The following is a 56,077-nucleotide window of genomic DNA, read 5'->3' on the forward strand; positions in this document are numbered from 1 at the left end:
CCGAAGGCGTGCTGGACCACAGCCAGATGCTGACCGATCCGGAAGAGGCCGCCGACTTCGTCAAGAAGACCCAGGTCGACGCCCTGGCCATCGCCATCGGTACCAGCCACGGAGCCTACAAGTTCACCAAGCCGCCTACCGGTGACGTGCTGGCCATCGACCGCATCAAGGAAATCCACAAGCGCATCCCCAACACCCACCTGGTGATGCACGGTTCTTCCTCGGTACCGCAAGAGTGGCTGGCGATCATCAACCAGTACGGTGGCGACATCAAGGAAACCTACGGCGTGCCGGTCGAGGAGATCGTCGAAGGCATCAAGCACGGCGTGCGCAAGGTCAACATCGACACCGACCTGCGCCTGGCATCCACCGGTGCCATGCGCCGCCTGATGGCCACCAACCCGAGCGAGTTCGACCCACGCAAGTTCTTCGGCGCCACCGTGACTGCCATGCGCGACGTGTGCATCGCTCGCTACGAAGCCTTCGGCACCGCCGGCAATGCCTCGAAGATCAAGCCGATCTCCCTGGAAGGCATGTTCCAGCGTTACCTCAAGGGTGAGCTGAACGCCAAGGTCAACTAAGCCTCGGTCGTCTACGAAAAAGCCCGCAGCGATGCGGGCTTTTTTGTGCCTGCGTGCCGGCTCAGCTCTTGTTGTGGTCGATGTCCAGCTTGGAGAAGGTCACCTTGCCACCTTCGCTGGTGTAGCCGCTGTTGTCCTGCACATAGACCCCGGCCTTGAAGTACAGCGGTTTGTCACGCCAGGCAGCGCCTACCCGGGTGTCCCAGCGATAGCCGGCGGCGCTGATGGCCAGGACACCGCCCGGGCTCAGGTGGATCAGGTAGGAAAATCGCCGGTCCATGGGCACGTTCTCGGCGATGTCGATGACCCGGGACCGGGTGTCGTCCGGGCGCATGCGCACCTTGGCCACGATGTTGCCGCGCCCCTGGCTGGCCTTGTACTGGTATTCCAGCTTCACCAGCGGCCGGGTGCTGTTGTACGCATGGATCTGGCCGATGACGATCTTGCCCGAGGAGGGCACCTGGTTCACTGCCAGGGTGGCCTGCAGCAGGTTGTCGGCCTCGGGGTAGGTCCAGTTGCGCAAGGTGCCGTTGGCATAGGTCTCGCGCAGCTCGGTGCGTGGATAGATGGCGTTCTCGGTCTTCGAGCCGGTGACTGGCGACCAGAAGAACAAGGTGCCGGAATCGGCATGGAAGTATTGGTTCTTGAAACCCTTGACCAGGGTCGGGGTATCGATGGTGGCCGGCGGGCTGCCGACGGGAACGCTGAGGTTCCAGGTTGCCAGGTCGATCATGGGAAGGTTCCGCAAAAGTGTACCGGGCGCAGCTGGGCGAAGGCTCCAGGCCGCGCTTCTCGGGTGTTTTTTAGCCTTCGCAAGGATGTTCCAGCAAGCGCCGTACGGCGGAAAAATGACGCCAGTGAAGTAGCCAGGTGCCATATTCATGGATTGCAATGCGGCAGAACTGTGACCGTTAGTCGGGAGCAGGGGCCATTGGCGGAGTGATGGCTCCATGGCAGCTTCTGCTTTTGAATATCCGGGTCTAGAGTGAAACCTCAGTTTTTGTCAGGTTTTCTCACCAGTTCAGTCTTATTACAGACAAGAGAAGCAGCATGGAATGCGTGCAACCGGAGACAGCCGAGGGCCACTCCACTCTTCTGATCGTCGATGACTACCCCGAGAACCTCCTGAGCATGCGCGCGCTGTTGCAGCGCCAGGATTGGCGGGTAATGACCGCCGCCTCGGGTGTCGAGGCCCTCAGTCTGTTGCTGGAGCACGAGGTGGACCTGGTCCTGCTCGACGTGCAGATGCCGGGCATGGATGGTTTCGAAGTGGCCCGCCTGATGCGCGGCAGCCAGCGCACGCGCCTGACCCCCATCATCTTCCTCACCGCCAACGAGCAATCCCAGGATGCCGTGATCAAGGGGTATGCCAACGGTGCGGTGGACTACCTGTTCAAGCCCTTCGATCCGCAGATCCTCAAGCCCAAGGTCCAGGCGTTGCTGGAACACCAGCGCAACCGCCGGGCCCTGCAGCACCTGAGTCATGACCTGGAGCAGGCCCGGGCCTTCAATGCCTCGGTGCTGGACAACGCCGCCGAGGGCATCCTGGTGGTGGACGAGGAGGGGCGGATACGCTTCGCCAACCCCGCGGTGTCGCGCTTGCTCAATGCCCAGGTGAAGGATCTGGTGGGCTCGGCCTTCCTCGATTACCTGCAGAATCCCCATGTCCCGGACTGGCACGTGTCCGAGCTGTACGCCAGTTATCGCCGGGGCGAAACCTTCCGCCTGCATGACGCCCTGCTGCGCACCGTCCCCGGCCAGCAGATCAGCGTAGCGTTGTCCTGCGCCCCGCTGCCCAGCGAGCAGAAGGCCATGGTGGTGACCCTGCTGGACATGTCCGAGGTGCGGCACCTGCATCAGCAGCTGGAATACCAGGCGGTCACCGATCCCTTGACCGGGCTGCTCAATCGCCGGGGTTTCTACCAGACAGTGGAGAGCATTCTGTTGCGCAGTGACCGCTCGGGAAAGTCCCTGGTCCTGCTGTACCTGGATCTGGACGGCTTCAAGCGGGTCAACGACTCCCTCGGCCATGACGCCGGCGACCGGATACTGCGCTGGGTCTCGGAACAGCTGAAGGAGGGCCTGCACTCGTTCGACATCATCGGGCGCATGGGGGGCGACGAGTTCACCGCCTTGCTGGAGCTGGGATTTCCCGAGCAGGCGGCGAAAGTCGCCGAACGGTTGATCGAGCGCTTGTCCATCACCCAGCAGATCGATGGCATGGACGTGGTCCTGGGAGCCAGCATCGGCATCGCCATCTACCCCGACTGTGGTTCCAACCTGGATGGCTTGCTGCGGGCCGCGGACATCGCCATGTACGAGGCCAAGCGTGCCGGCCGCCAGCAGTATCGCTATTACGACCACGAGATGAACGGCCGCGCGCGGTCCCGATTGATGCTCGAGGAAAGCGTGCGCAGTGCGGTGGAGCGCAAGGAATTCACCATGGTGTACCAGCCCCAGGTGGCCATCGCCGATGGTCGCCTGCGTGGTTTCGAAGCCCTGCTGCGCTGGCGCCACCCCAGTGTCGGCGATGTGCCGCCGGGGCTGTTCCTGCCGCTGCTGGAAGAGGCGCGGCTGATCAGTCTCCTGGGCAGCTGGATCTACCAGCAGGGCGCTGCGCAGCGCAAGGATTGGGAGCAGGTGTTCAGCCCCGAGCTGGTGCTGAGCGTCAGTCTCAGCGCGACCCAGTTCAGCATGCCCAACCTTTCGGCCGAGCTGCGCCAGGTGCTGCTGCGCAACGGCCTGCAACCGCGTCAGCTGGAGGTCGAGGTCACCGAGGCGGCGCTGACCCAGAACCTGGGAGAGACCCGCAAGCAATTGCAGCAATTGCACCAGCTGGGCGTGCGCGTGGCCCTCGACGACTTCGGCTCGGGCAGTTGCTGCCTGGCCTTCTTGCGTGACCTGCAACTGGATACCCTCAAGCTCGACCGGCACCTGATCGCCCGGTTGCTGACTTCACCGCGGGACGCTGCGATCGCCCGCTGCGTGATCGACCTGTGCAAGCAATTCGGGCTGCTGGTGATCGCCGAAGGCGTGGAGACCCTCGAGCAATACCATTGGCTCAAGGACAACGGTTGCGAATACGTCCAGGGTTTCCTGGTGGCGCGACCCTTGACCTCCGGTAGCGCCAGCCAGTTCGTCCAGCCCTTCGACTGGAGCGCGCTACAGGCCTGAATTCGCTAAACTGGCGACCCTTGCCCCTGGCGTCGCCGTTGCCCATGACCGTATTGAAATACCTCCAGGCCTATCCAGTCGCCCTGCAAGAACAGGTGCGCCAGCTGATCGACGAAGACCGCCTGGGCGAGTACCTGGAGCGGCGTTATCCACACAAGCATGGTGTGCAGAGCGACAAGGCCCTGTACAGCTATGCCCTGGAGCTGAAGCAGGAATACCTGCGCAACGCGCCGGCCATCGACAAGGTGCTGTTCGACAACCGCCTGGACCTGACCCATCGCGCCCTGGGCCTGCACACCACGGTGTCGCGGGTACAGGGAGGCAAGCTCAAGGCCAAGAAAGAGATCCGCATCGCCTCGCTGTTCAAGGAGGCGGCGCCCGAGTTCCTGCGCATGATCGTGGTCCACGAGTTGGCGCACTTCAAGGAATCGGACCACAACAAGGCGTTCTACAAGCTCTGCGAGCACATGCTGCCGGGCTATCACCAGCTGGAGTTCGACCTGCGGGTCTACCTCACCTGGCGCGACCTGCAAGCCAAGGCGGGCGCGCCGCACTAGCAAGGAGTGGGCGATGGATGTGAGCAAGACCAAGAGCAGTTTCTACCGCCGGCTGTACGTGGCGTACTTGATCGACAGTGGCCTGGCCAGCAGCGTGCCGGCCTTGACCGAACTCACGGGCATGCCCCGGCGCACCGCCCAGGACACCATCGCCGCCCTGGCCGACCTGGACATCGTCTGCCAGTTCGAACAGCAGGACGGCGCCCGCAACCACGCCGGGCATTACCGGATCCACAGCTGGGGGGCCATCGACAAGGCCTGGATCGAACCCAACCTGGGCCAGATCAAGACCGTGCTGGGTTATCCCTGAGCCTCAGCTACGGCGCATGCCGATGTGCGGGATATCGTCTTCCAGATACTCTTCGCCCACCACGCTGAACCCATAGCGGCCGTAGTAGGCCTGCAGGTGGGCCTGGGCCGAGAGATAGATCGGTGTCTCGGGCCAGTGCCGCTGCGCCTGTTTCAGGGCCTGCTCCATCAGCGTATGCCCCAGGCCCTGGCCCCGTGCCTGCTCGGCGATCACCACGCGGCCGATCACCACGTCGCCGCCCTGGGAGATCGGGTCCAGCAGGCGCAGGTAGGCCACCAGGCGGTCACCGTCCCAGGCCATCAGGTGGCAGGTGTCGCCTTCCAGGTCACGGCCGTCGACTTCCTGGTAGGGACATTTCTGTTCCACGACGAAGACTTCGGTACGCAGTTGCAAGATGGCGTAGAGCTGTTCCTTGCCCAGATCGGTGTGGTGTTTGCAGACCCATTCGATGGTCATTTTCTTATCCTGTGAAAAGAGCTGCGCGAAATACTAAGCACATCGTCAACGGATGTCTTGTCGACAGGTGTATGGAGTTTGTTTCTGTGAGATGGGTCAAAATGCCATTACTCCGTTCACTGGTTTTTCCCTTCTTTGTGTAATCTGTTTTGCAAGTCCTGTGCATTGGCTGTGATGAGCTAATGTTAGGACCTGGGTGGTCGCTGCATGGGCCCTCGAGTGTAGGCTGGAACGCGCTGGGCCCTGTGCCCGCTAAGGATCTTCAAGCATGCTGCGATTGCATCGGGCTTTGGCTTTGATCGGATTGCTGTTGCTGGGCCAGGGCGCTTCTGCAGAGAAGTTGCGGCTGGTCGCTGATGCCTGGCCTCCGTTTACCGACTCGACCCTGGTCAATGGCGGGGTGGCCACCGATATCGTCAGTACCGCGTTGGCCCGCGCGGGTTATGCCAGCGAGTTCGAGCAGGTGCCCTGGGCCCGGGCGCTGCTGGGGATCGGCGAGGGCCGCTACGACGTCCTGGTCAATGCCTGGTACAACGACGAACGCACCCGCCTGGGGCAGTTCTCCGCCGAGTACCTGGTCAACCGCATCCGCTTCCTCAAGCGCAAGGACGCTCCCCTGGAGTACCTCAACCTCAAGCAGTTGCACGAGTACCCGATCGCCGTGGTGCGCGGCTACGCCTACTCCTCTGAATTCGACAACGATTCGGACTTGCAGAAAGTGCCGGTGCACAACTTCGCCATGGCCGTGCGCATGCTGGCGGCGGACCGGGTCAAGCTGACCCTGGAAGATGAATACGTCGCCCGTTACTACCTGGCCCGGGAATCGCCCCGGGTGCGCAATGCGGTGGAGTTCCTGCCCAAGCCCTTGAGCGAGAACAGCCTGCATATCCTGGTGAGCCTGAAGAACCCCGAGCATGCGCAGATCGTCGCCAAGTTCGATCGCGAGATCGCCGCCATGAAGGCCGACGGCAGCTACGCCCGGTTGCTTCGCCAGCACGGCATGTAGCAGGCCGGTTGCCATCGCTGCGTTGAAAACAAGCTGAAAATGCTCATTTGCCACTCGTAATCTGCGCTTTTCGCCTGTTTTTGCCTGGCGCTGACTGCCTCGCCTACGTTTTTCAACGGCCTGCTAAAAGCGCCGGCAAGTTTCCCGGGACCGCCGGAGCCGTTCCCTTGGCGCTCGCGGTTTCAGGCCGGCGCTTGCTCTGTGCCTTTGATCAGGTGGGCCGCCAGGGTCCGCAGCGGGCCCAGCTGGCGGCAGATCAATCCCAGCTGGGTCTGTACCAGGCGCTGCTCTTCATCGATTTCATCCGGCATCTGTTCCAGTTCGTTGGCCAGGGCTTCCTCGGCGTCGCTCTGGATGGCGATCGGGGTCCTGCTGGCCAGGCCCTGGGCGATCTCGTCGATACTGGCCGCCAGGCTGCTGCCGGCACCGCCGATCAGGTGCTCGCGGACTTCCTCCGGCAGTTGGGTGCCACGGTGCGCGCCCAGGCCCGAGAGGTAGCTGAGCAGGGTGTGGGACAGCACCAGGAAGCGGAAGCCCACGTCTGCCTCTTTGCGAAAGTGCCCGGGCTCCATGAGCATGTTGGCCAGGGTGGTGGACAGCGCCGCATCGGCGTTGTGGGCGTTGCGCCGGGCCAGGCGGTAGGCCAGGTCGTCGCTCTTGCCGGCGGCGTACTGCTGCATGATCTGGCGCAGGTAGATGCTGTTGCACGCCAGGGTGTTGGCCAGTACCTGGTTCAGGCGCCGACCCTGCCAGTCCGGCAGGAACAGGAACACCGCCAGTCCGGCGATCAGGCTGCCCAGCAGGGTATCGAACAGCCGTGGCAGGAACAGCCCATAACCGTCGCCCACCTGGTTGAAGCAGAACAGCACCATCAGGGTGATGGCGGCGGTGGCCAGGGTGTAGCGGGTGGTGCGGTTGGCGAAGAACACCACGCCGGCGGCAATGGCGAACAGCGACTGCACCAGCGGGTTGGGGAACAGGTCGAACAGCGCCCAGGCGATGGTCAGGCCGATGGCCGTGCCGATGATCCGCTGGCCCAGCTTGCGCCGGGTGGCGCCGTAGTTGGGCTGGCAGACGAACAGCGTGGTGAGGATGATCCAGTAGCCCTGGGACGGGTGGATCAGGTGCACCATGCCGTAGCCGATACTCAGCGCCAGGGGCAGGCGCAGGGCATGGCGAAACAGCAGCGAAGTGGGTGTCAGCTGGGTGCGCAGGCGGGTCCAGACGTCCTTGAGGTTGCGCGGCGAGCGGTCCAGCAGGCTGCTGTCGGTGGCATCGGCCAGGGCATCGGGGTTGCTGGCATCGCTGAGCAGGCGGTCGAGGGTGCCGAGGTTGGCGGCCAGGGCCCGCAGCGAGCGCAGCAGCCCGCGCCAGGCCGGGTTGCTCTGGATGCGCAGGTGTTCCAGCGAGGCTTGCAGGTCGCTCAGGGCTTCGGCGAAGCCGGAGTCGTAGACGAACGGCTGGCGCATCTGGATCGATTCCGCCAGGGCCCGGCAGGCCTTGCCTTGCTGGCGCAGCAGGCGCTGGCAGCGGAACAGCACGTCGCTGTGGAAGAAGGCGTCGGCCAGGGCGTTGTAGGGGTAGTGCGAGGAGCTGGCGCGCTCATGGATGTCCTGGGCCAGGAAGTACAGCTTCAGGTAGCGGCTGACCTTCGACCCCGGGCGGCCGTTGCCGACCCGGTGCAGGATGATTTCCTTGGCGCTGTTGAGCGCGGCCACCACCTTGCCGTTCTGCCGCGCCAGCTCCAGGCGCCGGGTTTCCACGTCCAGCTGGCGAATCGGCTCGAACAGCGACGACTTGAGCTTGAGGTAGTAGCCCAGCTCGCGAAACAGCCGGGCCAGGCTCTGCTGCACCGGCTGGTTGGAAAACATCGCCTGCCACAGCACCGAGAGCAGGCCGTACCAGGCGGCGCCGGCCACCAGCAGCACCGGCTCGTGCCAGAAGTCGATCACCGCGCCGCCGCGCTGGTCGACGCCGATCATGGTGTAGACCGAGAGGATCAGGGTCGCCGAGGCGATGGCGCCATAGCGCTCGCCCAGGGCGCCGAGCATGGTCAGGCCGAAGCCGGCCAGGGCCAGGGCGATGGCGAAGATCCAGGGGTAGGGGAACAGCAATTCCACCGACAGCGCGGCGATGCTGAAGCACACCAGGGTTACCGCCAGGGCATTGAGGCGGCCTTGCCAGCTGTCGTCGGTTTCCGCCAGGGCGCTGGCGATGACGCCGAGGAACAGCGGGATCAGCAAGCTCATCTCGTCCTGGTACCAGCACAGCGCCATGCTGCCGGTCAGGGCGATGAATACCCGCACGCTGTAGCTGAATTTATCCAGTGCCCAGAGGCGGCGCAGGGATTGGCGAAAAGAAGTCGATGACATGGATTGGGGGGAGCCTTCCGGGCGATGCCGCTAAATTGAGCCAGTATTGACGACGGCGCAATGCCGCCGTCACATCCGCCAGCAAATTCTGTTCCCGGTGATGCTCCTCGGCCCCTGCCGGCGCCAAGGGCCGGCGCGGCTTCAGGCGTACTGCGCCGCCGCGTAGCCCGAGGCCCAGGCCCACTGGAAGTTGAAACCGCCCAGGTGGCCGCTGACATCCAGCACTTCGCCAATGAAATACAGCCCCGGGCTCTTCAGCGATTCCATGGTCTTGGACGAGACTTCGCGGGTGTCGACCCCGCCCAGGGTCACTTCGGCGGTGCGGTAGCCTTCGGTGCCCGCCGGTACCAGCTGCCAGTTGCCGAGCTTGTCGGCGACCTCCGCCAGCTCGGCGGGGGTGTACTGCTTCATCGGCTTGGAGGCGAACCAGTGATCGGCCAGCAGGCCGGCCATCTTCTTGGTGAAGATCTCCCCCAGCAGGGTCTTGAGTTCGCTGTTGGGGCGCTCGGCCTGCTGCTGTTGCAGCCAGCCCAGGGCATCGTGGTCCGGCAGCAGGTTGATCTCGATGCTGTCGCCAGGCTGCCAGTACGAGGAAATCTGCAGGATCGCCGGGCCGCTGAGGCCACGGTGGGTGAACAGGATGTTCTCGCGAAAGCTCTGGCCGTTGCAGCTCACCAGGCAGTCCACCGAGGTTCCGGACAGCTCGCCGCACAGCTCCTTGAGCTGGTCGGTGATGGTGAAGGGCACCAGCCCGGCACGGGTCGGCAGCAGCTCATGGCCGAACTGCCTGGCCACTTGGTAGCCGAAGCCGGTGGCCCCCAGGGTCGGGATCGACAGGCCGCCGGTGGCGATCACCAGGGACTGGCAGCGCACCTGGCCGAGGGTGGTCTGCAGCAGGTAGCCCGACTCCAGTTTCTCGATCTGCTGGATCGAGGTGTCCAGGCGCAGCTCGACCCCAACCTGGTCGCATTCGGCCAGGAGCATGGCGAGGATGTCGCTGGACTTGTTGTCGCAAAACAGCTGGCCGAGCTTCTTCTCGTGGTAGGGCACGCCATGCTTGGCCACCAGGCCGATGAAATCCCACTGGGTGTAGCGGGCCAGGGCCGACTTGCAGAAGTGCGGGTTCTGCGACAGGAAGTTGGCCGGCTCGGTGTACATGTTGGTGAAGTTGCAGCGCCCGCCACCGGACATCAGGATCTTCTTCCCGGCCTTGTTGGCATGGTCCAGCAACAGCACCTGGCGCCCACGGCCAGCGGCGGTCAGGGCGCACATCAAGCCGGCGGCGCCGGCGCCGATGATCACGACTTCGGTAGAGCGCAAAACGGTGTCCTCGAGAGTGCAGGCAAATGAACCTGTAGCCGCTGCCGAAGGCTGCGACAAGCCCCGCAGGGGCTCCACGGCCTCAACAGCGGCGCCTCCTTCGGAGACGTTCGCAGCCTGCGGCAGCGGCTACAGGTCGAGCGGGTGGGTTACAGGATGCGTACGCGCAGCGAACGGCCCTTGATCTTGCCGCTATTGAGGCGTTGCAGGGCCTGCTTGGCGATGCCGCGCTCCACGGCCACGTAGGCCTGGAAGTCGAAGATCGCGATCTTGCCGACCTGGGCGCCGGGGATGCCGGCCTCGCCGGTCAGCGCGCCGAGGATATCGCCCGGGCGTACCTTGTCCTTGCGCCCGGCGGCGATGCACAGGGTGCTCATGGCCGGCAGCAGCGGGCCGCCGCCCTGGCTCTTCAGGCCGTCGATCTGCTCCCAGTTCAGCGGCGCCTTCTGCAACTGTTCGATGGCCTGGGCACGGTGGGCCTCGGACGGCGACACCAGGCTGATGGCGATGCCTTTCTCGCCGGCGCGACCGGTACGGCCGACCCGGTGGATGTGGATTTCCGAATCCCGCGCCAGCTCGACGTTGATCACCATGTCCAGGGCGTCGATATCCAGGCCCCGTGCGGCGACATCGGTGGCTACCAGTACCGAGGTACTGCGGTTGGCGAACATCGCCAGCACCTGGTCGCGGTCGCGCTGTTCCAGGTCACCGTGCAGGCCCACTGCAGACATGCCCTTGGCGGTCAGGTGGTCGACGGTTTCCTGCACTTGCTGCTTGGTGAAGCAGAAGGCCACACAAGACTGCGGGCGGAAGTGGTTGAGCACCTTGACCACCGCATCCATGCGATCTTCCGGGGAGATTTCGTAGAAGTGCTGTTCGATCTGGCTGTCGCTGTGCAGCGTCTCGACTTTTACCTGTTGCGGATCGCGCATGAACTTCGACGCCAGCTGCTTGATGCCCGCCGGGTAGGTGGCGGAGAACAGCAGGGTCTGCCGGCGTGCCGGGGTCTGGCCGATGATGGCTTCGATGGCATCGTAGAAGCCCATGTCGAGCATGCGGTCGGCTTCGTCGAGCACCAGGGTGTTGAGGCCGTCGAGTTTCAGCGTGCCCTTGTCCAGGTGCTGGGAAATGCGCCCCGGGGTGCCGACGATGATGTGGGCGCCATGCTCCAGCGAAGCGATCTGCGGGCCGAAGGGCACGCCGCCGCACAGGGTCAGGACCTTGATGTTGTCCTCGGCGCGGGCCAGGCGGCGCAGCTCCTTGGCGACCTGGTCGGCGAGCTCGCGGGTCGGGCACATCACCAGGGCCTGGCAGCCGAAGTAGCGCGGGTTGATCGGGTTCAGCAGGCCGATGCCGAAGGCCGCGGTCTTGCCACTGCCGGTCTTGGCCTGGGCGATCAGGTCCAGGCCCTTGAGGATCACCGGCAAGCTTTGCGCCTGGATCGGCGTCATCTGGGCATACCCGAGGGAGTCGAGGTTGGCCAGCATGGCGGCAGACAGGGGCAAGGTATTGAAAGCGGTGGCGATGGTGGTCACGGGACGGGCCTGCAAAACAAAATGTCGCGCAGTGTATCAGCCCCGCTCCCCCTTCCTGCAATTTCTGGACGAAAAGTAGCCAGGACTTTCCATGGCTCCTAGGGGGAGATAGTCAATCAGTGCTCGATATGCTCCTGAACCTTGCGCGTCCTGCGGCCATCGTTGGGCGACAACTGGAGGAAGATCGCCGCCGCCAGCATGGCCATGAGGCCCACGGTGAGGAAGGTCAGCTGGAAGGCGCCGAGCACCGTGTCGCCGCCATCGCTGTCCATGGAAGCGGTGAAGCCGCCCAGCAGCGCCCCGGCGCAGGCCACCCCCAGGCTCAGGGACAGTTGCGCCACCACCGACAGCAGGCTGTTGCCACTGCTGGCGGCGGCATCGTCGAGGTCGATCAGGGTCACGGTGTTCATCGCCGTGAACTGCAGCGAGTTGATCGCCCCCAGCACCGCCAGCATGCCCAGCAGCAGCGGGTAGGGCGTCTGCTCGCTGACCAGGCCCATGCTCGCCAGCATCAGGCCCAGGGCCAGGGTGTTGCCGGTGAGCACCAGGCGATAGCCCAGGCGCTCGATCAGCGGTCGGGCAATGGACTTGGCCAGCATCGCCGCGGCCGCCAGGGGCAGCATGCTCATGCCGGCCTGGGACGGCGAGTAGCCCAGGGCCACTTGCAGCAGCAAGGGCACCAGGAACGGCAGGGCGCCGCTGCCCAGGCGGGCGAACAGGTTGCCGAGGATGCCCACGGCGAAGGTCCGCACCTTGAACAGCGACGGGGCGAACAGCGGATCGGCGATATGCCCGGCACGCAACCAGTAGGCCGCCAGGCAAGCCAGGCCGGCGAACAGCAGCAACATCACCCGCAGGTGCGGCAGGTGCAGTTCGCCCAGGCCTTCCATGGCGATGGTGATCAGCACCATCGCCGCGCCGAACAGCAAGAAGCCCAGGCCGTCGAAGCGGGTGCGCTCGCTGCCGCGCAGGTCGGGGATGAAGCGCCACACCGCGTAGCAGCCGATGGCGCCCACCGGCAGGTTGATCAGGAAGATCCAGTGCCAGGTCAGGTACTGCACCATCCAGCCGCCCATGGTCGGGCCGATCAGCGGGCCCAGCAGCCCGGGAATGGTGATGAAACCCATGATCCGCACCAGTTCCGAACGCGGGTAGGCGCGCAGCACCACCAGCCGCCCCACCGGCAGCATCAGCGCGCCGCCCAGGCCCTGGATCACCCGGGCCGCCACCAGCATGCCCAGGGAACCGGAAAGGGCGCACAGCAACGAGCCGACGCTGAACAGCAAGATCGCGCCGAAGAAGATGTTGCGGGTGCCGAAGCGATCGGCGATCCAGCCCGAGGCCGGGATCAGCAGCGCCACGGTGAGCATGTAGGCGATGACCACGCCCTGCATGCGCAACGGGTCTTCGGCCAGGTCCCTGGCCATGGCCGGCAGCGCGGTATTGAGGATGGTGCCGTCCAGGGACTGCATGAAGAAGGCGATGGCCACTACCCACGGCAGCCAGCGGATAGTAGTGGCATCGAGTGGCGGACGTTCGGACATGGGACCTCAACAACGACAGAGGTAAGTTGCAAGCTTCAAGTTGCAAGCTTGTGGCTTGCAACTCTAGGCCGATTTTACAAGGTTAGCGTCAGGCGGCTGACCAGTGCCCCGGGCAGATGCATCGACGCGGTCTGGCGCTGGCCGTAGGTGCTGGCTGAGAGCAGCAGCTCGCGTTGTTCGGTGAGCGCCTCGAGCTGCGAGCCCAGCAGGCTGTAGACGCTGTCGTCGAAACGCATGGTGCTCACTGGCGCCTGGATCTCGCCGTTCTCCACCCAGAAGGTGGCGAAGCGGGTCATGCCGGTCAGGCGCGCCGCAGGCAGGTCCGAGTAGTTCAGGTACCACAGGTTGCTGATGTACAGCCCGGTGCCCAATTGCCTGAGGATGTCCTGCTGGACCAACTGGCCGGCGGCCATGTCCAGGGCGCTGGGGTATTCGCCGCTGCCGGCGCCGTTGGCGGTCAGGCCATACTCGGCGGCGCTGCGCGAGTTGATCAGGCGCGCCTCGGCGGCGCCACTGGCGATCAGCGCCAGGTCGCTGCGCGGGTAGCCCTCGTCGGAAAACGCCGGGCTCAGGGAGCCGCTGACCTGCTCGCGTACCGATACCAGCGGGCTCAGGTTCGCGTCACCGGCATAGAGTTTCTGCAGGGCGCTGTGCTTGCTGGCGATGGCCTGGGCCGAGAAGCTGCCCCAGGCCAGCATGCCCATGATCTCCTCCAGGGCCGCCGGGGCCAGGTAGGCGCGATATTGACCGGGGGCCAGGGTACGCAGCGGCCGGCCGAGGAACTCCAGTTGCCGGCGGGCCTGGTCGAAGCGCTGGGCGAAGGCGTCGCTGTTCCAGGCGTGTCCGGCGTAGCTGGCCTTCACCGCCTCGCCATTGTCGTGGAACAGGCTGAAGTCGAAGTTGAAGCTGTTGGCCTGGTGCCAACCGAAGGCCCCGCTGGAGCTGGCGAAACCACGGCTGATGGGGCCGGCGGCATAGATGCCGACCAGGTCCAGGCCTGCGGCGGCGCGACCGATTTCCTCCACCACCTGCTCGCTGCCTGGCAGCGGATGGCTTTGCTCATGCTGGGACTGCCAATGGGTGTGGTTGAGCATCAGGTAAGGGTCGGCCGGCAGCAGCGGCAGGGTTTCACGCAGTTGTTGCAGGCCCTCGGCCAGGCGCTGGCGGTCCACCTCGGGATCGTTGGCCAGGGTGATGTCGAGGTCGGCGTGGCGGCCATCGTCGATCAGCTTGAAGGTCAGGCTGGCCTGCTGCACCTGCCCGGCCTGGCGTACCTTGGCATGGTTGAAGCGGATGAACTCCGAGGCTTCGGCAGCGTAGCTCAGGGTGAATTGTTCCGACCCGCGGATCTCGTCCTTGAGCCATTGCACCAGCGTCTTGAACTGCTGGGCCTGATTGGTCGCGCTGGTCATCAGGCATCTCCTCCGAATACGTCGATCTTGCCAAATACACAGGCTGGCGAGGCGTGGCCAACGCGGATCACCTGGTTGGGTTCGCCCTTGCCGCAGTTGGGCGTGCCCAGGACCTGGAAGGTGCCACGGTTGCCAACGGCGCTGAGGTTGCGCCAGAACTGCGCGGAAATACCCCGGTAGTTGGGGTTCTTCACCACGCCCTTGAGTTCGCCGTTCTCGATCAACTGGCCCCATTCGCAGCCGAATTGGAACTTGTTGCGCGCGTCGTCGATGGACCAGGAGCGGTTGGTGGACATCAGGATGCCGTGCTCGATCCCGCCGATCAGCTGTTCCAGGGACTGCTCGCCAGGCTCGATGTTGAGGTTGGCCATGCGGTCGATGGGCGCGCGGTTCCAGCTGCTGGCGCGGCTGTTGGCAACGCCGTCCAGGCCACTGCGGTACTGCGACAGGGCGCCGCCCAGGGGGCGTACCAGCAACCCTTCGCGGATCAGGAACTGCTTGCTGGCGGCGGTGCCTTCGTCGTCATGGCCATAGCTGGCCAGCTCCTCGGGGATGTCCGGGTCGAAGGTCACGTTGAGCAGCCGCGAGCCGTATTGCAGGTGGCCGAAGTCCGCCTGCTTGACGAAGCTGGTGCCGGCATAGTTGCGCTCATCGCCAAGGATGCGGTCCAGCTCCAGGGGATGGCCGATGGACTCGTGGATCTGCAGCATCATCTGGTCCGGCATCAGCAGCAGGTCCCGTGGGCCTTGGGGCGTGTTGGGAGCCAGCAGCAGTTGCAGGGCCTGCTCGGCGATCCGGGGGGCGGCGCCCAGCAGGCCGCAGCGGCTGATCACGTCGCCGGCGCCCTGCTGGCCGAAATTCTCCCGGCCCAGGCTGCGGGTCTGGCTGTCGTTGCCGTCGTAGGCGGTGACGTCCAGGCCCGGGTAGACGAAACGCTGGGCCTGGCGCAACTCGGCTCCGGCGCTGTTGAGGTAGATCTGCTCGACCTGGGTCACGCCGATCCCTACCTGCCAGTTCACCAGGCGCTCGTCCTTGGGAACCGCAGCCGATTCGTCGCCCAGCAGTTGGTAGCAATCGCTCAGGGACGGGAAGGGCTGCTCGAGATTGGGCGAGAAATAATCGGCGCGGTGGCTGGAGACCGGTTGTTCGCGCAGGTCCAGCAGGGCGTGGGCGGCGATCACCCGGGCTTGCCGTTCGGCGCGGTCCAGGGCCGCCTGCAATCCGCCTGGCGACAGGTCGTTGGTGGCGGCATAGGCCTCTACCCCAGCGACTCGCACGGTCAGCATCGCGCCTTCATCGCGGCCCAGCCTGGGCGGTTCGGCGACATTCTTGCGTACCGACAGGTACTGGTCTGATTCGCGCACGTAGCGCAGGGAAAAGAACTCGGCGCCCGTGCGCAAGGCAGCGAAGCGCTGCTTGAGCTGGGGGTGAAAGTCGAACATGGATGACCTCCTTGTGAAGAGCAGGGGCTTGCGGGTCTTATCGACAGCGGGCCGGCTCCTACAGGTATAGGTCGCGCAGGGCTCGGGATAAAGTCCGTGGAACGCAGGGGGTGCAGCGGATGGGCAGACTGTAGCGGTTGCCTGTGGCTGCGATCAAGGACGCAGGCCGTGCAATGAACAGAAGGGGAGAGGGCGGGAAATCCAAGGAAATGGCGCCGGCCATTGCGGCCGGCGCCAATCGTGCTTATTGCGCGTTCGCGGCTACGTCGCGTACAGGCTTGCCACGTACCGGGGCTTCGCCGGCCACGTAGTAGGCAGCCTTGCTGCGCGGCAGCGGCTGGCGGCCACGGATCTTGTCGGCGATTTTCTCGGCCATCATGATCGTCGGCGCGTTGAGGTTGCCGGTGGTGATGATCGGCATGATCGAGGCATCCACCACACGCAGGCCCTGCATGCCGTGCACGCGACCCTGGCCATCGACCACGGCCATGTCGTCGGTGCCCATCTTGCACGAGCAGGATGGGTGGAACGCGGTCTCGGCGTGCTCGCGGATGAATTTGTCCAGCTGTTCATCGGTCTGCACTTCGATGCCCGGGCTGATCTCGCGGCCGCGGTAGGCGTCCAGTGCCGGCTGCTGCATGATTTCGCGGGTCAGGCGGATGCCGTCGCGGAATTCCTGCCAGTCCTGCTCGGTGGCCATGTAGTTGAACAGGATGCTCGGGTGCTGGCGCGGGTCTTTCGACTTGGCCTGCACGCGGCCGCGGCTTGGCGAGCGCATGGAGCCCATGTGGGCCTGGAAGCCGTGTTCCTTCACGCCGTTGGAGCCGTTGTAGTTAATGGCTACCGGCAGGAAGTGGTACTGGATGTTCGGCCATTCGAACTCTTCGCGAGTACGGATGAAACCACCAGCTTCGAACTGGTTGCTGGCGCCGATGCCGGTGCCCTTGAACAGCCACTGCGCACCGATGGCCGGCTGGTTCCACCACAGCAGCGATGGGTACAGCGATACCGGCTGGGTGCAAGCGTATTGCAGGTACAGCTCCAGGTGGTCCTGCAGGTTCTCGCCGACGCCAGGCAGGTCGTGGACCACCGGGATGTCCAGGCTTTCCAGCAGGGCGCGCGGGCCGACGCCGGAGCGTTGCAGCAGCTGTGGCGAAGCGATGGCACCGGAGCTGACGATGACTTCCTTGCGCGCACGGGCTTCCACGCGCTCTTCGGTGCTGCCTTGCAGGTAGCTCACGCCTACGGCGCGCTTGCCTTCGAACAGGACCTTGTCGGTCAGGGCGTGGGTGACGATGGTCAGGGTGGAGCGTTTCTTGGCTATGTCCAGGTAACCGCGGGCGGTGCTGGAGCGACGGCCTTCAGGGGTCACAGTGCGGTCCATCGGACCGAAGCCTTCCTGTTGGTAGCCGTTGAGGTCTTCGGTACGCGGGTAACCGGCCTGTACGCCGGCCTCGACCATGGCGTGGAACAGCGGGTTGTTGCCCGCCTTGGGTGTGGTCACCCGTACCGGGCCTTCGCCACCGTGGTAGTCGTTAGGGCCGATGTCGCGGGTTTCGGCCTTGCGGAAGTACGGCAGGCAGTCCAGGTACGACCAGTCTTCCAGGCCTGGCAGCTTGGCCCAGCCGTCGTAGTCCATGGCGTTGCCACGGATGTAGCACATGCCGTTGATCAGCGAGGAACCGCCCAGGCCCTTGCCACGGCCACATTCCATGCGGCGGCCGTCCATGTGCGGCTCTGGATCGGTCTCATAGGCCCAGTTGTAGCGACGGCCTTGCAAGGGGAACGCCAGTGCCGCAGGCATCTGGGTACGGAAATCGAAACGATAGTCCGGGCCGCCGGCTTCCAGCAGCAGGACGGTGACGCCTTCGTCTTCGGTCAGACGGGTCGCCAGGGTGTTACCGGCAGAGCCGGCACCGATGATGATGTAATCGAATTCTTGGGCCATTGGAGCCTCCGTGGAGAGCTGCAAGCCTCAAGCTTCAAGCTGCGAGAAAAGGCAGCGAAGCGGGCTTGGCGTTGAATGAGGAGCAGGCGGCAAGACAGGCTTTTGCCCTGGCTTGCCGCTTGTAGCTGGCTGCTAGCGGCTGCTTAGAACACCGAGGCGTAGTCGCCCAGCTCGACCTGCACCGACTTGATGCGGGTGAAGTTGTTCAGCGAGCTGATGCCGTTCTCACGGCCCACGCCCGACTGCTTGTAGCCGCCGACTGGCATCTTGGCGTCGGACTCGCCCCAGGCGTTGATCCAGCAGATACCGGCTTCGAGCTGGTGGATGATGCGGTGGGCGCGGTTCAGATCGCGGGTGACGATACCGGCGGCCAGGCCGAAGTCGGTGTCGTTGGCACGACGGATCACTTCTTCTTCGGTCTCGTATGTGAGGATGCTCATCACTGGGCCGAAGATTTCTTCACGCACGATGCTCATGTCGTCGGTGCAGTCGGTGAACACGGTTGGTGCCACGAAGGCGCCCTTGGCGAATTCGCCATCGGTCAGGCGCTCGCCGCCGCACAGTACGCGGGCACCTTCTTCCTTGCCCTTGGCGATGTAGCCCAGCACGTTCTCCATGTGGGCGAAGCTCACCAGCGGACCGAAGTTGGTGTTCTCGTTCTCTGGGTTACCCACGCGGATGCGGGCAACGCGTTCGGCGATCTTGGCTTCGAAAGCAGCCTTCAGGTGGCTCGGTACGAACACGCGAGTGCCGTTGGTGCAAACCTGGCCCGAGCTGTAGAAGTTGGCCATCATCGCGGTGTCGGCGGCGCGATCCAGGTCGGCGTCGTCGCAGATGATCAGCGGCGACTTGCCGCCCAGTTCCATGGTCACTTCCTTGAGCGAGGAGCTCGAAGCGCTGGCCATGACCTTCTTGCCGGTGTCGGTGCCGCCGGTGAAGGAGACTTTCTCGATGCGTGGGTGCTCGGTCAGCCAGGTGCCGACTTCACGGCCGCTGCCGGTCAGGACGTTGAACACGCCAGCCGGTACGCCTGCCTCGGTGTAGATCTCGGCCAGTTTCAGGGTGGTCAGCGAAGTCACTTCGCTGGGCTTGAAGATCATCGCGTTGCCAGCGGCCAGGGCCGGGGCGGATTTCCACAGGGCGATCTGGATCGGGTAGTTCCAGGCGCCGATACCGGCGACCACGCCCAGTGGCTCGCGGCGGGTGTAGACGAAGGAAGTGTCGCGCAGCGGGATCTGCTCGCCTTCGATGGCCGGTACCAGGCCTGCGTAGTATTCCAGCACGTCGGCGCCGGTGACGATGTCGACGTACTTGGTTTCGGAGTAGGCCTTGCCGGTATCCAGGGTTTCCAGGGCGGCCAGCTCGTCGTTGCGCTCACGCAGGATGTCCACGGCGCGACGCAGGATGCGCGAACGCTCCATGGCGGTCATGGCGGCCCAGATCTTCTGGCCTTTTTCGGCGCTGACCACGGCGCGTTCCACGTCTTCCTTGGTCGCACGTTGCACTTGTGCGAGAACTTCACCGTTGGCCGGGTTGATGGCATCGAAGGTGGCGTCGCTGCCGGCATCGGTGTAGCCGCCGTCGATGTAGAGTTTTTGCAGTTCAAAACGGGCCATAGTGTCCTCGCAAGTGCATTGAGTTATGGGCTTGGCCACCGAGCGTGCCCTTGGATTCGGGCGCGCTGATCAGTGGCGTGCAGAGGCCGAGCGTCTTGGTTGTGCTCTAGCGCTCCTGCTTAGCCAGTTGTAGATCCATGTATTCGTAAGCAATCCGTATCGCCTGGTCGGTGTCGAATGCATCACCCGACAGGGCGCCACGCAGCCACAAGCCGTCGATCAAGGCCGCCAGGCCGCGGGCTGCCTTGCGCGCATGGTAGAGCGGCAGGACGCGGCGGAACTGGCAACACAGGTTGGAATACAAGCGGTGGTCGTTGATCCGCTGCAACCTGTGCAAATCGGGCTGGTGCATGCTGGAAGCCCAGAAGGCCAACCAGGTTTTCATTGCCGGGCCGTTCACCTGGCTGGCATCGAAGTTGCCCTCGATGATCACCTTCAGATGAGCGCGCGGACTGTCGTCCGTCAGGGCCTGGCGGCGTGCTCTGACGCCTTCGTTGAGCATGCTCATGATGTAACCCATCGTCGCTGCGATCAGGCCGTTCTTGTCCCGAAAGTAGTGACTGATGATGCCGTTCGACACTCCGGCCAAACGGGCGATCAGCGCAATGCTGGCGTCCCCCATCCCGACCTGATCGACCGCTTGTAGCGTGGCTTCGATCAACTGCTGGCGGCGTATGGGTTGCATACCGACCTTGGGCATCTGCTACCTCTCCTTAGGCCCGCCGGCAGACGCATGACGGCTGTCGGCTTGCGGGCCAGTCTATTTTGTTTTGATTGAACGTTCAATCAACAAAGAATAAGATCTGCGACAAATCGTCGCTGCCTACGGATTCTTCCCGCATGTAGATGGCGGAAAACGACCTCCGAAAAAGACCGCACCCCAGGGATGGCATGGCGTGAACCGGTAAGGACGGACGTGTTGAATGGGCAAGACGCTTCAGGCCTGACGCCGAACCGTGGGTTCGAGTCGAGGCCGGGGACGCTGGTTCGCAACGCAGCCGCCGTGGGTCCGGGCTTTTTTCGGGGTGTCTTTATATCACCCGACGATCGGCTGCCAACTAACCGATTGGTCGGGTGCCGTGTTGCCTTGTGTCCTTCTCTCGCACTGCCTGGAGCATCTGTGCAATGAGTTCTGCCTCTCTTATAAAGACCCCGCCGGAAAAGGTGCGGGTCAACGGTTGGGTGTTCTACACCTCGACCGCGCTGATCCTGTTGTTGACTGCGATCCTGATCATCGCCCCGCAAGAGGCCGGCAAAATGCTGGACGTTGCCCAGGCATGGTTGTCCCGCAGTTTCGGCTGGTACTACATGCTGGTGATCGCCGCCTACCTGGTGTTCGTGGTGGGCCTGGCGTTCTCTTCCTACGGCAAGCTCAAGCTGGGGACCAAGCAAGACACCCCGGACTTCAGCTATGGCGCCTGGGCCGGGATGCTGTTCTCGTCCGGCATCGGCATCTCGCTGCTGTACTTCGGTGCGTCCGAGCCCCTGGACCACTACTTCAATCCGCCCGAAGGCGTGCCAGCCAGCAACCAGGCCGCGCGCCAGGCGCTGCAACTGACGTTCCTGCACTGGGGCCTGCACGGCTGGGCGATCTATGCCCTGGTGGGCCTGGCGGTGGCGTACTTCGCCTACCGGCATAACCAGCCACTGGCCCTGCGTTCGGCGCTGTACCCACTGGTGGGCGAGCGCTGGGTCAAGGGCGCGGCCGGCCACGCGGTGGACGGTTTCGGCATGTTCGTGACCCTGCTGGGCCTGGTGACCAACCTGGGCATCGGCTCGATGCAGGTATCGTCCGGCCTGGAAAACCTGTTCGGCATGGAGCACAGCAACACCAACCTGCTGATCGTGATCATCGTCATGAGCACGGTGGCCACCATCGCCGCAGTGTCCGGGGTGGAGAACGGCATTCGTCGCCTGTCCAACCTGAACATCGTGCTGTTCAGCGGCTTGCTGATCTTCGTCCTGCTGTTCGGCCCGACCCTGCACCTGCTCAACGGCTTCGTGCAGAACATCGGCGACTACCTCAACGGCGTGGTGCTCAAGACGTTCGACCTCTATGTGTATGAAGGCGACAGCGCCAAGTCCGATCGCTGGCTGGGCCTGTGGACCCTGTTCTACTGGGCCTGGTGGATTTCCTGGGCACCTTTCGTGGGCATGTTCATCGCGCGTATTTCCCGTGGCCGCACCGTGCGCGAGCTGGTGGCTGGCGTACTGCTGATCCCGCTGGGCTTCACCCTGGCCTGGCTGTCGATCTTCGGCAACTCGGCCCTGGACCTGGTGCTCAACCAGGGCGCGGTGGAACTGGGCAAGACCGCCCTGGAACAGCCGTCCATGGCCATCTACCAGTTGCTCGAGCATTACCCGGCGTCGAAGATCGTCATCGGTGTGTCGATCTTCGTGGGCTTCGTGTTGTTCCTGACCCCGGCCGACTCCGGCGCGGTGATGATGGCCAACCTGTCCTGCAAGGGCGGCAACGTCGACGAAGACGCCCCGCACTGGCTGCGGATCTTCTGGTCGGTCGTGATCACCCTGGTGACCGTCGGCCTGCTGTTCGCCGGTAACTTCCAGGCCATGCAGACCATGGTGGTGCTGGCTGGCCTGCCGTTCTCGGTGGTGCTGGTGTGCTTCATGTTCGGCCTGTACAAGGCCATGGCCCAGGACACCCGGGTCGAGCAGGAACAAGCGGAACTGGCGGCCCGCGGCCGTCGCGGTTTCAGCGAGCGCCTGACCCAACTGGACCTGCAGCCGACCCAGGCAGTGGTCCAGCGCTTCATGGACAAGCACGTGACCCCGGCGCTGGAAGAAGCCGCGACCCTGTTGCGCAACCAGGGGCTGGATGTGCAGACCCTGCTGGGCAAGTCCAAGCGCTGCATGGGTGTGCGGATCGAGATGGAAGAGGGCAACCCTTTCGTCTATGAGGTGAGCCTGGACGGTTACCTGGCGGCGCCGAGCGAATCGGCCGATGCGCCGGAAGAGCGTGCACGCTACTACCGTGCCGAGGTCTACCTGCACAACGGCAGCCAGGAGTACGACCTGATGGGTTTCACCCAGGAGCAGATCACCCGTGACGTGCTCGATCAGTTCGAAAGCCATCGGCAACTCCTGGGCCGGGTCTACAGCTAAGTCCTGAAGTAGACGCGGGCCCGGGCTCACCGGGTACCGCGTCGCCCGCGAAGCGATGTGTGGCGTACCGCTACATCCGCTCCTGCAACAGGTGCAATTCGCACCTCTATTCCCCCTCAAACGACAACGCCGCGACCCAGGTCGCGGCGTTGTCGTTTGTGTCCATCAGCCCAGGTTCTTGCCGAGCAGCGCGTGGTAGAGCTCGCTGTCGCCGAGGATCCCCACCACCTTGTGGTTATCGTGGAGCACCAGCTTGTTGCCGGTCTGGTAGCGGATCTGCAGGGCCTCGCGCATGCCGATACTGGAATCCACCAGGGTCGGGCGCCGGCCCAGCTCTTCCACCGATTGCCCCGGCGCCCAGTTCTGCAGGTCCAGTTGCGAGCCGTTGCGCCGGGCGCCCTTGATGGTGTTGCCCTCGGCCAGGTCCAGCCAGGAGTCGCCACCCGGGTCCAGGCACACCGAGCCGTTGACCCGCTTGCAGTTGTCCAGGCTGCGCATCAGGCTGCGCCCGCACAGTACGTTCAACGGGTTGGTATGGGCGACGAAGGTGCGCACGTAGTCATCCGCCGGGTTGAGCACGATCTCTTCGGGCTTGCTGTACTGGATGATCCGCCCGTCCTTCATGATGGCGATGCGGCTGCCCAGTTTCAGGGCTTCGTCCAGGTCGTGGCTGACGAACACGATGGTCTTGTTCAGCTTGCGCTGCAGCTCCAGCAACTCGTCCTGCAGGCCCTGGCGAATCAGCGGGTCGAGGGCCGAGAAGGGCTCGTCCATCAGCAGGATGTCGGCGTCCATGGCCAGGGCACGGGCCAGGCCCACGCGTTGCTGCATGCCACCGGACAGCTCGTCCGGCTTCTTGTTGCGCCACTGGGTCAGGCCCACCAGCTCCAGCTTCTCGTCCACCAGCTTGCGCCGCTCCTTCTCGGGGCGGCCCTGCATCTCCAGGCCGAAGCTGATGTTCTCGCGCACCGTCAGCCAGGGCATCAGGGCGAACTTCTGGAACACCATGGCGATGCGCTTGGTGCGCATCATCTTCAATTCCGCCGGAGTGCAGTGGGCGATATCGATGTGCTTGCCTTCGTGTTCGACGAACAACTTGCCGCGGCTCACGGTATTGAGGCCGTTGATGCAGCGCAGCAGGCTCGACTTGCCCGAGCCGGACAGGCCCATCAGCACGCAGATCTCGCCCTTGTTGATGTCCAGGTTGGCCTTTTCCACGCCGACCACCAGGCCGGTCTGCTTGAGGATCTGTTCGCGGGTCTGGCCCTTGTCCAGCAGTGCCAGGGCTTCGCGCGGCTTGTTGGAGAAGATGACGTCGACGTCTTCGAAACGAATGATGCTCATGCCTCACCCCTTGCCGGCAGTTCCGGCTGCTTGCAGATACGGTCGAGCATGATTGCCAGCAACACGATCGCCAGGCCCGCTTCGAAGCCCAGGGAGATATCGGCGGTGTTCAGTGCGTTGACCACGGGTTTGCCCAGGCCGTCGGCGCCCACCAGGGCCGCGATCACTACCATCGACAACGACAGCATGATGCACTGGGTCACGCCGGCGGCGATGCTCGGCATCGCGTGGGGCAGTTCGATCCGGGTCAGCAACTGGCGCCGCGAGCAGCCAAAGGCCTTGCCGGCATCCAGCAGCTCTTGCGGCACGTCGCAGATGCCCAGGTAGGTGAGGCGGATCGGCGCGGCGATGGCGAACACCACGGTGGAAATCAGCCCCGGGACCACGCCCAGGCCGAACAGGGTCAGGGTCGGGATCAGGTAGACGAAGGTCGGCACGGTCTGCATCAGGTCCAGTACCGGGCGCATGGCGGTGTAGAACATCGGCTTGTGCGCGGCGAGGATGCCCAGCGGCACGCCGATGACCACGCAGACCAGGGTGGCGAAGGTCACCTGGGCCAGGGTCTCCATGGTTTCCTGCCAGTACCCCAGGTTGAGGATCAGCAGGAAGGACAGCACGACGAATACGGTCAGGCCCCATTTGCGCTGGATCATGTGCGCCAGCAGGGCAATCAGGCCGATCAGGGCCAGGGGGTTGAACCAGGTCAGCGCGAAGGTCACGCCGTGAATCATGGCCTCGAGGGTGGTGGCGATCGCATCGAAGATGCTGGCGCCGTGTTTCGTCAGCCACTCGACGAAGGCCGCGATGTACTGGCCCAGGGGGATTTTCTGATCAGTGAGCATGGTAATGAACGTCCGCATGCAATGGAAAAACAGCCCGGGCGGGCCAGCCCGCCCGGCGTCAGCGACTTACTGGGCAAGCTTGGCTTTGACGGCCTCCAGGCCTGGTTTGCCATCGATGGTGGTCACGCCGGCGAGCCAGGTGTCGAGTACCTCGGGGTTTTTCTTGAGCCAGGCCTTGGCGGCCGCGTCAGGCTTCATCTTGTCGTCCAGCACGTTGCCCATCAGGGTGCTTTCCATGTTCAGGGTGAACGACAGGTTCTTCAGCAGTTGCCCGACGTTGCTGCACTCCTGGACGTAGCCCTTGCGGGTGTTGGTGTAGATGGTCGCCTGGCCGAAGTTGGGACCGAAGAACTCATCGCCACCGGTCAGGTACTTCATCTTGAAGCGGGTGTTCATCGGGTGCGGTTCCCAGCCCAGGAACACCACCGCGGTGTCGCGGCGCTGGGCGCGCTCGACCTGGCTCAGCATGCCCGCCTCGCTGGATTCGACCACCTTGAAGCCGGCGTCCTTCAGGCCGAAGGCGTTCTTGTCGATCATGCTCTGGATGGTGCGGTTGCCGTCGTTACCCGGCTCGATGCCGTAGATCTTGCCGTCCAGCTCGGTCTTGAACTTGGCGATGTCGGCGAAGTCCTTGAGGCCCTTGTCATACAGCGCCTGGGGCACCGCCAGGGTGTACTTGGCGTTCTCCAGGTTGGCGCGCACGGTCTCCACGGTGCCGGCATCGCGATACTGCTTGATGTCGTTTTCCATGGTCGGCATCCAGTTGCCGAGGAATACGTCCATGTTCTTGCCGTCGGCCAGGGACTTGTAGGTCACCGGCACGGAAATCATCGTGGTCTTGGTCTTGTAGCCCAGGGCGTTGAGCACGACGCTGGTGGTGGCGGTGGTCACGGTGATATCGGTCCAGCCGACATCGGAGAAGTTCACGGTACTGCATTGCGCCGGTTCTGCGGCCTGTGCCAGGAACGGCAGACTCAGCATGGCGGCCAGCAACAACGAGGGGGAACCTTTCATAGAGGGGGGACTCCTGGATGTTCTTCTTGGCGGCGTTCGGACCGCGCTTATTGAGTGTGGCGGTTGGTGTGTCGGGAACAGCTCTACCACCGTGCCTTGCAATCGAGTCGAGACTGATCATGTACCAGTGAAAATCTGTCGCCTACCGGGTGCGTCGTATCCAGTACAGGGAGGGTCGCATCCAGTGTCGGTGAGGTCGCATCCAGCGTTTTTGCGCAGTTTTTCCTGCGTCCGGGCGGCAAAAACGCCCGGAACCCGACCCTGGCGCCTGGCGGCGTTGGTGGGCATGAGCGAGTCGGTGTCAGACGTCGGCAAACCCGGCAAAAGCCCGATGATGCGCCCTTCTCGGCGGATTGCAGCTTGAGCGTAGCAGCTCCGTCAGTGGGCGTTTTCGGCGCCCGGACTGTGCTCATCGAGGAGTTATCCAGGCATGGCTATCAGTGTGTTCGACCTGTTCAAAATCGGCATCGGCCCGTCCAGTTCCCATACCGTCGGCCCCATGCGCGCCGCCGCGCTGTTCGTCCAGGCCCTGGGCCAACGGCAGCAGCTGGAGCAGGTGCGGCGGATCGAGGTACGGCTGTACGGATCGTTGTCGGCCACCGGCATCGGCCATGGCAGCGACAACGCGGTGATCATGGGCCTGATGGGCGAATGGCCGGACGCGATCGACCCGTCGCTGATCGGCACCCGCATCGACTTGCTGCGGGAAACGTCCACCCTGCTGCTGGACGGGCGCCTGCCGCTGCCGTTCGTCTGGTCCCGGGACATGCTCCTGCTGGAGCAGAACCTGCCGTTCCATCCCAATGCCATGACCCTGGTGGCCGAAGGCGAGGGCGGCGAACTGCATCGCGACACTTATTATTCGGTGGGCGGCGGTTTCGTCGTCGACCAGGCCCAGGCCGACAGCGGTGTGGCGGACCTGGACCGCAGCGAGCTGCCCTATGATTTCTCCAGCGCGGTAGAGCTGCTCGAACTGTGCCGCAGGCACAACCTGCGGGTGGCCGAGCTGATGCTGGCCAACGAGAAGACCTGGCGCTCGGAGGACGAAATCCGCAGCGGGTTGATGGCGCTCTGGCGGGCCATGCAGGACTGCGTGGAACAAGGCCTCAAGCACGAAGGCACGCTGCCGGGCGGGCTCAATGTACGGCGCCGGGCGGCCAAGCTGCACCGCAGCCTGCAGGAGTTGAACAAACCCAATGTGATCGGCTCGACCCTGAGCGCCATGGAGTGGGTCAACCTCTATGCCCTGGCGGTCAACGAAGAGAACGCCGCCGGCGGGCGCATGGTCACCGCGCCCACCAATGGTGCGGCGGGGATCATCCCGGCGGTGCTGCACTACTTCATGAAGTTCAGCGAGGAGGTGACCGACGCCAACGTGGTGGACTTCTTCCTCGGTGCGGCGGCCATCGGCATCCTGTGCAAGAAGAACGCCTCCATCTCCGGTGCCGAGGTCGGTTGCCAGGGCGAGGTCGGTTCGGCCTGTGCCATGGCGGCGGCAGGCCTGGCGGAGATTCTCGGCGCCAGCCCCGAGCAGTTGTGCAACGCCGCCGAGATCGGCCTGGAGCACAACCTCGGCCTGACCTGCGACCCGGTGGGCGGGCTGGTGCAGGTGCCCTGCATCGAGCGCAACGCGATCGCCGCGGTGAAGGCGATCAATGCCGCGCAGATGGCCCTGCGCGGCGATGGCCAGCACTTCATTTCCCTGGACCGGGTGATCCGCACCATGCGCGATACCGGGGCCGACATGCACGACAAGTACAAGGAAACCTCCCGCGGCGGCCTGGCGGTCAGCGCCGTGGAGTGCTGAGCCGCCAGCCGCTGCGCGCAAACGGCCCATCGGCTCGGGAGGACGCCACCTTTTAGCGCGTCGTGATTAGACAAGTGGCCTATGGCGCCGGCGGACATTCCCGTTCGTCGGCCCGTTGCGCTTTGAGTGACACTCGGCTGTGGCCTGCACGCGCGACGGCTCTACGAGTGCTACCTAACTGCTCACCGTCCTCGGTCGGCATCCGCCGGCCTATCCCCGCGCACTGCTTATCCGCACTCAGGCAAGGGCTATATAGACGCGTCGCGACGTCGTTTTCAGGAGTTATTGAATGCCCATTCAACTTTAGGCATGGCAATTGCTCTGTGATGACCAAGCCTGTTTCCATCGAGGGACGGGCACCAATAAAAAGAGCCTCCGCCTGAGGCCATCACCCGCTTTGTGTGAGGAGATATCGCGATGACGTCGTTCAACTCCGGGGCCCAACCCCAGAACCGTGCGCCTCAATCCATCGGTTTCTTGCTGCTGGATAATTTCACGCTGATTTCCCTGGCCTCCGCAGTCGAACCACTGCGCATGGCCAACCAACTGTCCGGTCGCGAGCTGTATCGCTGGACCACCCTCAGCGTCGATGGCGGCCAGGTCTGGGCCAGTGATGGCCTGCAAATCACCCCCGACGCCTCCATGCACAAGGCTCCCAGCCTGGATACCGTGATCGTCTGCGGCGGCATCGGCATCCAGCGCACCGTCACCCGCGAGCATGTGTCCTGGCTGCAGAGCCAGGCCCGCCAGTCCCGGCGCCTCGGCGCGGTGTGCACCGGCAGTTGGGCGCTGGCCTGCGCCGGCCTGCTGGACGGCTTCGATTGCAGCGTGCACTGGGAATGCCTGGCGGCGATGCAGGAAGCCTTCCCCCGGGTGGCCATGAGCACCCGCCTGTTCACCCTCGATCGCAACCGCTTCACCAGCTCCGGCGGCACCGCGCCGCTGGACATGATGCTGCACCTGATCAGCCGCGATCACGGCCGCGAGCTGTCGGCAGCGATCTCGGAGATGTTCGTCTACGAGCGCATCCGCAACGAGCAGGACCACCAGCGCGTGCCGCTCAAGCACATGCTCGGCACCAACCAGCCCAAGCTGCAGGAAATCGTCGCGCTGATGGAAGCCAACCTGGAGGAGCCGATCGACCTCGACGAACTGGCGGTGTACGTCGCGGTATCGCGCCGGCAGTTGGAGCGCCTGTTCCAGAAGTACCTGCACTGCTCGCCATCGCGCTACTACCTCAAGCTGCGCTTGATCCGCGCCCGGCAACTGCTCAAGCAGACGCCGATGTCGATCATCGAAGTGGCCTCGGTCTGTGGTTTCGTCTCCACCCCGCACTTCTCCAAGTGCTACCGCGAGTATTTCGGCATTCCGCCACGGGACGAGCGCATCGGCTCCAACACCACCCAGCAGGTGGCGATAATGCCGCTGCCCCAGGCCATGGTGCTTGCACCGTTGTCGGGGCCGCTGTCGGCCCTGAGCCAGGCACGCAACGAGTCGACCTTCGCCAGCGTGCGACTCTAGGCGCGGTTGCAGGCAGTCCCGGTCACAGGGCTTTCTTGAAGTACACCACCCGCTCGGTTTCCTCGAAGCCGAGCGCGCGGTGCAGGGCGTGGCTGACCAGGTTGTCCAGGCTGGCGTCCGAGGCGATTTCCACGCAGCCCTGCTGCCGACCCCATTGGCTGACCTGTTCGATCAGGCGCTGGGCCGTGCCCTGGCGCCGATGCCCGGGAGCGACGTAGATACCTTCCAGAAACACCACCGGCGAGCTGTCGGTGCCATTGACGTAGTCGTGGCGCAACGACGCCTCGGCCAGGCCCAGCGTTTCACCGTCGGCGGCCTGGGCCAGCCAGCAGCCGTAGCGTGCGGGCTCGGCGAGCATCTGGCGGATTTCTTCCCGGTGTTCCTCGGGTGGGCAGTGGGGCCACAGGCCCAGGCGCAATTGCAGCCAATGGCCGGGATCGGCGGCTTGGCCGGGCAGGATACGGATCATGGGCGGTTGCCTGTGCAGTACAAAGAGGTGCGTACTCTAGCAACCGGCCCACGGCCCCGGGGCGATTCAGGCGCGTTTTTGCTGTTGGTACTCGGCCAGGGCCGGCAGCAACTGGCGATCGATGGCCTGGCGCACGGCAGGAAGAATGGTCGCGTTGCCGGTGAGCATCTGCTCGACCATGCCCTTGAGCGCCTTGGCCCGGGCATCGCTCAGCCCCCGAACCGCACATTCGCAGGCCTGCTCGGCACTGGCGCCTGCGGGCATCTCGAAACCCAGGGCCCGGAGTTGCCCCAGCAGGTCGTCCTGGTCAATCAAATCCGCATGCATCATGGCGCTTGTCCTTGTTCAGGGAGTGGGGTCGCCAGCCGATTCTGGTAGGCCGTCCGGGTGGCGGCAAGGGCAGATTGTCGCGATGGCCCGTTTACCTATGAACAGGTCGTTTTCGACTAAGTCGATGGCCATGGCCGGTTGCCACAGCGTTGGGAAAAGGCGGCGCAATCAAGTCTTGCGGCGCTTGCTTGTGAGGCCTCGGGCTTGCCTGAAGGGTGGGGTAATGAGCGCTCCTGCTACGCAAAGACACTCTGTGCAAGCACTGGGTGTTCGGTAGGATGGCCGCCGAGTGGCACACCATGGAGCTGGAGTGGATGAAAGTGATGTTCAGAATGGGGTTCGCCTGTTTGTTGTTGATGGTTTCCAGCGCTGCTCTGGCAGCTCCCGAGTGTGGCGATTTTCTGCAGGCCATGACCGATCCACCGAAGTCCCTGGAGTTTTTCCGTTGTGAGTCGAAGCCCCAGGATCAGGGCGCGCCGCTGACCGCCAGTTACCGGGTCAAAGGTAAGGATGCCCATGAGGTAGAGCGCTATCTGCAGCGGGAGTTGGGGGTTCAGGAGGGGCTCAGGTTTGTCTGCTGCGGCTGGGAAACGAAGGGTTTCATTTCCTATAGGGATAAAAAGACCGGGCGTAATTACCAGATTGGCATGGGCTCTGAAGAGACGCCCTACAACCAGCGCCAGGATTGGCACAAGATCGGCTATTTCTATGTGACGGTGGTGCTGTATACCGAGGACATCTGAAGGCGTGGCTGTGGCCCTATTACCTATGAGCAGGTCGCTCTTGGCTAACTCGCGGGAAGGCAGAGTGGGCAGACTGGAGCCAGCTCGCGTCGTGTCGGTTTGGTCACCTTCTCACCGCAGCTCCTCAGCAGTAGTCCCTGCCTCGATCCTGTCACGGCTTGATCGGGGCTTTTTTATGCGCTTGGCGGTTATGCGATAGTGCGCCTGGTTCAACTTTCGCGAGATTGCCCATGGATGAGGAAGCGCCAGTGTCGGACAAGGTACTGAACAAGCTGATCGAGACGATTTCCAACGGCTGCGGCCACCTGTACCGGCCCATCGGCCTGCGTCGTGATGCCGATGCCCAGGCCTATAGCGTGCTGAAGCTGGGCCAGGCCAGGACCGAAGCGGAAATCCAGCGTGAAGAGGCCCTGCTGGCGGCGGACCACCAGCGCCGTTCGGTGATGCTCCAGCATGAGGAAGAGCTGGCCCGGCGCAGCGCCAAGCGCAGGTTGCACCAGGAGCTGTTGAAGCAGGAAAACCTCGAGCGGATCTTTGCCCAGGCCCTGGAAAACCCTCCCGAATCGGCGGACGAGCAAAGTGTCGACCAGGATTGGCTGACCGACTTCGTCGAGCGTGCGCAGAAGATCTCCTCGCAGCAGATGCAGGCGCTCTGGGCCAGGATCCTGTCCCTGGAAGTGGGCAATCCGGGCAGTTTTTCCGTGCGTGCGATGGACGTTCTCAAGAGCATGACCGCCGCCGAAGCGAACGCTTTTCGCAAGTTGTGCGCGATCGCCAGCAAGCTGGGCAAGGGCAGTGCCCCGGTGGTCCTGGTCAATGGCCGACGCAAGCTGCGCTGGTTCAATGCCCTGGCAGACATCGATTTTCAAGACCTGGAATTGCACCGCTGTGGCATTCCCCTTACAGACCAGCTCGCACTCCAGGCACTGGGCCTGATCCATGCCAAGGAACTGTGCATTTCCGATCTGCCAGCGGCCACCGTGCTGGACTTCGACCTCTACTCGAAGTCCCTGCGGGTTGAAGTGTTGAAGAACAAGTCGACCCTGGCCTTCATCAACTTCACCGGCGTGGGCGCCGAGCTTTACCAGCTCGTGGATGAGGAGGTGAACCCCAAGTACGTCGAGTTGCTCCAGGACAAGTTGCAGAAGGTCGCCAAGGTCGAACTGATCGACCGTCCCTGAGCGTTGGCCGCTCAGCGTTGCAGCACCAGGATCCTGGACAGCAGTTCGTCACGGTCGATGTAGCAGCCCTGGAAGTGCCGGGCGCCGCTGGCCGGGTCGAAAGCATTGCGCGCATGCAGGGTACGCCGGTTGTCGAAGCACCACAGCTGCCCCGGTTCCAGGCGCCGCACCAGGCGAAAGCGCGCCTGGCGGGTCAGGGCGATCAGGTTTCGATAGGCGTGGTACAGGCGGGGCATCTGTTCTGGCGCTGCATCGAAGGGGCCGCGCAGGAAGTTGGCCATGCGGATCTCCGCCACCTGGCCCAGGGCGTCCAGGGCGATGATCGGCGCCAGGCAGCGATAGTCGCTGTGGCGATCCTTGTTGCGAAATTCCACGGGGATTTCGCACAGGGTGCGAAACGCCTCGGGGTCTTCCCGGCGCAGGGCATCGGCGATGGCGAAACCGTCGACGAAGATGCTCTCGCCGCCCTCCGCGTCGTTCACCAGGCAGTGCAGGAACTGCAAGCCCGGTTGCAGCTCACGAGTGGGCAGGTCGCTGTGCAGCGGCAGGTTGAAGGCAGTGTAGGCATTGCTGTCGGCATCGGCCTTGGATTGCACGTTGAACAGCACGCCGAAGTTGCTTTCACGGATGAACGAGATCCGCCGGGCGATCGCTGCCAGCGCCCCGGGTTCGGTCGGCGCCCCCCGGACCTGGGTCAGGCCGATATCGCGCACCGCCAACAGCCATTGCAACAACGCCTGGGGATCGTCCATCACCGCCTGGTATTCGAAGACCGGCAGTTGCAGGCTGCTGTCCCATAACCGGCTGTGGGCCCTGGCTACGCGGCGCTCCTCGCGCGACTGCGGGTCATAGGCGTGGGCCCGCAACCAGCCTGGGTCGAAACGGCTCTGGTGGCCGTCCTGCCAGATCACTTGCAGGCAACCCTGGTGGTCGATTTGCGCGCTGGAGCACGCCAGGTCCTCGGGCACATCGAGGATCTCCAGCACCTGCTCGCGGGTCACCGGATAGACGCATTGGGGGCAGGAGCAGTTGTCCCGCAGCCAGGGGTAGTGGAAGGGGCTCCAGCGACCGTCGGCCCACTGCACCAGGACCTGGTCCGGCAAGGCCTGGACGGTGGCCAGCGCGCTGATCAACGGATAGCTGCGGTAGTCGGCAAAGGCGGCGGTGTGCACGGCGATCTCCTTTTCGGGTTGGGGGTTACTTCTGCGCGGGCAGGCCGATCACCCGGCCGATCCAGGCCGGAGGTGGCAGGTCCGCCTGTGCGGCTTGCAGGGCCGCAAGCCGTTGCCGCACGGCGTCGGTGAACGGCGCCGAATGCGGCCCGGCGAGGTCGACGTGGAGCAGCATCTGTTCGTTGCCGGCCAGCTCCCGGGCATCACCGACCTGGTGCAGGCTGTGGTACAGGTGCAGGCGCTTGTGGTCGTGGCCGATGATCTGGGTGCGTACTTGCACCTCGGTGTCGAGCTTCACCTCGTGCAGGTAATTCAGGTGCAGCTCCAGGGTGAACAGCGAGTGACCGCTGGCCTCGCGGTTGTCGCTGTCCAGCCCCAGGCAGTCCATCAGGGCATCGGTGGCGTAGCTGAAGATCAGCAGGTAGAAGGCGTCGCGCAAGTGGCCGTTGTAGTCGACCCAATCGCTGATGATGCGGGTGTTGTAGGTAGTCAGTGCAGGCATGGCAGGGGCTCGGGCAAGGGGCAGTGGAATCCCGGGGCCGCTGCCGAAGGCCCCAGGGCGCCCGGCAGTGGCTTGCAGGAGTCGTTATTCGCTGAAACTCATGCCGTGCCTGGCCTTGGTGGTTTTCACCGCCTCCAGCACCGCCAGCAGGCAGTCGTCGCGATAGCGCTCCAGGGCGGCGATGCTGCGCTCGCCCAGTTGCTCGGCGGTGCCTTCGACCACGTTGTCGATCAGCTTGTCGGTCAGCTGCGGAGCCGGCAGGTAGGTCCAGGGCAGTTGCAGCGCCGGGCCGAACTGGGCCATGAAGTGGCGCATGCCGGCATCCCCGCCCGCCAGGGTGTAGGTGAGAAAGGTGCCCATGAACGACCAGCGCAGGCCGGCGCCGAAGCGGATCGCATCGTCGATCTCGCCGGTGCTCGCCACCCCGTCGTTGACCAGGTGCAGGGCTTCGCGCCACAGGGCCTCGAGCAGGCGGTCGGCGATGAACCCCGGGACCTCCTTGCGCACGTGCAACGGGCGCATGCCCAGGGATTGGTAGACCTGGATCGCCGCTTGCACGGCCTCTGGCGCGGTGCGCTTGCCGCCTACCACCTCCACCAGCGGCAGCAGGTACACCGGGTTGAACGGGTGGCCCACCACGCAGCGTTCCGGGTGGGTCGAGCCTTCGTAGAATTCGCTGGGCAGCAGCCCCGAGGTGCTGGAGCCGATCAGCGCATCGGGCTTGGCCGCCGCGCTGATCTTGCTGTGCAGCTCCAGCTTGAGTTCCAGGCGTTCCGGGGCGCTTTCCTGGATGAAGTCCGCGTCACGCACGCATTCCTCGATGGTCGCCACGAAACGCAGGCGGTCCTGGGAGGCACCGGGCGCCAGGCCGTTCTTCTGCAGTGCGCCCCAGGCATTGGCCACCCGCTGGCGCAACGCCGCCTCGGCGCCTGGAGCCGGGTCCCAGGCCACCACGTCCAGGCCATGGGCCAGGGCGCGGGCTACCCAGCCGCTGCCGATCACGCCACTGCCCAGGGCAGCGAAGGTCTTGATGTCGGTGATAAAACGCATGGCAATGTCCTGATAGTCAAAAAATGGAGGTATCTGTAGCCGCTGTCGAGCCTGCGAGGTTGCGTCCGGCGGCGTAGCCGTCGTGAAGCCGGACGGCGCGGTGTGCCAGGTAACCCATGGTTGCTGTCGTGGCGGCTGTGTTGCCGCCGTGCGCAGCCTCGTACAAGGCCGGAGTGGTCAGCCGCGTTTGTTCAGGCCCATCTTCCGGCGGCCCTCGGCCGGGGTCAGGACCCGTGCTCCCAGGCGGCTGAGGATCTCGCTGGCGCGCTCCACCAACTGGCCGTTGGTTGCCAGCACGCCCTTGTCCAGCCACAGGTTGTCTTCCAGGCCGACTCGCACGTTGCCGCCCAGCAGCACGGCCTGGGCTGCCATCGGCATCTGCATGCGGCCGATGCCGAAGCCGGCCCAGACCACGTCCGGCGGCAGGTTGTCGACCATGGCCTTCATGGTGGTGGTATCGGCCGGGGCGCCCCAGGGAATGCCCAGGCACAGCTGGAACAGCGGGTCGTCCAGCAGGCCTTCCTTGATCATCTGCTTGGCGAACCACAGGTGGCCGGTATCGAAGATCTCCAGCTCGGCCTTCACCCCCAGTTCCTGGATACGCTTGGCGCCGGCCCGCAGTTGGGCCGGGGTCGAGACGTAGATGGTGTCGCCGTCGCCGAAATTCAGGGTGCCGCAGTCCAGGGTGCAGATCTCCGGTAGCAGCGCCTCGACGTGGGCCAGGCGCGCCAGCGGGCCGACCAGGTCGGTATTGGGGCCGAACTCGGTGGGGCGTTCCCCCGGGCCGATTTCCAGGTCGCCGCCCATGCCGGCAGTGAGGTTGACGATGATGTCGACGTCGGCCTCGCGGATGCGCTCCATGACTTCGCGGTACAGCGCCACATCGCGGCTGAACTTGCCGGTCTGCGGATCGCGGACGTGGCAGTGGACCACGGTGGCCCCGGCCTTGGCGGCTTCTACCGCGGCGGCGGCGATCTGCTTGGGGGTGATGGGTACATGGGGACTCTTGGCGGTGGTATCGCCGGCCCCGGTGAGTGCGCAAGTGATGATGACGTCGTGGTTCATGGTGCAATTTCCTTACAGGCGTGTTTGCTGGGGGCGTTGGCGCTGCCGTGCGCGGCCCTGGCGGGCGGCGCGACGGCACAGGTCTTCAGGTCATTGGCGGGTCAGTTGCAGGTGCTCGATGGCCGGCTTGCCGTCGAAGGTGGTCACCCCGTCGAGCCAGCGCTGCTGGTCTTGCGGGTGATCCTTGAGCCACTGCCGGGCGGACTCCAGGGCGTCCTTGTGGTCCAGCAGCGGCTGCATCATGCGGCTCTCGTCCTCGGCGCTGAAGGTCAGGTTGGCCAGCAGCCGGCTGACATTGGGGCACTGCTGGGCGTAGCTGGGGGCCGTGACCGTCCAGACCGTGGCCCGGCCTTCATCGGGCCCCAGGGCGTTGTCGCTGCCGGAGAGGTAGGTCATCTGCACGTTGACGTTCATCGGGTGCGGCGCCCAGCCGAAGAACACCACCGCCTCCTTGCGCCTTACCGCGCGGTCCACCGCGGCGAGCATGCCGGCCTCGCTGGACTCCACCAGCTGGAACTTGCCGAGGCCGAACTGGTTCTTGGCGATCATCGCCTTGATCTGGGTATTGGCGCCGGAGCCGGGCTCGATACCGTAGATCTTGCCGCCCAGCTCCTTCTCGAAGCGGGCGATGTCGGCGAAGCTCTTCAGGCCCTTGTCCGCCAGGTAAGTGGGCACGGCGAGGGTGGCGCGGGCGTCTTTCAGGCTGGGCTGGTCGAGGACCTTGACCTGGCCGGCCTCGACGAACGGGGTGATGGTCTGGGTCATCAGCGGGTTCCAGTAGCCCAGGAACAGGTCCAGGCGCTGGTCGCGGATGCCGGCGAAGATGATCTGCTGCGAGGCGCTGGTCTGCTTGGTCTTGTAGCCGAGGCCGTCGAGCAGGACCTGGGCCATGGCGCTGGTGGCGATCACGTCGGTCCAGTTGACCACGCCCAGGCGCACGTTCTGGCAACTGGCGGCATCGGCGGCCATGGTTCCGGAGCTGAACAGGAGGGTACCGCTAAGAGCCAGGACGCAACGGCTGATCAGTCGTTTCATGAGGGTTTCCTCGGCAGGTCGTTATTGTGGGCCCGGCGTCTTCGTGCGCCGGTGATGCCACGTTACGCAGCTGGCGGGTTGCGAAAACGCACAGCGGCGACCGGCTCTTGCACTGCAGCGACCTCGCGTCTTGAAGCCACCCGGGAAACGGCGTATCACAATGGCCACGCCGCCCGTCCTCCGAGTGCGTCCCATGTCCCAGGATTTCTACTTCTTGCTGTTGCCGGGGTTCTCGGCCATCGGCTTCATCTCGGCCATCGAGCCTTTGCGGGTGGCCAACCGCTTTCGCGGCGGGCTGTATCGCTGGCATGTATTGAGTGTGGATGGCGGGGCGGTGCTGGCCAGCAACGGCATGTCGGTCAACGCCGATGCCGCGCTGGAGCCGTTGAAGAAGGGCGCTACCTTGCTGGTGGTGGCCGGGTTCGAGCCGCTGCGGTCCTTCGGTGCGGCCCTGGAGCACTGGCTGCGGCGCCTGGATGGGGAAGGGGTGACCCTGGGCGGGATCGACACCGGTAGCGTGGTGCTGGCCGAGGCCGGGCTGCTGGAAGGGCACCGGGTAGCCTTGCACTGGGAAGCGATCGACGCCTTCAAGGAGTCTTATCCACAGCTGAGTGTCACCCAGGAACTGTTCGAGATCGACCGCCGGCGCATCAGCTCGGCTGGCGGCACGGCGTCCATCGACATGATGCTCGACCTGATCGGCCAGGCCCACGGCCCGCAGCTGGCGATCCAGGTCAGCGAGCAGTTCGTGTTGGGGCGCATCCGTCCGCGCAAGGACCACCAGCGCATGGAGGTCGCCAGCCGCTACGGCATCAACAACAAGAAACTGGTGCAGGTGATCGGCGAGATGGAGCAGCACAGCGAGCCGCCCCTGAGCACCCTGGCCCTGGCCGAGTCGGTGAAAATCACCCGGCGCCAGTTGGAGCGCCTGTTTCGCCTGCACCTCAACGACACGCCGAGCAATTTCTACCTCGGGCTGCGCCTGGACAAGGCCCGCCAGTTATTGCGCCAGAGCGACCTGAGCGTGCTGGAAGTGAGCATCGCCTGCGGTTTCGAATCGCCGTCCTACTTCACCCGCAGCTACCGCGCGCGGTTCTTGAATTGCCCCCGGGAGGACCGACAACACAGCCAGAAGGCCTGAGAGCCTGTCCACGATCTGCTGCGTTTAGCCCATGGGGCGTTAAAAAAGGCTTTGAAATGCTCAATCAGGACCCTGAATTGCGCTTTCTCAGGCATTTTTGCCTGGCCTGAACGTCGCTCGCTAGACCGTGAGCAGGCTCTGAGCTGCCCTGTTGGTGGGCGCGAAGCGGGCGCGCGATGCAGGCAACCCGTTGGGTCAGGCCGTACGCCATCGCGGGCCAGTCGGATCGCCGCCCGCTCGCTTCTACAGATACGCGGACTACTTCTTCAGCAGCGCCGCGCAGGCCGCCTTGTAGGCCTCGTGCTGGTACTTGTTGAGGCTCGCCGGCAGCTCGTAGCCGTGCTTTTTGTGCTGGGCGGTGAGGGTCTGGGGCGACAGCAGCGTCACCTCGCAATTCTCCAGCAACTGGAACACGCCCTCGATCTTGAAGGTGGTGGGGCCACCGGCGAACTCGCCTTTCTTGCTGCGCTTCTTGATGGCGATCCGGGTGATGCCCTGCTCGCGGACAAAATCCCGCACCTGGGCGGCGAAGGTGCGCACGTTGGCCGCTTCATCGTCGTCTTCCAGGGCGATCTTCTTCACGGCGATGGCCTGGTGTTCAAGCGTGCCGCCTTGCAGGGAGGCGAGGGCGAAGATGGCTTCGCTACCCTTGATCTCGATACCGCAAATGCTCATGGGGAATCCTTGTGAAAGTCGTTGGCTGGCGCGCAGCTTACAGCTCCAGCTGGTCGGCGCGAATGCCGAATGCCGCGGCGCGGCCGAGACTTGTATTTCCTCCACGACAGAAGCTTGTCCCTTTGTTGCCCTTCTCTCTAGCGGACGGGCGGCGGTCCGCGACGGTCCATTTCGTACACCCGGCTGTGCAGCAGGCGCTCCTTGAGCCAGGTACCGGCCTGGCCCAGGGGGCTTTGGCGTGCCCAGAGCAGATCGACGCCTACCTGCCAGTCGCCGTGGAACGGGTCGGCCAGGTGCAGTTCCACCAGTTCGCCCCTGGCCAGCTCGCGCTGGACCAGTTGCCGGGGCAGGGCGGCCCAGCCGAGCCCGGCACGCAGCATTTCCAGCAGTGCGTGCTGGTCTTGTACCTGCCACAACCGCAGGCAACGCAGGTACCCGCTGCTGGGGGGCTGCTGGCTGGGCAGGCTGGAGGCGCACAGGCGCCGGTGCTGCTGCAAGTCGTCGGCGCTCAGAGGGTTGCGCTGCGCCAGGGGATGATCCGGGCGGCAGGCATGCACCAGGTGCAAGCGGCCCACTTGCTGGAACTCCAGCGCCTGGGGATAACCAGGCGCTGAGGGGGCCAGGCCGAGTGCTGCCTCACCCCGGGCTACCAGTTCACTGGCACTGCTGGAGTGAGGCTGGCGCAGCAGCAGGTCAACCTGGGGGAAAGCCTGCTCGAACTCGCGCAGCAACGGCAGCAGTGGGCCGCAAGGGGCCTGGATCGCCAGCGTCAGTTGCGGCTCCGACTCCTGGGACAAGCCATCGGCGCTGGCTTGCAGGTCCTGGCAGCGTTCCAGCACCGCCTCGGCCTGCAGCAGGATTTTCCGACCAGTGGCGGTCAACGCCGGGCTGCGAGTGCTGCGGTCGAACAGCTCCACCTTCAGGTCGTCCTCCAGGTTGGCGATGGCCAGGCTGACGGTGGACTGGGTCTTGCCCAGCTGGCGCGCGGCGGCCGAGAACGAGCCGGTGCGGGCGGCCTGGACGAACATCTGCAGCTGATCCAGTGAAAAATCCATGGTGTCCCCCAATCCCTGGGCAAGAGCCCCTGGCCCTGCGTTGAACAGGCTGGCAGTCCAGGCTTTGCAGGGTATTCAAGCACAGCCTTGCGGCTCGCGAAGGGGCGGGGACGCTGGCGCGTCCCCGGATCGGCGCCAGGGGATCACTCCTGGGCGATGGACTCGATGAACTCCGAACGCTCGTCGCTCATGCGCGCCAGGCAATCGTTGCTGGCGATGTTGTAGGCCTTGCTGCCGGGCTTGGCCGGGAAGGATTCCACGGCGCAGTCGGCGTCGCGCTGCTTCTGCCACAGCTGCTGGGCGTTCTTGACCTTGGCGGTGATGTCGCCCAACTGGGCCTTGTCGTTGCCATACAAAGTGCCCAGGCGTTCCAGCAGGCTCTGCACGTTGTCATTGAGCAGTTGCTCGGCGGTGGTCCTGTTATAGGTCGCGCACTCCAGGGTCTGCACGTCGTTTTCCACGCCGTCGCAGGGCGAGCCGTCGGCCTCTTCGGCAGCCTGGGCGCCGCTCGCCAGCAGTATCAGGGCCAGGAAGATCGGTTTCTTCATTGCAGCGCTGCCTCTAATCCGGTGAAGCCTTGGTTGAAGCGGCGAATTCTGGCCCAAGGTTCGAGCAAAGAACAGAGCCTGCCCCGGGCCGCGTGAAAACTCCCGCCCAGGCCCAGCAGGCGATGCCCTCCCAGGCCCCTGGGCTGTGCTTTCGCGCCTGTTCGTCTCTGCTCTGGCGCGGTTTTCGCGGAGCCTGGCATGGCGCTTCGTCGGCGCTTGACGCTTTCGGCAAACCCCCTGTCGTTTTTGCACCGGGGCGCCCTGGTCCTCAGGCATATGCTGGCCCCAAAGCGCCGGCAGACGATTCGGCGCAGGAATCGCCAGATAAAAGGGGACAGCCTGATGAGCCCAGCCGAACTGCACGCCGACAGCATCGTTATCGACGGATTGATCATCGCCAAATGGAACCGCGAACTGTTCGAGGACATGCGCAAGGGCGGCCTGACCGCAGCCAACTGCACGGTGTCGGTCTGGGAGGGCTTCAAGGCCACCGTCGACCAGATCGCCGCCAGCCAGAAGCTGATCCGCGACAACAGCGACCTGGTGATGCCGGTGCGCACCACCGCCGACATCCGCAAGGCCAAGGAACTGGGCAAGACCGGCATCCTCTTCGGCTTCCAGAACGCCCACGCCTTCGAGGACCAGATCGCCTACGTGGACGTGTTCAAGCAGTTGGGCGTGGGCATCGTGCAGATGTGCTACAACACCCAGAACCTGGTGGGCACCGGTTGCTACGAGCGCGACGGCGGGCTATCGGGTTTCGGCCGCGAGATCGTCGCCGAGATGAACCGCGTCGGCATCATGTGCGACCTGTCCCACGTCGGCTCCAAGACCAGCGAGGAAGTCATCCTCGAATCGAAGAAGCCGGTCTGCTACTCCCATTGCCTGCCTTCGGGCCTGAAAGAACACCCGCGCAACAAGTCGGACGCAGAGCTGAAGTTCATCGCCGACCACGGCGGCTTCGTCGGCGTGACCATGTTCGCGCCGTTCCTGGCCAAGGGCATCGACTCGACCATCGACGACTATGCCGAGGCCATCGAGTACACCATGAACATCGTCGGTGAAGACGCCATCGGCATCGGCACCGACTTCACCCAGGGCCACGGCCAGGACTTCTTCGAGTACCTGACCCACGACAAGGGCTACGCCCGGCGCCTGACCAACTTCGGCAAGATCATCAACCCGCTGGGCATCCGCACCGTGGGCGAATTCCCCAACCTCACCGAGACCCTGCTGGGGCGCGGCCACTCCGAGCGCGTGGTGCGCAAGATCATGGGCGAGAACTGGGTGAATGTACTCAAGGACGTCTGGGGCGAGTGATGAACACCCCCGGAGCCTGCTGCGCCCACCGATAGCTGCGTCGCGTCCTCGCGACAGGCTCGCCGTACATGCGTACTGCCCTCGCCTGTCGCTGCGGGACTCCTTGCTCTCGGTGTGCTCACGACGGCTCCAGCGGTATTCACGCGAATTTTTTCCATGCAAAGCCAAGGCTTTGCCAAGCCAAGAATGAATTTCTGGAGTCAAGTTTCCATGGCCAAGATCGCCCCGCAACTGCCCATCGAAGTCGACAGCGAGACCGGCGTCTGGACGTCCGATGCCCTGCCGATGCTGTACGTGCCGCGGCATTTCTTCGTCAACAACCACATGGGCATCGAGGAAGTGCTGGGTGCCGACGCCTATGCCGAGATCCTCTACAAGGCCGGCTACAAGTCCGCCTGGCACTGGTGCGAGAAAGAAGCCCAATGCCATGGCCTGGAAGGCGTGGCGGTGTTCGAGCACTACATGAAGCGTCTCTCCCAGCGCGGCTGGGGCCTGTTCAAGATCCAGGACATCGACCTCGACCAGGGCACCGCCAGCGTCAAGCTCGAGCACTCGGCCTTCGTCTACGTCTACGGCAAGTGCGGGCGCAAGGTGGACTACATGTTCACCGGCTGGTTCGCCGGCGCCATGGACCAGATCCTGGCGGCCCGTGGCAGCAAGATCCGCACCGTGGCAGAGCAAGTCTACGGTGGTTCCGAAGAAGGGCACGACGACGGCCTGTTCGTCGTCAAAGCGTTGTAAGCGGAGTTCAAGACAATGGCTTTCGAAGCGATGTTCCAGCCGATCCAGATCGGCAAACTGACCATCCGCAACCGCGTGCTCAGTACCGCCCACGCCGAGGTCTACGCCACCGACGGCGGCATGACCACCGAGCGCTACGTGAAGTACTACGAGGAAAAGGCCAAGGGCGGCATCGGCCTGGCGATCTGCGGCGGCTCCTCGGTGGTGGCCATCGACAGCCCCCAGGAATGGTGGAGCTCGGTGAACCTGTCCACCGACCGCATCATCCCGCACTTCCAGAACCTCTCCGACGCCATGCACAAGCACGGCGCCAAGATCATGATCCAGATTACCCACATGGGCCGGCGCTCGCGCTGGGACGGCTTCAACTGGCCGACCCTGATGTCGCCGTCCGGGGTCCGTGAGCCGGTGCACCGCGCCACCTGCAAGACCATCGAGGTGGAAGAGATCTGGCGAGTGATCGGCAACTACGCCCAAGCCGCCCGTCGCGCCAAGGAAGGTGGCCTGGACGGCGTGGAGCTGTCGGCGGTGCACCAGCACATGATCGACCAGTTCTGGAGCCCGCGGGTCAACAAGCGGACCGACGAATGGGGCGGCACCTTCGAGAAGCGCATGCGCTTCGGCCTGGAGGTGCTCAAGGCGGTGCGCGCCGAGGTCGGCGACGATTTCTGCGTCGGCATGCGCATCTGCGGCGACGAATTCCATCCCGATGGCCTGTCCCACGAGGACATGAAGCAGATCGCCAAGTACTACGACGACACCGGCATGCTCGACTTCCTCGGCGTGGTCGGTTCCGGTTGCGACACCCACAACACCCTGGCCAACGTCATCCCCAACATGAGCTTCCCGCCGGAGCCGTTCCTGCACCTGGCGGCGGGCATCAAGGAAGTGGTCAAGGTCCCGGTGCTGCACGCGCAGAACATCAAGGACCCGAACCAGGCCACGCGCATCCTCGAGGGCGGCTACGTCGACATGGTCGGCATGACCCGCGCGCACATGGCCGACCCGCACCTGATCGCCAAGATCAAGATGGGCCAGATCGACCAGATCAAGCAGTGCGTGGGTGCCAACTACTGCATCGACCGCCAGTACCAGGGCCTGGACGTGCTGTGCATCCAGAACGCCGCCACTTCCCGTGAATACATGGGCGTGCCGCACATCATCGAGAAGACCACCGGCGCCAAGCGCAAGGTGGTGGTGGTCGGCGCCGGTCCTGCGGGCATGGAAGCGGCCCGGGTGGCGGCCGAGCGTGGCCACGACGTGACCCTGTTCGAGAAGAAAGAGGCGATCGGCGGACAGATCACCACCGCCTCCAGGGCCCCGCAGCGCGACCAGATCGCCGGCATCACCCGCTGGTACCAACTGGAGCTGGCGCGGCTGAAGGTCGACCTGCGCCTGGGCACCGCGGCGGACGCGGCGACCATCCTCGACCTGCGCCCCGACGTGGTGGTGCTGGCGGTGGGTGGCCATCCGTTCATCGAGCAGAACGAACACTGGGGCGCCGCCGAAGGGCTGGTGGTCAGCAGCTGGGACATCCTCGATGGCCGGGTCGCCCCGGGCAAGAACGTGCTGGTGTACGACACCATTTGCGAATTCACCGGGATGTCGGTCGCCGACTACCTGGCCGACAAGGGCTCGCAGGTGGAGATCGTCACCGATGACATCAAGCCCGGCATCGCCATCGGCGGCACCTCGTTCCCCACCTACTACCGCAGCCTGTACCCCAAGGAAGTGATCATGACCGGGGACCTGACCCTGGAGAAGGTCTACCGCGAGGGCGACAAGCTGGTGGCGGTACTGGAGAACGAATACACCGGCGCCCGCGAGGAGCGGGTGGTGGACCAGGTGGTGGTGGAGAACGGCGTGCGTCCCGACGAGGCGCTGTACTACGGGCTCAAGGACGGCTCGCGCAACAAGGGCCAGATCGACGTCGAGGCGCTGTTCGCGATCAAGCCGCAGCCTTGCCTGGGCGAAGCGGGCGACGGCTACCTGCTGTTCCGCATCGGCGATTGCGTGTCCCAGCGCAACACCCATGCCGCGATCTACGACGCCCTGCGCCTGTGCAAGGACTTTTGACGGCAGCGACAAGTTTCAAGCTGCAAGCGGCAAGTTGAAGCAGGTGTTCGGCAGTGCTTTTGCTTGTCGCTTGCCCCTGGCGTTCTGTAAGGACTTTTAGCCGCCGTTGCAGGTTTTGAGCGGCCAGCCAGAGCGAATGCTTAGCCTTGTTTCTTCTTGCCGCTTGAAGCTAGCCGCTTGCAGCTGACCTTAAGGTGACTGTGATGTTGAATACCCTTCTTCCCATCCTGCTGTTCGCTGCCCTGGGCCTGGCGGTCCTCGGCGCGTTGCGGCGCGCGGCCATGTGGCGCCGGGGGCGAGCCTCCAAGGTCGACCTGGTCGGCGGCCTGCTGGCCATGCCCCGGCGCTACATGGTGGACCTGCACCATGTGGTGGCCCGCGACAAGTACATCGCCAACACCCACGTGGCCACCGCCGGTGGCGCGGTGGCTTCCATCGTCCTGGCGCTGCTGGTGCACGGCTTCGGCCTGCACAACCGCGTGCTGGCCTATGCCTTGCTGCTGATGTCGGCGCTGATGTTCGTGGGGGCGATCTTCGTCTACCGGCGCCGGCGCAACCCGCCGTCGCGCCTGTCCAAGGGCCCGTGGATGCGCCTGCCCAAGAGCCTGCTGGCGTTTTCCGCGAGCTTCTTCCTGGTGACCCTGCCGGTGGCCGGGATCCTCCCGGAGCAGTTCGGTGGCTGGCTGCTGGCGGCGATCCTCGCACTGGGCGTGCTCTGGGGCGTGTCGGAGCTGTTCCTCGGCATGACCTGGGGCGGGCCGATGAAACACGCCTTCGCCGGTGCCCTGCACCTGGCCTGGCACCGCCGTGCCGAACGCTTCGGCGGCGGCCGCTCCACCGGCCTCAAGCCGCTGGACCTGGAAGACCCCAGCGCGCCCCTGGGCGTGGAGAAACCCGTGGACTTCACCTGGAACCAGCTGCTGGGCTTCGATGCCTGCGTGCAGTGCGGCAAGTGCGAGGCGGCTTGCCCGGCCTTCGCCGCCGGCCAGCCGCTGAACCCCAAGAAGCTGATCCAGGACATGGTCGTCGGCCTGGCCGGTGGCAGCGATGCCCACTTCGCCGGCAGCCCCTATCCGTCCCTCGACGGTCGCGGCCAGCCGCTGGGCGAACACCACGGTGGCCCGCACCTGCCGATCGTCGCGCTGCAGGGCAAGGCCCTGGTGGATGCCCAGACCCTGTGGTCGTGCACCACCTGCCGGGCCTGCGTCGAGGAATGCCCGATGATGATCGAGCACGTCGATGCCATCGTCGACATGCGCCGCCACCTGACCCTGGAAAAAGGCGCCACGCCGAACAAGGGCGCCGAGGTGCTGGAGAACCTGATCGCCACCGACAACCCGGGCGGTTTCAACCCTGGGGGGCGGATGAACTGGGCGGCCGACCTCAACCTCAAGCTGCTGCCTGAAGTGAAGAGCACCGAGGTGCTGTTCTGGGTCGGCGACGGCGCCTTCGACATGCGCAACCAGCGTACCCTGCGGGCCTTCGTCAAGGTGCTGAAGGCCGCGGGCGTGGATTTCGCCGTGCTGGGCCTGGAAGAACGCGACAGTGGCGACGTGGCCCGGCGCCTGGGCGACGAGGCGACCTTCCAGCAACTGGCCCGGCGCAATATCCAGACCCTGGCCAAGTACCAGTTCCAGCGCATCGTCACCTGCGATCCCCACAGCTTCCATGTGCTGAAGAACGAATACGGCGCCCTGGGCGGTGACTACCAGGTACAGCACCACAGCACCTACATCGCCGAGCTGATCGCCGCCGGCCAACTCGATCTTGGCCGGCACAAGGGTGGCAGCGTGACCTATCACGACCCCTGCTACCTGGGCCGCTACAACGGTGAGTACGAAGCCCCGCGCCAGGTGCTGCGCGCCCTGGGGATCGAGGTCAAGGAAATGCAGCGCGCAGGGTTCCGCTCCCGCTGTTGTGGCGGTGGCGGTGGCGCGCCGATCACCGACATTCCCGGCAAGCAGCGGATTCCCGACATGCGCATGGAGGACATTCGCGAGACCGGCGCCGAGCTGGTGGCGGTGGGTTGTCCGCAATGCACGGCAATGCTCGAAGGGGTGGTGGAGCCCCGGCCGATGATCAAGGACATCGCCGAACTGGTGGCCGAGGCCTTATTGGAAAGCGCGGCCCCGAGCAAGGCGCCAGTGGTGAAAGCCGAACCTGCGGAGGTGCACTGATGAGCGAGATTATCCGCCGCGATCCCCGCGCCGAGTGGATCGCCCGCAACCGCCTGCACCCGCTGCATGCGGCCATGCAACCGGCGCAGCACAGCTGGATGGGGCCCAATGGCCTGGTGCGCAAGAACCCCCACGGCATGGGTTTCGTCGGCCCCAACGGGCTCAAGCGCATCGATCGTAGCGGCGCCCAGCAAGGTGGCAGCAGCCAGCGCACGGCGGCGGTCGAGGTGCAACTACCGCTGCACCAGCTGGCGCAGCCAGCGTTCTACATCAACGTGGTGCCGGACATGGTCGGCGGCCGCCTGAGCAGCCACGACCGCGACTTGCTGGGCCTGGCCCGGCAACTGGCTGGCCAGGACGGCGCGGTGCTGGCGGTGGTGTTCGGCGAGCACAAGGAATCGAATTTCGCCACGGCCGGGGTCGACCGCCTGCTGGTGCTGCCGGGCAGCGAGTTCGACGGTTATGCACCGGAGCAGCGGGTCCAGGGCCTGCGGGCTGTGGATAACCAGTTCAACCCGCGCCATTGGCTGCTGCCCGACAGCCGCAGCGGCGGTGGCGAATTGGGCCGGCGCTTTGCCGCGGCCCTGGGCGAACGCCCGGCGACCCGGGTCTGGCAGATCAAGGAAGGGCAATGCATCGGCCGCGCCGGTGCGGGCCTGGAGGATCTGGCACGGCCTCTGCCACGGCTGATCCTGGCGGCGGCCGAATGTGCCGAGCCGGTCAGCGAAACCCGTCACGAAGCCTTGCCGGTGGAGTTATCCACAAGCGTGGCCCGCAGCCTGGCACGAATCGAGGATCTGGGCGCGGTGGCGGTGGACCCGGCGGCGATTCCCATGGCCGAGGCCGAGTTCATCCTGTCCGGGGGCAACGGGGTCAAGGACTGGGCGCTGTTCCATCGCGCGGCCCAGGCCCTGGGGGCCACCGAGGGCGCCTCGCGGGTGGCGGTGGACGACGGCTTCATGCCCCGCGACCGCCAGGTTGGGGCCACCGGTACCTGGGTGACCGCGCGGGTCTACGTGGCGGTGGGGATCTCCGGAGCGATCCAGCACCTGCAGGGCATCGGCGCTTGCGACAAGGTGGTGGCGATCAACATGGACCCGGGCTGCGACATGATCAAGCGCGCCGACCTGGCGGTGATCGGCGACAGCGCCGCGATCCTCGAGGCGCTGATCGCCGCCGTCGAAGCCTACCGCAGCGCCGCCAAGCGCGATGCGGCTTGAGGGAACCCTTATGAACAGCAACGTGATCAGCCTGGTCTCCATCGGCGCGCATCCGACCTCCGGTCGGCCACGGCGTGCCGAACAGGATGCCCGGGCCGTGGAACTGGGCCTGCAACTGGCCGGTGGACAACTGCAGGTGCTGCACGCCGGCGATGCCGCCGAGCCGGCCCTGCGCGCCTACCTGGGCATGGGCCTGGAGCAACTGCATGTGCTGGAGCAGCCAGCCGGCGCCGATGCCTTGCCAGCCTTGGCCCAGTACCTGCGCCATGCCGGGGCCCAGGTGGTATTGACCGGCAGCCAGGCAGAAACCGGCGAAGGCTCGGGCATGCTGCCGTTCCTGCTGGCCGAAAACCTGGGTTGGCCGCTGGTGGTGGGGCTGGCCGAGGTGGAATCCCTGGAGGATGGCGTGGCCCATGTGCTGCAGGCCTTGCCCCGGGGCCAGCGGCGCCGGCTCAAGGTGCGCCTGCCGTTCCTCGCCACTGTGGATAACGCCGCGCCCAAGCCTCGCCAGAGTGCCTATGGCCCGGCACGGCGCGGGGTGTTGCGCGCCGACCAGGTCATGGTGGTGGAGGACGAGTTGTTCACCGGCGCCAGCCTGCAGCCGGCCAGGCCAAGGCCCAAGCGCTTGAAGGTGATCAAGGCCAAGAGCGGCGCCGACCGCATGAAGGCCGCCACCGCCAAGGCCAGCGGCGGCACCGGCCAGGTGCTCAAGGACGTCAGCGCGCAAGCTGGGGCCGAGGCCATCTTCAAGTTGTTGCTGGAGGAAGGGGTGCTCCGCTAGGGCTGCACCGGTCGTACTAGCGCTATCGCGAGTAATCGAGCGTCGACCGGCTGCTCCTGCGGGGGCCTGGCTTGCAGTCCTGCTTTCACGGTTACTCACAATCCCTGTGCGCGGCTCTGTGGATAAGATGTTCGCGCCTTGCTCCAGCCCATGCAGAACAAGCCCTGCAGCCATCTGTACGAAATTTGATCAGGCTAAATTGTGGTTTTTCCTGGCTTTTTTCCGCGGTGTCGGACTCATCAGGGGGCAGTTGTGCACAGCAGTTGCCCCCAAAGTCTGTTGGCGCTTTTGTGGATAAGATGTTCGCTCAGGGCTGTAGCCCTTGCAGGATAAGGCTTGGCGCGATCTGATCAAAAAACACCCAAATCTTGCTTCTGGCGCTGTCCGGGCGCTTGCAAGGCGGAATTTTCCTGGCCTGGAGGGCTTTTCCACAGAAATCACGGGCAGCGGCTGTAGTTGCCCCCAAAGTCTGTTGGCCGATCTGTGGATAAGATGTTCGCCTCGTGCTGTAGGCCATGTACAGCAAGGCTTGCAGGCGTTTGTTCAATAATTGATCAAGGGCGCGTCAAACGGCTGTTTTTGCCTAACCCACGGATTTTCCTGGGAATCCCCGGGGAAATATCCCCATCCCCAGTGCACTTGCCCACAATTGCTGTGGGTCAAGATGTGGATAAGTTGTTCGCCAACCGCTACGGGCCTTGTAATTCATGGCGTGTACGGCAATAGATCAAATTTCATACAGTGCCGATGCCTGTCTTGACGTTGGGTCCCGTTCGGCTGTGTAGCGGCTGTTCAGGCCGGCAGGCCTTCCAGAGCAGCGGCATTGCCCTCGTGTTGCGCTCGGGCGCAGCTTCGCTGGCGCTCAGCAGCGGCTACAGATGAGTTTCGTGTAGCCACTGCCGAGCTTGCCAGGCCCTCAGATTTGCGGGCGGGCGCAGTTCAGCCGGTGACCGGTACGCCCTTGAGGTAGGGCGCCGGTTCGGCGCCGAGGTTGTTGAGCAGGCGCTCGCTGTACCAGTCGATGAAGTTGACCACGCCGAACTCGTAGGTCTTGGAGTAGGGCCCGGGCTGGTAGGCGGTGGAGTTGATGCCGCGCTGGTTCTCCTCGGCCAGGCGCCGGTCCTGGTCGTTGGTGGCGTCCCATACCTGGCGCATGCGCTCCACGTCATAGTCCACGCCTTCCACGGCGTCCTTGTGCACCAGCCACTTGGTGGTGACCATGGTTTCCTGGGCACTGATCGGCCACACCGTGAACACGATGATGTGGTCGCCCATGCAGTGGTTCCACGAATGGGGCAGGTGCAGGATGCGCATCGAACCCAGGTCCGGGTTCTTGATCCGGCCCATGAGCTTCTTGCAGCCCTGCTTGCCGTCCAGGGTCATGGACACGGTGCCCTTGAGCAGCGGCATGCGCACGATACGGTTGCGCAGGCCGAAGCTGGCGTGGGCGTAGGGGATCTTCTCGGCTTCCCAGGCGGCGGCGGAGGCGGCTACGTGGTCCTTGAAGGCCTGGTCGGCCCGTGGGTCGGTAACGTCGTCCCATTCCAGCAGGGTCTTGAGCAGTTCCGGGTGCGAGGCATTGCAGTGGTAGCACTCGCGGTTGTTCTCCAGCACCAGTTTCCAGTTGGCCTTTTCCATCAAGGTGGTCTGCACCGCCACCTTGGTGTTCTCCATGTCGTAGGGCTCCATGTAGTGGGCCAGGGTCGCCAGGAAGTCATCGATGGCCGGCGGGTTCTCGGCCAGCGAGATGAAGATGTAGCCACCGGCGGTCTTCACTTGCACCGGCTTGAGGCTGTACTGCTTCATGTCGAAGTCGGCGCCCATCTCGGTGCCGGCGAACAGCAGGCGGCCGTCCACTTCGTAGGTCCACTGGTGGTAGGGGCAGACCAGCTTGGCCACCTTGCCCTTGTCGCTGGTGCACAAGCGCGAGCCACGGTGCCGGCAGACGTTGTGGAAGGCGTGGACCACGCCGTCGGCGCCGCGGATGACGATGATCGGGTTCTTGCCGATCTGCAGGGTGATGAAGTTGCCCTTGGTGGGAATCTCCGAGGTCATGCCGGCGATCAGCCATTCCTTGTGGAAGATCTCCTGCATGTCGATTTCGAACAGCCTTTGATCGCAGTAGAAGGGTTGCGGCAGGGAGAAGGTCCGCTCGCGTTCCTGCAGCATCTGCGCGGTGGCCTTGCGTGCGGGTTCCAGTGGATCGCCCAGGCTCAGGGTGGTGACGTCCATCGTTCAGGTCCTCATGGCCGTTCGGTGCGGCCGGCGTATTAGGGAGTGGCTACGGTCGGTGCTACGCAAGTCACGAAAAAGCAGCTGTTGTCGTGGGGCCGAGTGTGGGTCCGCAGGCGCCGCGAACCTTATCCATGGGCGACATGGCCCAATCTGTTCCCGACGCCGTAGGCCCTGTAGCCGGGGCCTGGTCGCGATAAGCATGTGAATGTCGCGGATAGGTAAACAGGCCCTGGGCGCCTTACGCAGAATCGCTGGCAAGACGCCGACAGTCGGCCGTGGAGAACAGCATGTCCAACACCTTCCTCAACCCGGTAACCACCCAGACCTGGGCCAATGGTCGTCACATCGTCCGTTGCGTCAAAGTCATCCAGGAAACCTGGGACGTACGGACCTTCTGCTTCATGGCCGACCAGCCGATCATGTTCTTCTTCAAGCCGGGGCAGTTCGTCACCCTGGAGCTGGAGATCGAAGGCCAGCCGGTGATGCGCTCCTACACCATCTCCAGTTCGCCGTCGGTGCCCTACAGCTTCTCGGTGACCATCAAGCGCGTACCCGGAGGCAAGGTCTCCAACCACCTGCACGACACCCTGCACGAAGGCCAGGAGCTGGCGGTACACGGGCCGGTGGGGTTGTTCAACGCCATCGACTTCCCCAACCCGAAGATCCTCTACCTCAGCGGCGGGGTCGGCATCACTCCGGTGATGTCCATGGCGCGCTGGTTCTACGACACCAACGCCAATGTCGACATGGTGTTCATCCACAGCGCCCGCTCGCCCAAGGACATCATCTACCACCGCGAGCTGGAGCACATGGCCTCGCGGATCGACAACTTCAGCCTGCACCTGATCTGCGAGCGCCACGGCCTGGGCGAGCCCTGGGCCGGTTATCGCGGCTATCTCAACCACAAGATGCTGGAGCTGATGGCGCCGGACTTCCTCGAGCGGGAGGTGTTCTGCTGCGGCCCCACGCCCTACATGCACGCGGTCAAGCGCCTGCTGGAGGCCGCCGGCTTCGACATGACCCGCTACCACGAGGAGTCGTTCGGCGCGACGCCGGCCGATGCCCGGGCCGATGCGGTGGAGCAGGCCGAACAGGCCGCCGAGGCACCGGAGGTGGATGCCGCCGACCTGCACCAGGTGGAGTTCACCGCCTCGGGCAAGAGCATCCGCGTGGCTCCGGGGGAGACCGTGCACGCGGCGGCGGCCAAGCTTGGCCTGATGATCCCCAAGGCCTGCGGCATGGGTATCTGCGGCACCTGCAAGGTGCTCAAGCTGGGGGGCGAGGTGGAGATGGAACACAACGGCGGGATCACCGAGGAAGACGAAGCCGAAGGCTACATCCTGTCGTGCTGCAGCGTGCCCAAGGGCGATGTGCGCGTGGAGTTCTGATCGGCTTTCGTGGCGCGGGAGCAAACTGCCTCGCCACAGGCGGCTCGCTCTCGCAACCGGGCCTTGGGCTCAATACAACGCCGGGCGGCGGTCCAGGTGCACATGGTTATGTTCACTGATGGACTTGTGCCAGGCCTGGCCCAGGTCCAGCTCCGCCAGCAGCAACTGTGCGCCGGCTTGGCGCTCGCGGCCGGCCAGCGGATAGCCATCGGCGTCGACGATGGTCGAGCCGCCGACCCAGTCCACTCCACGTTCCTCGCCACAGCGGTCGCAGGCGGCGATGAACATCCGGTTGACCGCCGCATTGGCCTGCACCCGGACCATCTCCGCCGGGCGTTCGCCGGCCGGTCGCGGCCCATTGGGCCAGTTCACCGGCGCGCACAGCAGCGCCGCCCCGGCCAGGGCCGGCAGGCGCACCCACTCGGGAAACTCCAGGTCGTAGCAGATCATCACGGCGATCGGCCCAAAGCGCGTGGCCACCACCGGCGGTGGCTCGTTGCCGGGGGTGAAGATCAGGTTCTCGCCATCCCACAGGTGGGCCTTGCGGTACAGGGTGACAGCCCCTTCCGGCTCGACCAGGGCCGCGCTGTTGGCCACCTGGCCTTGCTCCAGGCGCTCGCAGAAGCCACCGACGATCACCACCTGCAGCTCTGCGGCCAACGCCTTCCACAGGCTAAGGGTGGGGCCGTCCAGAGTCTCCGAGAGGGCAAGGGCCTCCAGCCGGTCGTGGAACAGGTAGCCGCTCTGCACCAGCTCCGGCAGCACCACCACCTGGGCGCCCCGGGCGGCGGCCTGGCGGATCGCCGTGGCGCCGAGCTCGCGGTTGTAGTCCAGCTCGCCGATGCGTGGCGCCAGTTGCTGGCAGGCTACTTTCAAGGTGCTCGGGGTATTCATCAGGCCGCTCCTTCCAGGGTTCGTTCGCTGGCCTGGATGGCGCGTTCTTCAGCGGCCAGGTCCAGGTTGCGGGTCAGGGCCCAGTAGACCAGCCCGGCCACCGCCAGGCCGATCACGAAGGCGATGTCGGCGCCGCCCAGGGCCAGGGACAGCGGGCCCTGGTAGAAGCTCAGGGACATGAACGGCACCATCGCCAGCAGGCCGAGGAAGTACGCGGTGAGCCCGGCGGCGGACCAGCGGCCGTAGATGCCGGCGGGGTTGAAGATGTCGCTGATGGCGTAGTGGCCTTTGCGTACCAGGTAGAAGTCCGCCAGGTTCACGGCGGTCCAGGGCACCAGGAAGTACAGCATCAGCAGCACGAAGGTGTTGAAGCTGCCCAGGTAGCTCTCGGGAATGTTCAGGGCGATCAGGAAGATCACCGCCGCCACCAGCAGGATGCCGGCGACCCGGCTCTTGAGGTCGGGCTTGATCGACTTGAAGCCGTCGATGGCGCTGATGCCGGTGAGCATGGCGCCGTAGCAGTTGACCGCCATGATGCCCACCAGCGCCGGCACCGCGATCAGCACGGTGAAGGTGCCGAAGCCCGGGATCAACCGGTTGCCGACGTCGCGCACGCTGGCGATGGCGTCCGGCGAGGGCAGGGCCGAGGCCAGGAACGCGCCCAGGGACATCAGCCACAGGGCCGAGCCGGCGGCGCCCAGGTAGGTCCAGAAGATCACCTGGCGTGACGGCGTCTGGTGCGGCAGGTAGCGCGAGTAGTCGGAGACGTACACCGAGTAGCTGATCTGGTAGCCGGCGGCGGCCGACAGCTGGATCAGGAATGCCGACCAGGAAAAGTGCGCATCGGCCACCGCCGAGTCGGCTTGCAGGGTCATCAGGGCGCTGACGGTGAGCACCGCGAACACGCTGATCATCACGTAGGTCAGCCAGCGCTGCACGCTGTGCAGCAGGTCGTGGCCGACCACGGCGATCAGTACCGCGATGGCGATCATCAGCGAGTACCAGGGCGCCCGGGCGCCGGGGATCACGGTGTTGATGGCGTCGGTGGCCAGGATCACGTTGAACACGTTGAAGCCGATGTAGACGAACACCACGGCGGTGAAGGGCACGATGGCGCCACGCAGGCCGAACTGGGCGCGGGACTGGATCATCTGCGGCAGGCCCATGCGTGGCCCCTGGTTGGCATGGAAGGCCATGCAGAAGGTGCCCAGGCAGACGCCGATGACGATGGCCAGGATCGCGTATTGCAGGGCCAGGCCCAGGGCCGCGCCGGTGAAGCCGGTGACCATGGTGGTGAGTACGAAGTTGCCGGTGAACCAGAACGGGCCCTGGTGCCAGACCTTGCCGTGGCGCTCGTTGCGCGGCACATAGTCGATGGAGCGGGTTTCGATCTTGAGGGACGCAGGCGGGGCTTTCGCGGTAGCGCAGGAGGTGGTCGTCATGGGGCGGTGCCTTTGTTTTTATAGGACGACCCCGGAGTCTCTGATATAGGACGCGGATGTTGAATCAGTGAAGGCAAATAATCAGTTCAGGAATTTGTGAACTGATGACCGGCCCCGCGCAGGGGCCGGCTCTTGAGCGAGGCGCGGGCTGCCTCGCCAGGCGCGTGGCTCAGGCGCTCATCACGGTGCGGATGTCCGCCGCCAGCTCGCGCACGCGCTCTTCCTCGGTGTCCCAGGAGCACATGAAGCGCGCGCCGCCCTTGCCGATGAAGGTGTAGAAGCGCCAGCCCCGGGCGGTCAGCGCCGCAATGGCCGGTTCCGAAAGTTGCAGGAACACGCCGTTGGCCTGCACCGGGAACATCAGTTCCACGCCGGGAATGTCTTCCACCAGCTTGGCCAGCAGTTGCGCGCAGTGGTTGGCGTGGTGGCCGTACTTGAGCCAGGCATCGTTTTCCAGCAGGCCGACCCAGGGCGCCGAGAGGAAGCGCATCTTCGAGGCCAGCTGGCCAGCCTGCTTGCAGCGGTAGTCGAAGTCTTCGGCCAGCTTGTGGTTGAAGAACAGGATCGCCTCACCCACCGCCATGCCGTTCTTGGTGCCGCCGAAGCACAGCACGTCGACCCCGGCCTTCCAGGTCAGGTCCGCCGGCGAGCAGCCGAGGAAGGCGCAGGCGTTGGAGAACCGCGCGCCGTCCATGTGCAGGTTCAGGCCCAGTTCCTTGCAGGTGTCGCTGATGGCGCGTACTTCTTGCGGGGTGTAGACGCTGCCGACTTCGGTGGCCTGGGTCAGGGTCACGACCCGGGGCTTGGGGTAGTGGATGTCCTGGCGCTTGAGGGCCACTTCGCGGATCGAAGCCGGGGTGATCTTGCCGTTCTCGGTGCCGGCGATCAGCAGCTTGGAACCGTTGGAGAAAAACTCCGGGGCGCCGCATTCGTCGGTCTCGACGTGGGCGGTTTCCGAGCAGATCACGCTGTGATAGCTCTGGCACAGCGACGACAGGGCCAGGGAGTTGGCGGCGGTGCCGTTGAAGGCGAAGAACACTTCGCAGTCGGTCTCGAACAGGCGGCGGAAATGATCCGCCGCGCGGGCGGTCCACTGGTCGTCGCCGTAGGCGCGGTCGTGGCCATGGTTGGCCTGTTCCATGGCGGCCCAGGCCTCGGGGCAGATACCGGAGTAGTTGTCGCTGGCGAATTGTTGGCTCTTGTCGGTCATGGCCGGCTTCCGTATGAGAGGGTTCCGTGGTCGATTATGGTGCGCACTTTACCCAAGAATAACGGCCCCGCACACGCTCTGTTAGCGCGTAATAATGCATGGCACATGAGGATTTATGCGTGACGCGATATTGACCCCTGTTCCCCCGGACCGCGACGGCGCACTGGATGCGCTGAAGTGGCTGGCGCTGTTGAGCATGGTCCTGGACCACTTGCGCTATGTGGGCCTGGAGCTGGACTGGCTGTATGTGCCCGGACGCCTGGCGTTTCCCTGGTTCTGCCTGGCGATGGCGGCCAATCTTTGGCGCGTTGGCGCTGCGCGGCGACCCGGGCAGTGGCGCTACCTGGGTTGGCTGCTGGCCTTCAGCGGGCTCAGTGAAATTCCCTACCGGTTGTTCGTTCCCGAGCCCGACACCCTGAACGTGCTGCCGACCCTGGCCCTGGGGTTGCTGGTGGCGCGGGGCTGGCAGCGGCGTCGCGGTCTTGACCTGGTTTTGGGGGTGGTAGCCCTGGGGCTGGCGGTGGGGTTTTCGCGGTGGCTGATGTTCGGTGCGTTCGGGGTGCTGCTGCCATTGGCCTTGCTGTTGGTGCTGCGCCGGCGTTGGTATTTCGCTGTGCTGACGGGGGTGGTGTGCCTGGCGGGCAATCAGTGGGAGGTGCTGTTTGCGGCGGCGCGCCTGGGTAATCCGGTGGCGGGTTGGGGG

At 64.7% G+C, this 56,077-nt stretch carries 47 protein-coding genes (1 of these 47 running past the window's edge); 19 read left to right on the forward strand and 28 right to left on the reverse strand.

Translation table 11 applies throughout. The annotated features are described in order from the left end of the window. On the forward strand, window positions 1-581 hold the 3' portion of the coding sequence (fba, locus tag CAG11_RS02970) for a class II fructose-bisphosphate aldolase (protein ID WP_022641550.1). Its footprint begins 484 nt before the window's first position; 581 of the gene's 1,065 nt are visible here — the last part of the coding sequence; its start codon lies beyond the left edge, outside the window; the stop codon is at window positions 579-581. Window positions 582-642: 61 nt separating this feature from the next. Here fba and CAG11_RS02975 read toward each other — a convergent pair whose 3' ends face one another. After that, window positions 643-1,314: a polysaccharide lyase family 7 protein gene (locus tag CAG11_RS02975; protein ID WP_085594534.1), complete on the reverse strand. Its 672-nt coding sequence runs from the start codon at window positions 1,312-1,314 to the stop codon at window positions 643-645. Between the two features lie 317 nt (window positions 1,315-1,631). Here CAG11_RS02975 and CAG11_RS02980 point away from each other — a divergent pair, with 317 nt between their 5' ends. The 3 genes from CAG11_RS02980 to CAG11_RS02990 are packed head-to-tail and all read left to right on the forward strand — an operon-like array spanning window position 1,632 to window position 4,622. Then, window positions 1,632-3,755, forward strand: a complete 2,124-nt coding sequence (locus CAG11_RS02980) for a bifunctional diguanylate cyclase/phosphodiesterase (RefSeq protein ID WP_085594536.1) — start codon at window positions 1,632-1,634, stop codon at window positions 3,753-3,755. A 44-nt stretch (window positions 3,756-3,799) separates the two neighbouring features. Further along, the gene (locus tag CAG11_RS02985) at window positions 3,800-4,312 is read left to right on the forward strand and encodes a M48 family metallopeptidase (protein ID WP_053134110.1); all 513 of its coding nucleotides are present in this window, start codon (window positions 3,800-3,802) and stop codon (window positions 4,310-4,312) included. Between the two features lie 13 nt (window positions 4,313-4,325). Continuing rightward, the gene (locus CAG11_RS02990) at window positions 4,326-4,622 is read left to right on the forward strand and encodes a helix-turn-helix domain-containing protein (RefSeq protein ID WP_085594538.1); all 297 of its coding nucleotides are present in this window, start codon (window positions 4,326-4,328) and stop codon (window positions 4,620-4,622) included. A gap of 3 nt (window positions 4,623-4,625) precedes the next feature. Here the strand turns inward: CAG11_RS02990 and CAG11_RS02995 are convergent, their stop codons facing one another. Then, window positions 4,626-5,078 carry a GNAT family N-acetyltransferase gene (locus CAG11_RS02995; protein ID WP_022641545.1) on the reverse strand — a complete coding sequence of 151 codons (453 nt, stop codon included), beginning with the start codon at window positions 5,076-5,078 and terminating at the stop codon, window positions 4,626-4,628. Between the two features lie 268 nt (window positions 5,079-5,346). On the opposite strand from CAG11_RS02995, the gene CAG11_RS03000 reads away from it, so the two are divergent. After that, entirely contained in the window at window positions 5,347-6,084 is a 738-nt protein-coding gene (locus CAG11_RS03000; protein ID WP_022641544.1) for an ABC transporter substrate-binding protein, read from the forward strand. 182 nt (window positions 6,085-6,266) lie between these two features. Here the strand turns inward: CAG11_RS03000 and yccS are convergent, their stop codons facing one another. From yccS to betI, 9 genes are all read right to left on the reverse strand, one after another. Then, window positions 6,267-8,456: a YccS family putative transporter gene (yccS, locus tag CAG11_RS03005; protein WP_085594540.1), complete on the reverse strand. Its 2,190-nt coding sequence runs from the start codon at window positions 8,454-8,456 to the stop codon at window positions 6,267-6,269. Window positions 8,457-8,597: 141 nt separating this feature from the next. Next, a complete protein-coding gene (locus tag CAG11_RS03010; protein ID WP_022641543.1) occupies window positions 8,598-9,776 on the reverse strand; it encodes an NAD(P)/FAD-dependent oxidoreductase in 1,179 nt (392 codons plus the stop codon). A 149-nt stretch (window positions 9,777-9,925) separates the two neighbouring features. Then, a complete protein-coding gene (gene dbpA, locus CAG11_RS03015) occupies window positions 9,926-11,263 on the reverse strand; it encodes an ATP-dependent RNA helicase DbpA (protein ID WP_235777334.1) in 1,338 nt (445 codons plus the stop codon). A gap of 164 nt (window positions 11,264-11,427) precedes the next feature. Beyond that, on the reverse strand, window positions 11,428-12,855 hold the full coding sequence (gene mdtD, locus CAG11_RS03020) for a multidrug transporter subunit MdtD (RefSeq protein WP_085594542.1): 1,428 nt from the start codon (window positions 12,853-12,855) through the stop codon (window positions 11,428-11,430). A gap of 74 nt (window positions 12,856-12,929) precedes the next feature. Continuing rightward, window positions 12,930-14,267, reverse strand: coding sequence for a TldD/PmbA family protein (locus CAG11_RS03025; RefSeq protein WP_085594544.1), 1,338 nt, complete (start codon window positions 14,265-14,267; stop codon window positions 12,930-12,932). Continuing rightward, the gene (locus CAG11_RS03030; protein WP_085594546.1) at window positions 14,267-15,709 is read right to left on the reverse strand and encodes a TldD/PmbA family protein; all 1,443 of its coding nucleotides are present in this window, start codon (window positions 15,707-15,709) and stop codon (window positions 14,267-14,269) included. The genes CAG11_RS03025 and CAG11_RS03030 overlap by 1 nt, the downstream gene beginning before the upstream one ends. A gap of 244 nt (window positions 15,710-15,953) precedes the next feature. Further along, a complete protein-coding gene (gene betA, locus CAG11_RS03035) occupies window positions 15,954-17,657 on the reverse strand; it encodes a choline dehydrogenase (protein WP_085594548.1) in 1,704 nt (567 codons plus the stop codon). 143 nt (window positions 17,658-17,800) lie between these two features. Further along, window positions 17,801-19,273 carry a betaine-aldehyde dehydrogenase gene (betB, locus tag CAG11_RS03040; protein ID WP_085594550.1) on the reverse strand — a complete coding sequence of 491 codons (1,473 nt, stop codon included), beginning with the start codon at window positions 19,271-19,273 and terminating at the stop codon, window positions 17,801-17,803. Window positions 19,274-19,379: 106 nt separating this feature from the next. Next, the gene (gene betI / locus CAG11_RS03045; protein WP_022641535.1) at window positions 19,380-19,973 is read right to left on the reverse strand and encodes a transcriptional regulator BetI; all 594 of its coding nucleotides are present in this window, start codon (window positions 19,971-19,973) and stop codon (window positions 19,380-19,382) included. A 425-nt stretch (window positions 19,974-20,398) separates the two neighbouring features. Here betI and betT point away from each other — a divergent pair, with 425 nt between their 5' ends. Further along, complete coding sequence (gene betT / locus CAG11_RS03050; protein WP_085594552.1) at window positions 20,399-22,396, forward strand: choline BCCT transporter BetT; 1,998 nt, start codon at window positions 20,399-20,401, stop codon at window positions 22,394-22,396. 165 nt (window positions 22,397-22,561) lie between these two features. Here the strand turns inward: betT and choV are convergent, their stop codons facing one another. From choV to CAG11_RS03065, 3 genes are all read right to left on the reverse strand, one after another. Further along, the gene (gene choV / locus CAG11_RS03055; RefSeq protein WP_085594554.1) at window positions 22,562-23,740 is read right to left on the reverse strand and encodes a choline ABC transporter ATP-binding protein; all 1,179 of its coding nucleotides are present in this window, start codon (window positions 23,738-23,740) and stop codon (window positions 22,562-22,564) included. Next, a complete protein-coding gene (choW, locus tag CAG11_RS03060) occupies window positions 23,737-24,582 on the reverse strand; it encodes a choline ABC transporter permease subunit (protein ID WP_022641532.1) in 846 nt (281 codons plus the stop codon). Before choW ends, choV begins: the two co-directional genes overlap by 4 nt. A 66-nt stretch (window positions 24,583-24,648) precedes the next feature. Further along, window positions 24,649-25,596, reverse strand: coding sequence for a choline ABC transporter substrate-binding protein (locus tag CAG11_RS03065; protein WP_022641531.1), 948 nt, complete (start codon window positions 25,594-25,596; stop codon window positions 24,649-24,651). A gap of 430 nt (window positions 25,597-26,026) precedes the next feature. Here CAG11_RS03065 and CAG11_RS03070 point away from each other — a divergent pair, with 430 nt between their 5' ends. Together CAG11_RS03070 and CAG11_RS03075 are read left to right on the forward strand one after the other, a co-directional pair. After that, the gene (locus CAG11_RS03070; protein ID WP_085594556.1) at window positions 26,027-27,403 is read left to right on the forward strand and encodes an L-serine ammonia-lyase; all 1,377 of its coding nucleotides are present in this window, start codon (window positions 26,027-26,029) and stop codon (window positions 27,401-27,403) included. A gap of 417 nt (window positions 27,404-27,820) precedes the next feature. Further along, window positions 27,821-28,924 (forward strand): GlxA family transcriptional regulator, encoded by a 1,104-nt coding sequence (locus tag CAG11_RS03075; RefSeq protein ID WP_085594558.1) that lies wholly within the window; start codon window positions 27,821-27,823, stop codon window positions 28,922-28,924. Window positions 28,925-28,946: 22 nt separating this feature from the next. Here CAG11_RS03075 and aac(6') read toward each other — a convergent pair whose 3' ends face one another. Together aac(6') and CAG11_RS03085 are read right to left on the reverse strand one after the other, a co-directional pair. Beyond that, the gene (aac(6'), locus tag CAG11_RS03080) at window positions 28,947-29,393 is read right to left on the reverse strand and encodes an aminoglycoside 6'-N-acetyltransferase (RefSeq protein WP_085594560.1); all 447 of its coding nucleotides are present in this window, start codon (window positions 29,391-29,393) and stop codon (window positions 28,947-28,949) included. A 66-nt stretch (window positions 29,394-29,459) separates the two neighbouring features. After that, complete coding sequence (locus CAG11_RS03085; protein ID WP_015637320.1) at window positions 29,460-29,723, reverse strand: hypothetical protein; 264 nt, start codon at window positions 29,721-29,723, stop codon at window positions 29,460-29,462. Window positions 29,724-30,037: 314 nt separating this feature from the next. Here CAG11_RS03085 and CAG11_RS03090 point away from each other — a divergent pair, with 314 nt between their 5' ends. Together CAG11_RS03090 and CAG11_RS03095 are read left to right on the forward strand one after the other, a co-directional pair. Then, complete coding sequence (locus CAG11_RS03090) at window positions 30,038-30,466, forward strand: DUF4952 domain-containing protein (protein ID WP_177409178.1); 429 nt, start codon at window positions 30,038-30,040, stop codon at window positions 30,464-30,466. A gap of 230 nt (window positions 30,467-30,696) precedes the next feature. Then, window positions 30,697-31,647, forward strand: coding sequence for a TIGR03899 family protein (locus CAG11_RS03095; protein WP_085594564.1), 951 nt, complete (start codon window positions 30,697-30,699; stop codon window positions 31,645-31,647). Window positions 31,648-31,658: 11 nt separating this feature from the next. Here the strand turns inward: CAG11_RS03095 and CAG11_RS03100 are convergent, their stop codons facing one another. The 5 genes from CAG11_RS03100 to CAG11_RS03120 form a co-directional block, all read right to left on the reverse strand. Continuing rightward, entirely contained in the window at window positions 31,659-32,819 is a 1,161-nt protein-coding gene (locus CAG11_RS03100) for a gamma-butyrobetaine dioxygenase (RefSeq protein ID WP_085594566.1), read from the reverse strand. A gap of 25 nt (window positions 32,820-32,844) precedes the next feature. Next, window positions 32,845-33,321, reverse strand: coding sequence for a thioesterase family protein (locus tag CAG11_RS03105; RefSeq protein ID WP_085594568.1), 477 nt, complete (start codon window positions 33,319-33,321; stop codon window positions 32,845-32,847). Between the two features lie 84 nt (window positions 33,322-33,405). Then, window positions 33,406-34,371 (reverse strand): L-carnitine dehydrogenase, encoded by a 966-nt coding sequence (locus CAG11_RS03110; protein WP_085594570.1) that lies wholly within the window; start codon window positions 34,369-34,371, stop codon window positions 33,406-33,408. 177 nt (window positions 34,372-34,548) lie between these two features. Beyond that, on the reverse strand, window positions 34,549-35,436 hold the full coding sequence (locus CAG11_RS03115; RefSeq protein ID WP_085594572.1) for a 3-keto-5-aminohexanoate cleavage protein: 888 nt from the start codon (window positions 35,434-35,436) through the stop codon (window positions 34,549-34,551). Window positions 35,437-35,526: 90 nt separating this feature from the next. Next, on the reverse strand, window positions 35,527-36,471 hold the full coding sequence (locus tag CAG11_RS03120) for a choline ABC transporter substrate-binding protein (protein ID WP_085594574.1): 945 nt from the start codon (window positions 36,469-36,471) through the stop codon (window positions 35,527-35,529). Window positions 36,472-36,664: 193 nt separating this feature from the next. Here CAG11_RS03120 and CAG11_RS03125 point away from each other — a divergent pair, with 193 nt between their 5' ends. Further along, on the forward strand, window positions 36,665-37,612 hold the full coding sequence (locus CAG11_RS03125; protein WP_085594576.1) for a GlxA family transcriptional regulator: 948 nt from the start codon (window positions 36,665-36,667) through the stop codon (window positions 37,610-37,612). Between the two features lie 258 nt (window positions 37,613-37,870). Here CAG11_RS03125 and CAG11_RS03130 read toward each other — a convergent pair whose 3' ends face one another. From CAG11_RS03130 to CAG11_RS03140, 3 genes are all read right to left on the reverse strand, one after another. Further along, the gene (locus tag CAG11_RS03130) at window positions 37,871-38,287 is read right to left on the reverse strand and encodes a DUF3010 family protein (protein ID WP_022641519.1); all 417 of its coding nucleotides are present in this window, start codon (window positions 38,285-38,287) and stop codon (window positions 37,871-37,873) included. Window positions 38,288-38,424: 137 nt separating this feature from the next. After that, window positions 38,425-39,342, reverse strand: coding sequence for a LysR family transcriptional regulator (locus tag CAG11_RS03135; RefSeq protein WP_085594578.1), 918 nt, complete (start codon window positions 39,340-39,342; stop codon window positions 38,425-38,427). Between the two features lie 143 nt (window positions 39,343-39,485). Next, window positions 39,486-39,890, reverse strand: a complete 405-nt coding sequence (locus CAG11_RS03140) for a lysozyme inhibitor LprI family protein (protein ID WP_022641517.1) — start codon at window positions 39,888-39,890, stop codon at window positions 39,486-39,488. A gap of 342 nt (window positions 39,891-40,232) precedes the next feature. Between CAG11_RS03140 and CAG11_RS03145 the strand changes: the two genes are divergently transcribed. The 6 genes from CAG11_RS03145 to CAG11_RS03170 all read left to right on the forward strand — a co-directional run bounded on the left by CAG11_RS03145 (window position 40,233) and on the right by CAG11_RS03170 (window position 48,205). After that, window positions 40,233-41,210, forward strand: a complete 978-nt coding sequence (locus CAG11_RS03145; RefSeq protein ID WP_085594580.1) for a dipeptidase — start codon at window positions 40,233-40,235, stop codon at window positions 41,208-41,210. Between the two features lie 210 nt (window positions 41,211-41,420). After that, the gene (locus tag CAG11_RS03150; protein ID WP_022641515.1) at window positions 41,421-41,951 is read left to right on the forward strand and encodes a DUF5943 domain-containing protein; all 531 of its coding nucleotides are present in this window, start codon (window positions 41,421-41,423) and stop codon (window positions 41,949-41,951) included. Window positions 41,952-41,966: 15 nt separating this feature from the next. After that, window positions 41,967-44,027 (forward strand): dimethylglycine demethylation protein DgcA, encoded by a 2,061-nt coding sequence (gene dgcA, locus CAG11_RS03155; RefSeq protein ID WP_085594582.1) that lies wholly within the window; start codon window positions 41,967-41,969, stop codon window positions 44,025-44,027. 203 nt (window positions 44,028-44,230) lie between these two features. After that, window positions 44,231-46,204 (forward strand): dimethylglycine demethylation protein DgcB, encoded by a 1,974-nt coding sequence (gene dgcB, locus CAG11_RS03160; protein ID WP_085594584.1) that lies wholly within the window; start codon window positions 44,231-44,233, stop codon window positions 46,202-46,204. Next, window positions 46,204-47,424, forward strand: a complete 1,221-nt coding sequence (locus tag CAG11_RS03165; RefSeq protein ID WP_085594586.1) for an electron transfer flavoprotein subunit alpha/FixB family protein — start codon at window positions 46,204-46,206, stop codon at window positions 47,422-47,424. The genes dgcB and CAG11_RS03165 overlap by 1 nt, the downstream gene beginning before the upstream one ends. Window positions 47,425-47,434: 10 nt before the next feature. Further along, window positions 47,435-48,205, forward strand: a complete 771-nt coding sequence (locus tag CAG11_RS03170) for an electron transfer flavoprotein subunit beta (RefSeq protein ID WP_085594588.1) — start codon at window positions 47,435-47,437, stop codon at window positions 48,203-48,205. Window positions 48,206-49,144: 939 nt separating this feature from the next. Here the strand turns inward: CAG11_RS03170 and gbcA are convergent. Next, a complete protein-coding gene (gbcA, locus tag CAG11_RS03175) occupies window positions 49,145-50,437 on the reverse strand; it encodes a glycine-betaine demethylase subunit GbcA (RefSeq protein WP_085594590.1) in 1,293 nt (430 codons plus the stop codon). Between the two features lie 290 nt (window positions 50,438-50,727). Between gbcA and gbcB the strand changes: the two genes are divergently transcribed. Further along, window positions 50,728-51,828, forward strand: a complete 1,101-nt coding sequence (gene gbcB / locus CAG11_RS03185) for a glycine-betaine demethylase subunit GbcB (protein ID WP_022641507.1) — start codon at window positions 50,728-50,730, stop codon at window positions 51,826-51,828. A 69-nt stretch (window positions 51,829-51,897) separates the two neighbouring features. Here the strand turns inward: gbcB and CAG11_RS03190 are convergent, their stop codons facing one another. The 3 genes from CAG11_RS03190 to CAG11_RS03200 all read right to left on the reverse strand — a co-directional run bounded on the left by CAG11_RS03190 (window position 51,898) and on the right by CAG11_RS03200 (window position 55,374). After that, window positions 51,898-52,722, reverse strand: coding sequence for a nitrilase-related carbon-nitrogen hydrolase (locus CAG11_RS03190; RefSeq protein ID WP_085594592.1), 825 nt, complete (start codon window positions 52,720-52,722; stop codon window positions 51,898-51,900). After that, complete coding sequence (locus CAG11_RS03195; protein WP_085594594.1) at window positions 52,722-54,164, reverse strand: cytosine permease; 1,443 nt, start codon at window positions 54,162-54,164, stop codon at window positions 52,722-52,724. Before CAG11_RS03195 ends, CAG11_RS03190 begins: the two co-directional genes overlap by 1 nt. 169 nt (window positions 54,165-54,333) lie before the next feature. Further along, entirely contained in the window at window positions 54,334-55,374 is a 1,041-nt protein-coding gene (locus CAG11_RS03200) for a low specificity L-threonine aldolase (RefSeq protein WP_022641505.1), read from the reverse strand. A 115-nt stretch (window positions 55,375-55,489) separates the two neighbouring features. On the opposite strand from CAG11_RS03200, the gene CAG11_RS03205 reads away from it, so the two are divergent. Next, window positions 55,490-56,077, forward strand: a 588-nt coding sequence (locus tag CAG11_RS03205; protein ID WP_085594596.1) for a TraX family protein, incomplete at its 3' end; no start/stop codon positions are given.

This window comes from Pseudomonas sp. B6(2017) (assembly GCF_002112765.1).
Classification (GTDB): domain Bacteria; phylum Pseudomonadota; class Gammaproteobacteria; order Pseudomonadales; family Pseudomonadaceae; genus Aquipseudomonas; species Aquipseudomonas piscis.

Coding starts and splice junctions, on each gene's coding strand:
- CAG11_RS02975 (WP_085594534.1), bottom strand. CDS start 1,314: ATGATCGACCTGGCAACCTGGAACCTCAGCGTTCCCGTCGGCAGCCCG.
- CAG11_RS02980 (WP_085594536.1), top strand. CDS start 1,632: ATGGAATGCGTGCAACCGGAGACAGCCGAGGGCCACTCCACTCTTCTG.
- CAG11_RS02985 (WP_053134110.1), top strand. CDS start 3,800: ATGACCGTATTGAAATACCTCCAGGCCTATCCAGTCGCCCTGCAAGAA.
- CAG11_RS02990 (WP_085594538.1), top strand. CDS start 4,326: ATGGATGTGAGCAAGACCAAGAGCAGTTTCTACCGCCGGCTGTACGTG.
- CAG11_RS02995 (WP_022641545.1), bottom strand. CDS start 5,078: ATGACCATCGAATGGGTCTGCAAACACCACACCGATCTGGGCAAGGAA.
- CAG11_RS03000 (WP_022641544.1), top strand. CDS start 5,347: ATGCTGCGATTGCATCGGGCTTTGGCTTTGATCGGATTGCTGTTGCTG.
- yccS (WP_085594540.1), bottom strand. CDS start 8,456: ATGTCATCGACTTCTTTTCGCCAATCCCTGCGCCGCCTCTGGGCACTG.
- dbpA (WP_235777334.1), bottom strand. CDS start 11,263: ATGCTGGCCAACCTCGACTCCCTCGGGTATGCCCAGATGACGCCGATC.
- mdtD (WP_085594542.1), bottom strand. CDS start 12,855: ATGTCCGAACGTCCGCCACTCGATGCCACTACTATCCGCTGGCTGCCG.
- CAG11_RS03025 (WP_085594544.1), bottom strand. CDS start 14,267: ATGACCAGCGCGACCAATCAGGCCCAGCAGTTCAAGACGCTGGTGCAA.
- CAG11_RS03030 (WP_085594546.1), bottom strand. CDS start 15,709: ATGTTCGACTTTCACCCCCAGCTCAAGCAGCGCTTCGCTGCCTTGCGC.
- betA (WP_085594548.1), bottom strand. CDS start 17,657: ATGGCCCAAGAATTCGATTACATCATCATCGGTGCCGGCTCTGCCGGT.
- betB (WP_085594550.1), bottom strand. CDS start 19,273: ATGGCCCGTTTTGAACTGCAAAAACTCTACATCGACGGCGGCTACACC.
- betI (WP_022641535.1), bottom strand. CDS start 19,973: ATGCCCAAGGTCGGTATGCAACCCATACGCCGCCAGCAGTTGATCGAA.
- betT (WP_085594552.1), top strand. CDS start 20,399: ATGAGTTCTGCCTCTCTTATAAAGACCCCGCCGGAAAAGGTGCGGGTC.
- choV (WP_085594554.1), bottom strand. CDS start 23,740: ATGAGCATCATTCGTTTCGAAGACGTCGACGTCATCTTCTCCAACAAG.
- choW (WP_022641532.1), bottom strand. CDS start 24,582: ATGCTCACTGATCAGAAAATCCCCCTGGGCCAGTACATCGCGGCCTTC.
- CAG11_RS03065 (WP_022641531.1), bottom strand. CDS start 25,596: ATGAAAGGTTCCCCCTCGTTGTTGCTGGCCGCCATGCTGAGTCTGCCG.
- CAG11_RS03070 (WP_085594556.1), top strand. CDS start 26,027: ATGGCTATCAGTGTGTTCGACCTGTTCAAAATCGGCATCGGCCCGTCC.
- CAG11_RS03075 (WP_085594558.1), top strand. CDS start 27,821: ATGACGTCGTTCAACTCCGGGGCCCAACCCCAGAACCGTGCGCCTCAA.
- CAG11_RS03085 (WP_015637320.1), bottom strand. CDS start 29,723: ATGATGCATGCGGATTTGATTGACCAGGACGACCTGCTGGGGCAACTC.
- CAG11_RS03090 (WP_177409178.1), top strand. CDS start 30,038: ATGAAAGTGATGTTCAGAATGGGGTTCGCCTGTTTGTTGTTGATGGTT.
- CAG11_RS03095 (WP_085594564.1), top strand. CDS start 30,697: ATGGATGAGGAAGCGCCAGTGTCGGACAAGGTACTGAACAAGCTGATC.
- CAG11_RS03105 (WP_085594568.1), bottom strand. CDS start 33,321: ATGCCTGCACTGACTACCTACAACACCCGCATCATCAGCGATTGGGTC.
- CAG11_RS03110 (WP_085594570.1), bottom strand. CDS start 34,371: ATGCGTTTTATCACCGACATCAAGACCTTCGCTGCCCTGGGCAGTGGC.
- CAG11_RS03115 (WP_085594572.1), bottom strand. CDS start 35,436: ATGAACCACGACGTCATCATCACTTGCGCACTCACCGGGGCCGGCGAT.
- CAG11_RS03120 (WP_085594574.1), bottom strand. CDS start 36,471: ATGAAACGACTGATCAGCCGTTGCGTCCTGGCTCTTAGCGGTACCCTC.
- CAG11_RS03125 (WP_085594576.1), top strand. CDS start 36,665: ATGTCCCAGGATTTCTACTTCTTGCTGTTGCCGGGGTTCTCGGCCATC.
- CAG11_RS03130 (WP_022641519.1), bottom strand. CDS start 38,287: ATGAGCATTTGCGGTATCGAGATCAAGGGTAGCGAAGCCATCTTCGCC.
- CAG11_RS03135 (WP_085594578.1), bottom strand. CDS start 39,342: ATGGATTTTTCACTGGATCAGCTGCAGATGTTCGTCCAGGCCGCCCGC.
- CAG11_RS03140 (WP_022641517.1), bottom strand. CDS start 39,890: ATGAAGAAACCGATCTTCCTGGCCCTGATACTGCTGGCGAGCGGCGCC.
- CAG11_RS03145 (WP_085594580.1), top strand. CDS start 40,233: ATGAGCCCAGCCGAACTGCACGCCGACAGCATCGTTATCGACGGATTG.
- CAG11_RS03150 (WP_022641515.1), top strand. CDS start 41,421: ATGGCCAAGATCGCCCCGCAACTGCCCATCGAAGTCGACAGCGAGACC.
- dgcA (WP_085594582.1), top strand. CDS start 41,967: ATGGCTTTCGAAGCGATGTTCCAGCCGATCCAGATCGGCAAACTGACC.
- dgcB (WP_085594584.1), top strand. CDS start 44,231: ATGTTGAATACCCTTCTTCCCATCCTGCTGTTCGCTGCCCTGGGCCTG.
- CAG11_RS03165 (WP_085594586.1), top strand. CDS start 46,204: ATGAGCGAGATTATCCGCCGCGATCCCCGCGCCGAGTGGATCGCCCGC.
- CAG11_RS03170 (WP_085594588.1), top strand. CDS start 47,435: ATGAACAGCAACGTGATCAGCCTGGTCTCCATCGGCGCGCATCCGACC.
- gbcA (WP_085594590.1), bottom strand. CDS start 50,437: ATGGACGTCACCACCCTGAGCCTGGGCGATCCACTGGAACCCGCACGC.
- gbcB (WP_022641507.1), top strand. CDS start 50,728: ATGTCCAACACCTTCCTCAACCCGGTAACCACCCAGACCTGGGCCAAT.
- CAG11_RS03190 (WP_085594592.1), bottom strand. CDS start 52,722: ATGAATACCCCGAGCACCTTGAAAGTAGCCTGCCAGCAACTGGCGCCA.
- CAG11_RS03195 (WP_085594594.1), bottom strand. CDS start 54,164: ATGACGACCACCTCCTGCGCTACCGCGAAAGCCCCGCCTGCGTCCCTC.
- CAG11_RS03200 (WP_022641505.1), bottom strand. CDS start 55,374: ATGACCGACAAGAGCCAACAATTCGCCAGCGACAACTACTCCGGTATC.